55 protein-coding genes and 1 tRNA gene (2 of these 56 cut by a window edge) are annotated in these 55,731 nt (G+C 62.7%); 21 read left to right on the forward strand and 35 right to left on the reverse strand.

All coding sequences use genetic code 11. The features are described 5' to 3' along the window. The 5 genes from OO25_RS00550 to OO25_RS00570 all read left to right on the forward strand — a co-directional run. Positions 1–134 carry the final stretch of an SPOR domain-containing protein gene (locus OO25_RS00550; RefSeq protein ID WP_040177972.1) on the forward strand. The gene continues 1,249 nt to the left of window position 1, outside the view, so 134 of the gene's 1,383 nt are visible here — the last part of the coding sequence; its start codon lies beyond the left edge, outside the window; it ends in the stop codon at positions 132–134. A 163-nt stretch (positions 135–297) separates the two neighbouring features. Continuing rightward, positions 298–1,302 (forward strand): beta-N-acetylhexosaminidase, encoded by a 1,005-nt coding sequence (gene nagZ, locus OO25_RS00555; protein ID WP_040178027.1) that lies wholly within the window; start codon positions 298–300, stop codon positions 1,300–1,302. Then, on the forward strand, positions 1,295–2,086 hold the full coding sequence (locus tag OO25_RS00560) for a ScpA family protein (protein ID WP_040177974.1): 792 nt from the start codon (positions 1,295–1,297) through the stop codon (positions 2,084–2,086). The genes nagZ and OO25_RS00560 overlap by 8 nt, the downstream gene beginning before the upstream one ends. Further along, a complete protein-coding gene (gene scpB / locus OO25_RS00565; RefSeq protein ID WP_024097765.1) occupies positions 2,086–2,748 on the forward strand; it encodes an SMC-Scp complex subunit ScpB in 663 nt (220 codons plus the stop codon). The genes OO25_RS00560 and scpB overlap by 1 nt, the downstream gene beginning before the upstream one ends. A 105-nt stretch (positions 2,749–2,853) precedes the next feature. Then, positions 2,854–3,063 carry a hypothetical protein gene (locus OO25_RS00570; RefSeq protein WP_040177975.1) on the forward strand — a complete coding sequence of 70 codons (210 nt, stop codon included), beginning with the start codon at positions 2,854–2,856 and terminating at the stop codon, positions 3,061–3,063. A 7-nt stretch (positions 3,064–3,070) separates the two neighbouring features. Here OO25_RS00570 and OO25_RS00575 read toward each other — a convergent pair whose 3' ends face one another. The 8 genes from OO25_RS00575 to OO25_RS00610 form a co-directional block, all read right to left on the reverse strand. Continuing rightward, on the reverse strand, positions 3,071–4,189 hold the full coding sequence (locus tag OO25_RS00575; protein ID WP_040172971.1) for a 2'-deoxycytidine 5'-triphosphate deaminase: 1,119 nt from the start codon (positions 4,187–4,189) through the stop codon (positions 3,071–3,073). Between the two features lie 110 nt (positions 4,190–4,299). Beyond that, positions 4,300–4,376 (reverse strand) — tRNA-Pro (locus OO25_RS00580). Positions 4,377–4,451: 75 nt separating this feature from the next. Continuing rightward, positions 4,452–7,898, reverse strand: a complete 3,447-nt coding sequence (locus tag OO25_RS00585) for a MerR family transcriptional regulator (protein WP_040177977.1) — start codon at positions 7,896–7,898, stop codon at positions 4,452–4,454. Between the two features lie 29 nt (positions 7,899–7,927). Beyond that, the gene (gene ihfA / locus OO25_RS00590) at positions 7,928–8,230 is read right to left on the reverse strand and encodes an integration host factor subunit alpha (RefSeq protein ID WP_014874236.1); all 303 of its coding nucleotides are present in this window, start codon (positions 8,228–8,230) and stop codon (positions 7,928–7,930) included. 119 nt (positions 8,231–8,349) lie between these two features. Then, complete coding sequence (locus OO25_RS00595) at positions 8,350–9,321, reverse strand: beta-ketoacyl-ACP synthase III (RefSeq protein WP_040172974.1); 972 nt, start codon at positions 9,319–9,321, stop codon at positions 8,350–8,352. 15 nt (positions 9,322–9,336) lie between these two features. Beyond that, on the reverse strand, positions 9,337–10,461 hold the full coding sequence (gene plsX / locus OO25_RS00600; RefSeq protein WP_040177978.1) for a phosphate acyltransferase PlsX: 1,125 nt from the start codon (positions 10,459–10,461) through the stop codon (positions 9,337–9,339). 39 nt (positions 10,462–10,500) lie between these two features. Next, a complete protein-coding gene (rpmF, locus tag OO25_RS00605) occupies positions 10,501–10,707 on the reverse strand; it encodes a 50S ribosomal protein L32 (protein WP_014874239.1) in 207 nt (68 codons plus the stop codon). A gap of 219 nt (positions 10,708–10,926) precedes the next feature. Beyond that, positions 10,927–11,472, reverse strand: coding sequence for a DUF177 domain-containing protein (locus OO25_RS00610; protein ID WP_040177979.1), 546 nt, complete (start codon positions 11,470–11,472; stop codon positions 10,927–10,929). An 87-nt stretch (positions 11,473–11,559) separates the two neighbouring features. Here OO25_RS00610 and OO25_RS00615 point away from each other — a divergent pair, with 87 nt between their 5' ends. From OO25_RS00615 to OO25_RS00625, 3 genes are all read left to right on the forward strand, one after another. Next, on the forward strand, positions 11,560–12,027 hold the full coding sequence (locus tag OO25_RS00615) for an outer membrane protein assembly factor BamE (protein ID WP_014879657.1): 468 nt from the start codon (positions 11,560–11,562) through the stop codon (positions 12,025–12,027). A gap of 186 nt (positions 12,028–12,213) precedes the next feature. Continuing rightward, positions 12,214–13,002 carry a GNAT family N-acetyltransferase gene (locus OO25_RS00620; RefSeq protein WP_040178028.1) on the forward strand — a complete coding sequence of 263 codons (789 nt, stop codon included), beginning with the start codon at positions 12,214–12,216 and terminating at the stop codon, positions 13,000–13,002. 65 nt (positions 13,003–13,067) lie between these two features. After that, complete coding sequence (locus OO25_RS00625) at positions 13,068–14,855, forward strand: ABC-F family ATP-binding cassette domain-containing protein (RefSeq protein WP_040177980.1); 1,788 nt, start codon at positions 13,068–13,070, stop codon at positions 14,853–14,855. Between the two features lie 167 nt (positions 14,856–15,022). Here OO25_RS00625 and OO25_RS00630 read toward each other — a convergent pair whose 3' ends face one another. The 4 genes from OO25_RS00630 to OO25_RS00645 all read right to left on the reverse strand — a co-directional run bounded on the left by OO25_RS00630 (position 15,023) and on the right by OO25_RS00645 (position 18,011). Continuing rightward, positions 15,023–15,577 (reverse strand): sugar O-acetyltransferase, encoded by a 555-nt coding sequence (locus OO25_RS00630; RefSeq protein ID WP_040177981.1) that lies wholly within the window; start codon positions 15,575–15,577, stop codon positions 15,023–15,025. Beyond that, the gene (locus tag OO25_RS00635) at positions 15,574–16,068 is read right to left on the reverse strand and encodes a GFA family protein (RefSeq protein ID WP_040177982.1); all 495 of its coding nucleotides are present in this window, start codon (positions 16,066–16,068) and stop codon (positions 15,574–15,576) included. Before OO25_RS00635 ends, OO25_RS00630 begins: the two co-directional genes overlap by 4 nt. 170 nt (positions 16,069–16,238) lie before the next feature. Continuing rightward, complete coding sequence (locus tag OO25_RS00640; RefSeq protein ID WP_040177983.1) at positions 16,239–16,994, reverse strand: SDR family NAD(P)-dependent oxidoreductase; 756 nt, start codon at positions 16,992–16,994, stop codon at positions 16,239–16,241. Between the two features lie 72 nt (positions 16,995–17,066). Further along, positions 17,067–18,011 carry a GNAT family N-acetyltransferase gene (locus tag OO25_RS00645; RefSeq protein WP_040172996.1) on the reverse strand — a complete coding sequence of 315 codons (945 nt, stop codon included), beginning with the start codon at positions 18,009–18,011 and terminating at the stop codon, positions 17,067–17,069. Between the two features lie 45 nt (positions 18,012–18,056). Here OO25_RS00645 and OO25_RS22910 point away from each other — a divergent pair, with 45 nt between their 5' ends. Beyond that, on the forward strand, positions 18,057–18,194 hold the full coding sequence (locus OO25_RS22910) for a hypothetical protein (RefSeq protein WP_175304786.1): 138 nt from the start codon (positions 18,057–18,059) through the stop codon (positions 18,192–18,194). Between the two features lie 94 nt (positions 18,195–18,288). Here OO25_RS22910 and tyrS read toward each other — a convergent pair whose 3' ends face one another. After that, a complete protein-coding gene (gene tyrS, locus OO25_RS00650; protein ID WP_040177984.1) occupies positions 18,289–19,545 on the reverse strand; it encodes a tyrosine--tRNA ligase in 1,257 nt (418 codons plus the stop codon). Between the two features lie 153 nt (positions 19,546–19,698). Here tyrS and OO25_RS00655 point away from each other — a divergent pair, with 153 nt between their 5' ends. Further along, positions 19,699–20,865: an anhydro-N-acetylmuramic acid kinase gene (locus OO25_RS00655; protein ID WP_040177985.1), complete on the forward strand. Its 1,167-nt coding sequence runs from the start codon at positions 19,699–19,701 to the stop codon at positions 20,863–20,865. 59 nt (positions 20,866–20,924) lie between these two features. Here the strand turns inward: OO25_RS00655 and OO25_RS00660 are convergent, their stop codons facing one another. Beyond that, positions 20,925–21,356, reverse strand: coding sequence for a cupin domain-containing protein (locus OO25_RS00660; protein ID WP_040177986.1), 432 nt, complete (start codon positions 21,354–21,356; stop codon positions 20,925–20,927). Positions 21,357–21,434: 78 nt separating this feature from the next. Between OO25_RS00660 and OO25_RS00665 the strand changes: the two genes are divergently transcribed. Next, entirely contained in the window at positions 21,435–22,874 is a 1,440-nt protein-coding gene (locus tag OO25_RS00665; RefSeq protein ID WP_040177988.1) for a YdiU family protein, read from the forward strand. A gap of 24 nt (positions 22,875–22,898) precedes the next feature. On the opposite strand, the gene OO25_RS00670 is transcribed toward OO25_RS00665, so the two are convergent. Continuing rightward, a complete protein-coding gene (locus tag OO25_RS00670) occupies positions 22,899–23,810 on the reverse strand; it encodes a DMT family transporter (protein ID WP_040177990.1) in 912 nt (303 codons plus the stop codon). A 159-nt stretch (positions 23,811–23,969) separates the two neighbouring features. Here OO25_RS00670 and OO25_RS00675 point away from each other — a divergent pair, with 159 nt between their 5' ends. After that, positions 23,970–24,695 (forward strand): endonuclease/exonuclease/phosphatase family protein, encoded by a 726-nt coding sequence (locus OO25_RS00675; protein ID WP_040178029.1) that lies wholly within the window; start codon positions 23,970–23,972, stop codon positions 24,693–24,695. Between the two features lie 158 nt (positions 24,696–24,853). Here OO25_RS00675 and OO25_RS00680 read toward each other — a convergent pair whose 3' ends face one another. After that, positions 24,854–26,185: a DEAD/DEAH box helicase gene (locus OO25_RS00680; RefSeq protein WP_040173315.1), complete on the reverse strand. Its 1,332-nt coding sequence runs from the start codon at positions 26,183–26,185 to the stop codon at positions 24,854–24,856. Positions 26,186–26,563: 378 nt separating this feature from the next. Between OO25_RS00680 and OO25_RS00685 the strand changes: the two genes are divergently transcribed. From OO25_RS00685 to OO25_RS00705, 5 genes are all read left to right on the forward strand, one after another. After that, positions 26,564–26,977 carry a Fur family transcriptional regulator gene (locus tag OO25_RS00685; protein WP_014874254.1) on the forward strand — a complete coding sequence of 138 codons (414 nt, stop codon included), beginning with the start codon at positions 26,564–26,566 and terminating at the stop codon, positions 26,975–26,977. A gap of 259 nt (positions 26,978–27,236) precedes the next feature. Next, entirely contained in the window at positions 27,237–28,133 is an 897-nt protein-coding gene (locus tag OO25_RS00690) for a DMT family transporter (RefSeq protein WP_040173318.1), read from the forward strand. 174 nt (positions 28,134–28,307) lie between these two features. After that, positions 28,308–29,582 (forward strand): phosphopyruvate hydratase, encoded by a 1,275-nt coding sequence (eno, locus tag OO25_RS00695; RefSeq protein WP_040177991.1) that lies wholly within the window; start codon positions 28,308–28,310, stop codon positions 29,580–29,582. 64 nt (positions 29,583–29,646) lie between these two features. After that, a complete protein-coding gene (locus OO25_RS00700; protein ID WP_040178031.1) occupies positions 29,647–30,162 on the forward strand; it encodes a hypothetical protein in 516 nt (171 codons plus the stop codon). A 250-nt stretch (positions 30,163–30,412) separates the two neighbouring features. Further along, positions 30,413–30,670 (forward strand): hypothetical protein, encoded by a 258-nt coding sequence (locus OO25_RS00705; protein WP_040177992.1) that lies wholly within the window; start codon positions 30,413–30,415, stop codon positions 30,668–30,670. A 207-nt stretch (positions 30,671–30,877) separates the two neighbouring features. Here OO25_RS00705 and OO25_RS00710 read toward each other — a convergent pair whose 3' ends face one another. From OO25_RS00710 to OO25_RS00800, 19 genes are all read right to left on the reverse strand, one after another. After that, entirely contained in the window at positions 30,878–31,153 is a 276-nt protein-coding gene (locus OO25_RS00710) for a glycine zipper 2TM domain-containing protein (RefSeq protein ID WP_024097740.1), read from the reverse strand. Positions 31,154–31,854: 701 nt separating this feature from the next. After that, a complete protein-coding gene (locus OO25_RS00715) occupies positions 31,855–32,304 on the reverse strand; it encodes an N-acetyltransferase (protein WP_040177993.1) in 450 nt (149 codons plus the stop codon). Next, positions 32,301–32,828 (reverse strand): GrpB family protein, encoded by a 528-nt coding sequence (locus OO25_RS00720; protein ID WP_040177994.1) that lies wholly within the window; start codon positions 32,826–32,828, stop codon positions 32,301–32,303. Before OO25_RS00720 ends, OO25_RS00715 begins: the two co-directional genes overlap by 4 nt. Further along, positions 32,825–33,766, reverse strand: a complete 942-nt coding sequence (locus OO25_RS00725; RefSeq protein WP_040177996.1) for a nucleoside hydrolase — start codon at positions 33,764–33,766, stop codon at positions 32,825–32,827. The genes OO25_RS00720 and OO25_RS00725 overlap by 4 nt, the downstream gene beginning before the upstream one ends. Before the next feature lie 168 nt (positions 33,767–33,934). Next, positions 33,935–35,155 carry a DegT/DnrJ/EryC1/StrS aminotransferase family protein gene (locus tag OO25_RS00730; RefSeq protein WP_040177997.1) on the reverse strand — a complete coding sequence of 407 codons (1,221 nt, stop codon included), beginning with the start codon at positions 35,153–35,155 and terminating at the stop codon, positions 33,935–33,937. Between the two features lie 171 nt (positions 35,156–35,326). Then, on the reverse strand, positions 35,327–36,637 hold the full coding sequence (locus tag OO25_RS00735; protein ID WP_082035271.1) for an FAD-binding oxidoreductase: 1,311 nt from the start codon (positions 36,635–36,637) through the stop codon (positions 35,327–35,329). 114 nt (positions 36,638–36,751) lie between these two features. Then, entirely contained in the window at positions 36,752–38,110 is a 1,359-nt protein-coding gene (locus OO25_RS00740; RefSeq protein ID WP_040177998.1) for a glutamine synthetase family protein, read from the reverse strand. Further along, on the reverse strand, positions 38,110–38,790 hold the full coding sequence (locus OO25_RS00745) for a type 1 glutamine amidotransferase (RefSeq protein ID WP_040177999.1): 681 nt from the start codon (positions 38,788–38,790) through the stop codon (positions 38,110–38,112). Before OO25_RS00745 ends, OO25_RS00740 begins: the two co-directional genes overlap by 1 nt. Positions 38,791–38,883: 93 nt before the next feature. Further along, positions 38,884–40,203, reverse strand: coding sequence for a glutamine synthetase family protein (locus OO25_RS00750; protein ID WP_040178000.1), 1,320 nt, complete (start codon positions 40,201–40,203; stop codon positions 38,884–38,886). A gap of 160 nt (positions 40,204–40,363) precedes the next feature. Further along, complete coding sequence (locus tag OO25_RS00755; RefSeq protein WP_040178001.1) at positions 40,364–41,170, reverse strand: ABC transporter permease; 807 nt, start codon at positions 41,168–41,170, stop codon at positions 40,364–40,366. Continuing rightward, positions 41,167–42,048, reverse strand: a complete 882-nt coding sequence (locus OO25_RS00760; RefSeq protein WP_076619744.1) for an ABC transporter permease — start codon at positions 42,046–42,048, stop codon at positions 41,167–41,169. The genes OO25_RS00755 and OO25_RS00760 overlap by 4 nt, the downstream gene beginning before the upstream one ends. Positions 42,049–42,161: 113 nt before the next feature. Further along, positions 42,162–42,872 (reverse strand): transporter substrate-binding domain-containing protein, encoded by a 711-nt coding sequence (locus OO25_RS00765; protein WP_040178002.1) that lies wholly within the window; start codon positions 42,870–42,872, stop codon positions 42,162–42,164. 36 nt (positions 42,873–42,908) lie between these two features. Beyond that, positions 42,909–43,688 (reverse strand): ABC transporter ATP-binding protein, encoded by a 780-nt coding sequence (locus OO25_RS00770; RefSeq protein WP_040173026.1) that lies wholly within the window; start codon positions 43,686–43,688, stop codon positions 42,909–42,911. Positions 43,689–43,957: 269 nt separating this feature from the next. Beyond that, a complete protein-coding gene (locus OO25_RS00775) occupies positions 43,958–44,743 on the reverse strand; it encodes a phosphate/phosphite/phosphonate ABC transporter substrate-binding protein (protein WP_040178003.1) in 786 nt (261 codons plus the stop codon). Next, positions 44,740–45,180: a TerB family tellurite resistance protein gene (locus tag OO25_RS00780; RefSeq protein ID WP_014879681.1), complete on the reverse strand. Its 441-nt coding sequence runs from the start codon at positions 45,178–45,180 to the stop codon at positions 44,740–44,742. Before OO25_RS00780 ends, OO25_RS00775 begins: the two co-directional genes overlap by 4 nt. Continuing rightward, positions 45,177–45,728: a TerB family tellurite resistance protein gene (locus OO25_RS00785; RefSeq protein ID WP_040178004.1), complete on the reverse strand. Its 552-nt coding sequence runs from the start codon at positions 45,726–45,728 to the stop codon at positions 45,177–45,179. Before OO25_RS00785 ends, OO25_RS00780 begins: the two co-directional genes overlap by 4 nt. 42 nt (positions 45,729–45,770) lie before the next feature. Beyond that, positions 45,771–46,064, reverse strand: coding sequence for a DUF1330 domain-containing protein (locus tag OO25_RS00790; RefSeq protein ID WP_040173031.1), 294 nt, complete (start codon positions 46,062–46,064; stop codon positions 45,771–45,773). A 276-nt stretch (positions 46,065–46,340) separates the two neighbouring features. Then, on the reverse strand, positions 46,341–49,397 hold the full coding sequence (locus OO25_RS00795; RefSeq protein ID WP_040178005.1) for a valine--tRNA ligase: 3,057 nt from the start codon (positions 49,395–49,397) through the stop codon (positions 46,341–46,343). Between the two features lie 432 nt (positions 49,398–49,829). Next, positions 49,830–50,267: an Lrp/AsnC family transcriptional regulator gene (locus tag OO25_RS00800; protein ID WP_014874276.1), complete on the reverse strand. Its 438-nt coding sequence runs from the start codon at positions 50,265–50,267 to the stop codon at positions 49,830–49,832. 110 nt (positions 50,268–50,377) lie between these two features. On the opposite strand from OO25_RS00800, the gene OO25_RS00805 reads away from it, so the two are divergent. From OO25_RS00805 to OO25_RS22435, 4 genes are all read left to right on the forward strand, one after another. Continuing rightward, positions 50,378–51,529: a type III PLP-dependent enzyme gene (locus OO25_RS00805; protein WP_040178006.1), complete on the forward strand. Its 1,152-nt coding sequence runs from the start codon at positions 50,378–50,380 to the stop codon at positions 51,527–51,529. A gap of 123 nt (positions 51,530–51,652) precedes the next feature. Beyond that, positions 51,653–53,950, forward strand: coding sequence for a xanthine dehydrogenase family protein molybdopterin-binding subunit (locus tag OO25_RS00810; protein WP_040178007.1), 2,298 nt, complete (start codon positions 51,653–51,655; stop codon positions 53,948–53,950). Next, positions 53,928–55,115 (forward strand): DUF2235 domain-containing protein, encoded by a 1,188-nt coding sequence (locus OO25_RS00815; RefSeq protein ID WP_040178009.1) that lies wholly within the window; start codon positions 53,928–53,930, stop codon positions 55,113–55,115. The genes OO25_RS00810 and OO25_RS00815 overlap by 23 nt, the downstream gene beginning before the upstream one ends. A gap of 608 nt (positions 55,116–55,723) precedes the next feature. Beyond that, positions 55,724–55,731, forward strand: partial view of a GNAT family N-acetyltransferase gene (locus OO25_RS22435; RefSeq protein ID WP_082035272.1) — the 5' portion only. Its footprint extends 532 nt past the window's final position; 8 of the gene's 540 nt are visible here — the first part of the coding sequence; it begins with the start codon at positions 55,724–55,726; the stop codon falls past the right edge of the window.

Genomic DNA, 55,731 nt, shown 5'->3' on the forward strand with positions numbered 1-55,731 from the left:
AGAAGGCTGAAAGCGGCGGTCGCACCTTCTATCGCCTGCGGGCGATGGGTTTTGCCGATCTGTCGGATGCGCGTCGGTTCTGCTCTGCTCTGGTGGCGGGCAACGCCGACTGTATTCCCGTGACCACCCGCTAGGGTATCCCCGCCAGGACTTGGGGCCACCCCCGACACCTCAGCGCCCGGCCCAGCCGGGCGTTTGTCGTTTACCATCCGGCAAACTGCTGCCAGTTTGCCCCATCCGACCATGGCGCCGCCCGCGACACTGGTGTATCAGCGCCCCAGCACAAAGAGGATCGCAATGCGTTACGGAGCCACCATATTAGATGCCGAAGGCCTGCGTCTCAGCGCGGCGGAAAAGGCGCTGTTTCAGCGGGTCAATCCGTTTGGCTTCATCCTGTTTGCCCGCAATATCGACACTGCCGAACAGACCCGCGCGCTTTGTAATGACCTGCGCGAGGCGGTGGGCCGTGATTGCCTGATCACCATCGACCAAGAGGGTGGCCGGGTGCAGCGTTTGCGCCCGCCACTGGCGCGGCAATGGCAGCCCGCATTGGATCACGTGCTGGCGGCAGGCGAGGGCGCGAACCGAGCCATGTATCTGCGCGCGCGGCTGATCGCAGAGGAATTGCGCGATCTTGGCATCGACAGCAACTGCGCGCCGCTGGCGGATGTGGCGGGTGAGGGGACGCATCCGTTCCTCAAAAACCGCTGCTATGGCAGCGACCTCGCCACCGTGGTTAACCGCGCTCGCGCGACCGCTGACGGCCTGCTGGACGGCGGTGTGGTTCCGGTGGTGAAACACATCCCCGGCCATGGCCGCGCCAGCATGGACAGCCACCATGATCTGCCCCGGATCACCGCCTCTCTCACCGATCTGGCGCGGGAGGATTTCGCCGCATTTGCCGCGCTGAACGATCTGCCGATGGGGATGACGGCGCATCTGGTCTATGAGGCCCTCGACAGCCAACCCGCCACTTTGTCCCCCCGCGTGATGCAGATGATCCGTTCGGACATTGGCTTTGACGGGTTGATCATGAGCGACGATATCTCGATGAAGGCGCTGAACGGCACCGCCGCAGATATCGCCCGCGACACCATCGCAGCCGGCTGCGATGTGGTCCTGTTCTGCAACGCCCCGCTGGATGAGCGCGCCGCTGTGGCCGAGGCCGCAGGCGAGATGACCGACGCCGCACAGGCGCGTGCCGCGCGCGCCGAAGCCGCCCGCCGCGCGCCCACCGCGCTTGACATACCCACGGCCGAGGCCGAACTATCAGCCCTTATGGGCGGACAGGTATATGGCTGACACTCTGTTTGACGACGACGCGCTCAGCGTTGAGGACCGGCTTGCGGCCGAAGCATTGATCGTGGACGTTGACGGCTACGAGGGGCCGCTTGACGTGCTCCTGTCGCTTTCGCGCACGCAAAAGGTCGATCTGCGCCGCATTTCGGTGCTGGAACTGGCCCGCCAGTATCTTAGCTTTGTGGAAAAGGCGCATGAGCTGCGCATCGAACTGGCTGCGGATTATCTGGTGATGGCGGCCTGGCTCGCCTATCTGAAATCCCGCCTGCTGCTGCCCCCTGATCCAACCGAGGAAGGCCCCTCCGGTGAGGAACTGGCCGCGCATCTGGCGTTTCAGCTCGAGCGTTTGCAGGCGATGCGCGACAGCGCCGCGCGGTTGATGGCGCGCGACCAGCTGGGGCGCAACTTCTTTGCCCGTGGTCAGAGCGAGGATGTCACCCGCATCCGCACCGTCAGCTACTCGGCGAACCTCCTGGATCTGATGCAGGCCTACGCCCGCATCCGTACGCGGGATGATTTCCGCCCCTTCGTGCTGGACCGCGAGGCGATCTTTACCATGGAGGCGGCGCTGGAACGGATGCGCCACCTGATTGGCTACACCGGCAGCTGGACCGATATGATCACCTATCTGCCCGAAGGCTGGCACGCCGACCCGATGAAACGCCGCTCCGCCACCGCCTCCACCTTTGCCGCTTCGCTGCAACTGGTGAAAGAAGGCCATCTGGAGCTGCGCCAGAGCGAGACCTATGCGCCCATTCAGCTGCGCATTCGTGACAAGGATACCTGATGGACGACCACAGCCAGAACACCGTTGCGGAGGAAACCCAAACCCTGTTTGAGGCGCCGCCGATGGCCGAACAGGAACGCATGGTGGAGGCGGTGCTGTTTGCCAGCGCCGAACCGGTGACCGTGCGCGATCTTGAGGCGCGGATGCCGCACGGCTGCGAACCGGGCACCGCGATGGAGCACCTGCGCAAACGCTACGAGGGGCGCGGCGTTAATATCGTGCGCGTTGGCGATGCCTGGGCGCTGCGCACCGCCTCCGATCTCGGCTTTCTGATGCAGAAGGAAACGGTGGAAACCCGCAAACTCTCGCGTGCCGCCATCGAAACCCTTGCCATCATTGCCTATCACCAGCCGGTCACCCGCGCCGAAATCGAGGAGGTGCGCGGCGTCTCTGTGTCGCGCGGCACCATTGATCAGCTGTTGGAAATGGATTGGATCCGCCTTGGTCGCCGCAAGATGACGCCGGGCCGTCCGGTGACCTTTGTGGTGACGCCGGTGTTCCTTGATCACTTCGGGCTCGAAAGCGCGCGCGATCTGCCCGGCCTCAAGGAGCTGCGCGCCGCAGGCCTGTTGGAAAACCGCCCGCCACCGGGCAGCCTGCCCCTGGGCGGACGCGGCGACAGCGACGAGGTGGAGGAACAGCCGGAACTCTTTGGCGATTGAGTGCCACTGGGAACAGACGCCCTAAATCCGCCGCATAGATGGGCCACACTAACACGGTCGGGCCGGTGGCCCGGCGATCCCGATTGGTGCGAAGGAGACAAGCAAATGAACATTGAACGCGTGATCAATGTGATCCTGCGCCGCCTTGTGGGCCGCGCGGTCAATGCAGGCGTTAATGCCGGGATCAAGGCTGTCTCAAAACGTGGCAAAGGGCAGGGCGTGGACAATAAGGACACCCGCCCGCTTCCTCAGGATAAGGCCACAGCCCAGAAGGCGCGTCTGATGCGTCGCAATACCCGACCGCCCCGGTTCTAGGGGGAAATCAGACGTTCTCTGGTGAACTGAAATGCTTTGACAGCTTCAGCCCCTGACCCTGATAGTTCGACGCAATATCAACACCGTAGAGCTGCTCGGGCACTTCGGACATCCGCTCATAGACCAGCCGCCCGACAACCTGCCCATGCTCCAGCACAAACGGCGCATCATGGCAGCGCACCTCCAGAACACCGCGCGACCCAGCACCTCCAGCAGCGGCATAGCCAAATCCGGGGTCGAAGAACCCGGCGTAATGCACCCGGAATTCGCCCACCATCGCCAGATAGGGCGCCATCTCGGCAGCATACTCCGGCGGAATGGCGATCGCCTCGCGGCTCACCAGAATGTAAAACGCACCGGGATCCAGAATGATCTGTCCCTTGGTGGTGCGCACCTCCTCCCAATACTCCGCCGGATCGTAGTGACCCAGTTTCGACAGATCGACCACGCCTGTGTGATGTTTGGCACGGTAGCCCACCAGATCACCGCTTTCGGGGCGAAGATCGACGGAGAAGCCGAGACCGTCTGAGATCACCGGATCACCAGACACAATCGGCGTCTCCTCATGAACCGCGCGCAGGTCTGCATCACTGAGGAATGTGCGCCCCTGACGAAAGATGATCTGCGTCAGCAATTGCCCCGGCTGCACCACAACAGAAAAGCTCTGCGGGCAGATTTCCGCATAAAGCGGCCCGTCATAGCCATCGGGCACCCGGTCGAACTCCACGCCCTGATCGGTGATCACCCGCGTCATCACATCCAGCCGCCCGATGGAAGACTTGGCACTGGCCGCCGCCGTCATCCCCTCGGGCAGGCGAATGCGCTCCATCAGAGGCACCACATAGACGCAGCCTTTTTCCAGTACCGCACCGCCGGTCAGCGCCACCCGGTGCATGGTCAGATCTTCCAGCCGCTCCGCAACCGTGCGCCCCAGACCGGGCAGGAACGAGGCGCGAACGCGGTAGGCGCAGTCGCTCAGCCGCAGATCAAGGCTCGCAGGCTGGATCTGATCGTTGAGGATCGGAGAGGAGGCGGCAATCGCGCCCTCGGTGATCATCTGCCGGATTTGCCGGTCCGACAGCACACCCTGTGTCAGGCTGCTGCGCGTCTGTCCCTCAGATGTCATCCCATTCTCCCAACGCTTTATTATCAACACCTTGCACGAAAGGCAGATACAAAAACACCCACCCCAGAAAGGGGCGGGCGTTTTTTAGCCCCTTGCGAGGCGGGGTATTTTGGTCGGGCTAGCAGGACTCGAACCTGCGACCTTCCGTCCCCCAGACGGACGCGCTACCAGGCTGCGCTATAGCCCGTTGCGCTGGTTTCTACCCGTTTTTCCGGCAGGGGCAAGCGAAAAGATCAGTTTCTTTCGCCCCGTTGGCAAGTTTCTAGGCCGCCCCCTGATGCGCGCGCAATCTCTCGGCGCAGGCCCGCACCTCCGCGATGTGATCGGCAGGCAGATGGTCCACCCCGGCCAGTCGCGCCAGCACGCCCGACGCCGGCGGCGCATGCGGCTCCGCCTCATCTGGAATGTCAATCACCAGCGGTTTTGGCTCTGCTGCGACGTCCTCACCGACCGGGGCCTCAGCCTCCGCCGGATCCGCCGCCACCAGTTCCGGATTGATGAGGTCCGAGGCGCCCAGATCTGGGTCGTCCTCGCCCTCGTCCGCGTCAACGCTCTCCTGATCAAGGGGATCGGCCACGACCGGGGCAGGCTCTGTCAGGTCCTCTTCGGCCACATCCGTGTCACCCAGGTCGGCCTCCGCCAATGCGGGACCATCCGGTTCAGAAACATCCTGTTCTGGTTCGGGCATGTCAGCTGCCGCTACCGGTGCGACCTCAGGGGGTTCCGCATCCTGTACGCCAAGCGTGGAAAGCTCTGGATCCGGCGCCGCATCCTCAGGCAGATCGCTCTGCTGCGCGGCTGTCGTCTCCTCGGCAGTGATCTCCGCCGCGAGCTCCGGAATGTCCGCCTGTGGCGCGAGGTCCGGGGCCGTCTCGGTCAGTTCCGCAGGCGCTTCAATCTCCGCAGGCGCCGTCAGTTCCACCGGGTCTCCCAGCTCCGCCGGAGCGGCCAGTTCCAGCGTTTCAGCCATGACATCCGGCGTCTCTTCCGCGGATGGTGCGGCAGTATGCTCCGGCTGGGGCGCAGCTTCTGCATCTGCAAGATCTGCCACCACCTGCTCCGGCTCCTGCAGCGCGGCGTCCTCCGCCAGTGGCGCCTCCAAGAGATCATCGGAGACCGCAGGCGCGCTCAGGACCGGGTCGCTGACCACGCTGTCGTCCAGCGTCGGCGCATCCAGGTCAAGGGTGTCCAGATCCACCGCGTCGGCTGTCACTGCGCTGTCGTCAGCCATCTCCGGCAGCTCTGCCGGTTCAGCGAGATCCGGCGCATCGGCAAGTGGCTCCGGCGTCTCCGCCTCATCGGCAAAGGCCAAGGGATTGTCTTCGGGGGAGGGGGCTTCGTCGTCATCCGCCTGATGGTCGGCATGTGTTTCCGTGGCAGCGGCCAACTGTTCTTCTGCGGGTGGCCCCTCCATGTCTGAGACCAGCGGTTCGGCCTCCGCAAGGGTATCTCCGAGATCTAAGGGCGGTTCAGCAAGGGGCTCGGCCTCAACCGCCTCGACCTGTTCCGGCGCCACCACATCGGCAAGGGCAGGGTCACTGTCCAGCGCCTCGACCACCGGGGCTGGGCTGTCGCCCTGATCAAAAACCACCGGGTCCGGCACGTCACCTTCAGCCACGGCATCAGGAGTCGGCGTCTCCGGGTTGGCAGTTTCAAGATCGGTAATTTCCGGTTCCGCAGTCTCCGGTGCTGTCGCCTCGACCGTCTCTGTCGCATCATGCAGAGGCGCATCATGCAGAGGCGCATCCTGCAAGGGCGCAGCAGGTGCGGAAGCTGTTTCAGGGTCTGCGATCCGATCCGGCGCTTGCGGTGCAACAGCCTCCGCAGCACGCACCGGCTCATCCACAACAGGCCCGTCCTGGCCATCTTCATCGCTCCAGGGAGAGGCGCTCTCGGCGTCGGTTTCATCGACGGCGGCCACAGTCTCCACGTCTGTTCCCGCGGCCACCGGACCAAGGCTCGGCTCATCGGTGGGCGCCGGATCAGCTTCAACCTCCACGGCGCCACCTTCGACAGCGTCACCTTCCAAGGAAGCGACCGAGGCGACGGTCTCGGCAGCCGGGGCCATCAGCTCCGCCGGGGCGAGGGGAACATCAACGTCCTCCGCTGCCATCTCTGTCTCAGTCGGCAGGGGCGCAACTGGGTCCGCACCTCCGACCTCCGATACCTCAGGTGTTGCACCCCACAACTGGCCCTGTTCCGGCGTGGGCGCATCAACATCTGTTGTTATATCAACGTCTTGATCGATTTCAGCCGGGGCGGTGGCATCACCCTCGCCAGCGATGATCGCAGCATCACGCGTCTGATCCGCGACATCCAGCGGCAGACCCGGCTGGGCTGCCATTGCGGGGCTTTCCGACGGGGCCTCTGGCGCGGGCGCAGCCGTATCGGCCATCGCCGCACCCATCGCAGCGGAAGGCGGGGGCGATGGGTCCGGTGGGGAGGCGGCAGGTGTTGCTATTGGTGCCGCTGGTGGCGCGGCAGGCGCGCTCGCCGCATCGCCGGGTGTGCCACCTGTCATCCCAACCGGTGTTTCCCCGACCATCTCGCCTGCCACCTCGCCCGCAGGCGCTGGCACGGCAGGGATCGCCGTTTCGCTGGTGGGCGCGGCTGGCGGGTGGAGCGACCCGGTCTGAGCCACCGCAGTGTCAATCGGATCGGCAGCGGGAGCCAGTCCATCAGCGGGAAGCGCAGCGGTGGGCATAGAGGGAGCGGGCATGGAGGGAGACCCCGGCGCGGCGCTGAACGCGGGTTCCACGGCGGCAGAGGTCCCGTCCTCAGCGGCAGGCGTTGCCGGGGCTACGGGCGCGGTTTCTGTCTGCGCTGCAACAGGCGTCTCACCCTGCGGCGGCGCCACAGGTGTCGGGTCCGCCGGGGCCAGCGGTGCAGACGCAGCTGGGGCAGATGTGGGGGCAGCGGCCGCGGGGCCCGAGGTGCTGGGGGCATCTGCGTCGGCAGCAGGGACAGCCGCACTCGGGGCCGCAGGAGCCGCAGTAATCGGGGCGCCCGTCGCGGGAGAGGCCGCAGCGGGGTCGGCGCTGACAGATGGTGCGGCGGGGGGCGGATCCGCCAGTCCCGGTTGAGCCAGTCCCGGTTGCGCCTGCGCCGGTTGGACTTGCGTCGGTTGAGCCTGTCCGGGTTGGACCTGTCCCGGTTGGGTCTGTATCGGCTGAGCCTGCGCGGGTTGCACGGATTGTGCTGGCGTCTCTGCCACCTGCGCCGCCTCTGCCGGTGCGGCCAGCGGCGGTTCGGTGGCGGTGGGGGCCTCTTGCGGGGCTGCATCTGCTGGACCATCCGCCTCGACAGAGACCTCAGCCTGAACCTCAGCCTGAACCTCGGCGGTGTCGATCACCTCGGGCGGGCTTACCTCTCCCTCAATCACCACCTCACTCGTTGAGGGGGCGGGATCAGTTGCCTCGGCCTCAGCGGTGGGGATATCTCCGGCACCCATGGCGGCCACATGGGCGGGACCATGTTCGCGCAACAGCGCCTGCACATCCTTGATGGACAGCCCCTTGTCGTGCAGCAAAATCTTGATGCTGCCCAGCAATTCAACATCGGCAGGCCGATAGTACCGACGCCCGCCTGCGCGTTTGACCGGTTTGATCTGGGTGAATTTGCTTTCCCAGAAACGCAAGACATGCGCCTGGATCCCCAGCCACTCCGCAACTTCGCTGATGGTGCGGAAGGCGTCTGGTGATTTTGACATCGCGTGGTGTGTCCCGTGGTTACTGACCGTTATTTACGGTTCCCGTCTGCCACCCGGTCCTTCATCAAATGCGATGGTCGAAAGGTCAAAACCCGGCGAGGCTGAATGGGCACCTCTTCGCCAGTCTTCGGGTTGCGCCCCACGCGGGCGGATTTATCGCGCACGCTGAAGGTCCCGAAGGAAGAAATTTTGACCTGTTCCCCACGGACCAGGGCGTCAGACATATGCTGAAGCAGGCTTTCCACCAGCTGCGCGCTTTCGTTGCGCGACAGGCCGACTTCGCGGAAGACCGCTTCACTCAAATCCATTCGTGTTAGTGTTTTTTCGCCCATGACTATCCCCGCTGTTTGTCGAAGCATAGGGCGGGGGGAATTTCCCTGTCAATATCAATGAATTGCATCGGGGAGTTGGACTGGTAAAATCGCACGCCTTCTGAGCGTTGCCTTGCCGCTTACCAGCGCAGCACCACCGATCCCCAGGCCAAACCGCCGCCAATCGCCTCGGTGACCACCAGATCGCCCTGTTTGATCTGACCCCGTGCCTTGCCCACGGAAAGCGCCAGCGGGATCGACGCGGCGGAGGTATTGCCGTGGTCCTGCACGGTCACGACAACCTTCTCCATCGGCAGGCCCATCTTCTTGGCGGTGCCCTGAATAATGCGGATATTGGCCTGATGCGGCACGATCCAATCCACGTCATCCGCGCCAAGGCCGGCACGCTCCAGCGCGGTATGGGCGGTGGAGGCCAGTTTCTCAACTGCGTGGCGGAACACCTGATTGCCCTGCATGCGCAGATGACCGGTGTTCTGGGTCGATACACCGCCATCCACATAAAGCAGATCTTTGTAGCGCCCGTCGGAATTGAGATCGGTTGCCAGAATGCCGCGATCATCGCTGCTGCCGGCGCCGTCCTGCGCCTCCAGCACCAGCGCGCCCGCGCCATCACCAAACAGAACGCAGGTGGAGCGGTCGGTCCAGTCCATGATCCTGCTAAAGGTCTCAGCCCCGATCACCAGCACCTTTTCGGCCTGACCGGAGGCAACCAGCGCATTGGCGTTGCTCAGCGCGTAAACGAAACCGGCACAGACCGCCTGCACGTCAAAGGCAAAGCCGCGCGTCATACCCAGCTGCGCCTGCACCATGGTGGCAGCAGAGGGGAAGGTCAGATCGGCGGTGGAGGTGGCCACGACGATGGCGTCGATATCTTCGGCCGTCAGCCCCGCATCAGTGAGCGCATTTTGCGCGGCCTTGGTGGCCATCATCGAGGTGGTTTCCCCCTCGGCAGCGAAATGGCGGCGCTCAATCCCGGAGCGGCTGCGAATCCATTCGTCGGTGGTGTCTAGCGTGGCTTCGAATTCCGCGTTTTCGACCACGCGTTCAGGGAGATAATGCCCGGTCCCGACAATTACTGCGCGTCGCGTCATTCTATGGCCTGCCTTTTAGTCTTTTTTGGTGGGCGCCTGGTCGGTTGGGGGCTCGTCCATTTGCGCTGGTTTATCTTGGGTAAGCGCCACAGAGGATGCAACCCGTGCCGCCAGTTTTTCTGCAAACCCCTGCTGGGCGAGACGGAACGCCAGCTTGACCGCCGCCGAGACACCGGTGGCATCGGCGCCGCCGTGGGATTTCACCACGGTGCCATTGAGGCCAAGGAACACGCCGCCATTGACCCGACGCGGATCCAGCCGTTTGGAGAGCCGCTTCAGCGAGGTCATCGCCAGCAGCGCGGCAATCTTCGACAGGAAGGAGTATTCAAATGCCTCGCGCAGGGCGACACGCATCAGGCTGGCGGTGCCTTCGCCGGTCTTGATCGCCACATTGCCGGTAAACCCGTCGGTGACAATCACATCGGCCACATCACCAGGGATATCGCTGCCCTCGACGAAGCCAACGAAATCAAAACTGCCGTTGTCCGAATGATCGGAGATCAGCCCGTAGGCCTCTTTCAGATCGGCGTGGCCTTTGTGTTCTTCGGTGCCGACATTCAACAGACCCACGCGGGGGCGGGGAATATCCATCGAATTGCGCACATAAGAGGTGCCCATCAGGGCGTATTGCAGCAGATCCTGCGCATCAGCACGCACATCGGCGCCGACATCCAGCATCACGTTGAAGCCCTGCGGATTGCGTGACGGCCAGAGAATCGCAATCGCCGGACGGTTCACGCCGGGCAGTTTGCGCAGGCGCAGCATCGACAGCGCCATCAGCGCGCCGGTGTTGCCGCAGGAAACTGCACCGGCGGCTTCGCCCTGTTTGACTGAGTCGAGCGCCGACCACATCGACGTGCCCTTGCCGTTGCGCATCACCTGAGAGGGTTTGTCCTCCATGGTGACCACATCGCGGGCATCGCGGAATTCCACGCGTCCATTGAGGATGCGTTTCTTGGCGACGAGTGGTTTCAGCTGATCTTCGGGACCATGCAGGATGAACCCCAGATCGGGGTTCTTGTCGGCGGACATAGCAATGCCGGCCACCACAACTGCGGGGCCGGCATCTCCGCCCATGGCGTCAACCGAAATGACTATGCGGCCGGCATTCTTCTGCATCTGATCGGGTTTACCCGCCATGAAAAGGCCTGCCTGACATAAGTCTGGGTCAGACGCGGCTTAGGCCGCGTCTTCGTCCATGTCGATCTCGTCAGCGGCTGCGACGATTTCTTTCTCGTCGTAGTGGCCGCAGGAGGGGCAAACGTGGTGCGGGCGCTTCAGCTCGCCGCAGTTGCCGCATTCGTTCGGGTTTGCAGCAACCAGTGCATCGTGCGCGCGGCGGTTGTTGCGACGCGACTTGGATACTTTGTTCTGTTGGACAGCCATGTCTCAACCTTTGTCACTTGGGGCCTTGGGGCTGTCCCCGCGGCGCGTTTCACATTCAATGTTTCGATCGGTCTGCCGTGCGTTTAGGCCGCAGCCTTGCCGATGTCCAACCAAAATTCCGATGAGCGCGCGAAAATACTGCGAATTGACGCTGGCGCAAGTGGTTTTTTGGCCGGTCAGCGCAGGAACACCAATCGGAATCGTCTGGCTGCTCTCTTTTCAGTCTTCGCCGCCGCCGTCAAGCTGATCGCGCAGAGCCGCCAGCCCGGCAAAGGGCTTGGTGTCCTCATCGCGCATCGGGGCCACACCGGGTTCGGCATGCACCGATTCTCCCAGTTCGGCGCCGTCTTTGCGGGGGTATTGCGGCAGTGCCAGCGCCAGCGCCTCCGCCATCACCTCCTGCGGGGAGATATGGCTGCCAAGCGGTTCGCTGGTGTCATCTTCCGGCATCTCCACTTCTTCCTCGCTGTCGGGGTGCACCATCCCGGCGATGAAGCTGCGGCGCACCTTCTGGTCGATGCGGCTGGTCACCGGATCCAGCGTCACCACGCAGGGCTGCACCACGGTCGCCCCCAGATCCGCCACCAGTTCCCAGTCGCGTTTGCCCAGGGCGCGGATCTCTCCGGCAAAGCGCAGCTTGCGCAGATCATCAACGCCAAGCTCCTGGGCGAGCGCCTTCATCGTGGCGGTGTCAGGGCGCAGTTCAAAGGTGGTTGCGCGGTTTTGCGGGAGGTCAGCGACCCGAAAAGCGGTGCTCTCAGACATTTGGGGGACTTTCGTTTCTTGAACCGGAGGCTCGGTTTAGGTAATCCGGTTCAAAGGCGTATTCAAGCCGGGGGGCAAGAGAGTAGCATGACATCCAAACGCATGAGGTCGCTGAAAGCGGCGACAAGGGTCACGGTTCTCTTGGTTGCGGGGCTCGCGGTCAGTGGCTGCGCGATGTATCGCAAACATGGATATGTCCCCAGCGAAGAGCTGCTCTCGGAGGTGGTTGTGGGCGTTGATACCAAGGACAGCGTGGCCGAAACCGTCGGTGTGCCGGCAGCAGAGGGCGTGCTGACCGATGGCGGATATTACTACGTGTCCACCCTGATGCGCCGCCGCGGCCCGTCAGCGACAAAGCCGGTCTCGCGCGAATTGGTGGCGATCAACTTCAACGATCAGGGCGTGGTCACCGGGATCGAACGCTACGGTCTGGAACAGGGCCGGGTGATTCCCCTGCAACGCCGCGTGACCAGCTCCAACGTGCAGGACAAGACATTCCTGCGCCAGCTTCTGGGCAGCCTCGGCAACTTTGGCCCCGGTGGTCTGATCGAATGATAGGGCGGGTCTGATCGGCCTGCATATCGAGATCTTTGAAAAGCCATCCCGATCCGGGGTGGCTTTCGTCATTTGGCTGAGATGTGATCCATGTTAGGCAGGCTTGAATTGATTGCTGTGCGAGAGCCTGCGGTGTCTGTGGTTGGTGGAAGGTCTGTGTTGCGTGATGTGATCAATCCGGTCGGGATGACAGGTGATGCAGAGCCTGAGGCTGTTTTGCATGGCGGCCGCTACCGTGTCCGCGTCATTGATGGGGCGGAGGGCGCGTTGGTCCATGCCGATCTGCAACAGGCACAGCGCCTGCGTGGTCTGTGTTTTGGACGACCCGGACTGGATGCCGAGGCACTGGATGCGCGCTGTCGGCATCTGTTGGTGGAGGATCAGGCCAGTGGCCGCTTGGTCTGTTGCTGCCGGTTGCTCCTCTTGCCGGATGGCGCGCATCTTGGGGTCAGCTACTCAGCACAGCGCTATGATCTGACGCAGTTGCAGTCTCGTACTGGCCCGCTGCTGGAGCTGGGCCGGTTCTGCATCCATCCTGATTGGCAGGACGCGGATATTCTGCGGCTGGCCTGGGGCGCGCTGACGGCGTTTGTGGATCAGCATGGCGTGGAGCTGCTGTTTGGCTGTTCGTCGTTCCGGGGCACGGATCCGGCGGCTTACTCTCAGGCACTGGCCCTGCTGCGGCTGCGCCATCAGGCCCCGCCGGGGCAGGGCGTCGGGGTGCGTGCGGCGGAGGTGCTGGAGCTGGCCGCGCTGGATCTGCCCCGCGTGGACGGCAAGCAGGCCTTGCAGCAGATGCCACCCCTGCTGCGCAGCTATCTGATGATGGGCGGCTGGGTCAGCGACCATGTGGTGATTGACCGTGATCTCAACACGTTGCATCTGTTTACGGGTGTCGAAATCGCCGCCATTCCCGCCGCGCGCAAACGTCTGCTGCGCGCTGTTGCCGGGGGCTTCGCCAGTCATGGGGCCTGACAGCCGTTGACCTGCCCCGCGCCCCGGTTTAGCTGGCTCCTATGGCACGTATTCCTCTCTTACAGATGTCCGGTATCTCCCTCACCTTTGGGGGCGATCCGGTGTTCGCGGATCTTGATCTGGTGGTGCAACCCGGTGACCGGGTGGCGCTGGTTGGGCGCAATGGCTCCGGCAAATCCACCCTGATGAAGGTGATGGCCGGTCTGGTCGAAGCCGACACAGGCTCGTTGGTGGTGCCGCCCGGAAAATCCGTGGGTTATATGGAGCAGGACCCGCAGATGACCGGCTTTGCCACGCTGGGCGATTTCGCGGCCTCCGAGCTGGACCCCGGTGAGATGTACAAGGTGGAGCGCGCAGGCGAGGGGCTGAAGTTTGATCCCGCACGTCCGGTGGCGACGGCCTCTGGCGGTGAAAAGCGGCGCGCGGCGCTGGCCAAGCTGATGGCCGAGGCGCCGGATCTGATGTTGCTGGATGAGCCGACCAACCATCTGGATATTGAGGCAATCACCTGGCTTGAGAATGAGCTGAAGGCGACCCGCGCGGGGTTTGTGTTGATCTCGCACGACCGGGCGTTCCTGCGGGCGCTGACCCGCGCGACGCTATGGGTGGACCGGGGGCAGGTGCGCCGTCAGGAAAAGGGGTTTGAGGCCTTTGAGGCCTGGCGCGACAAGATCTGGGAAGAAGAAGACCAGCAGCGCCATAAGCTGAACCGGCTGATCAAATCCGAAAGCCGCTGGGCGGTGGAGGGCATCTCGGCCCGGCGCAAGCGCAATATGGGCCGGGTGCGCGCGCTTCAGGATCTGAAGGCGGAGCGGTCGAGCCAGATCAAACGACAGGGCGCTGCGGAGCTGGCGCTGGACGCAGGCCCGAAATCGGGCCGCAAGGTGATTGAGGCCGCAGGGCTGACGAAATCCTATGGCGACAAGGCGATTGTGCGGGACTTCTCCCTAAAGGTGCAGCGCGGGGATCGGGTGGCCTTTGTCGGGCCGAACGGTGCGGGCAAGACGACCCTGTTGAAGATGCTGCTGGGGCTGGAACAGCCTGACGCGGGGACGGTGCAGCTGGGCACCAATCTGGAGCTGGCGCTGTTTGATCAGACCCGTGATCAGCTGGACGGCGATGCCAGCCTTTGGGAAAACCTGACCTCTGACCCTCTGCTCGGGATTTCCGGCAAGGCGGATCAGGTGATGGTGCGGGGGCAGCCCAAACATGTGGTGGGCTATCTGAAGGAATTCCTGTTCGATGAGGCGCAGGCCCGCGCGCCGGTGCGGTCCCTGTCCGGGGGCGAAAAGGCGCGGCTGTTGCTGGCCCGGCTGATGGCCCGGCAGAGCAACCTGCTGGTCTTGGATGAACCGACCAACGATCTGGATGTCGAAACACTGGATCTGTTGCAGGAGCTGCTGGACAGCTACGACGGCACGGTTTTGCTGGTCAGCCACGACCGGGATTTTCTGGACCGTGTGGCCACCACCACCATCGCCATGGAAGGCGGCGGCGGGGCCACGGCCTATGCCGGCGGGTGGAGCGATTATCTGGCCCAGCGTGGCCCGGTGGCCGGGGCGGCGGAGAAATCCGAAAAACCCAAAGCGGCGAAATCAAAACCCAAGCAGGAGGCGCAGCCGAAGGACGGTCTGAGCTTCAAGGAAAAACACCGGCTGGAGGCCTTGCCCGGAGAGATCGAGCGGCTGGAGGCGGAGATTGCTAAATTGCAACAGCTGATGGCCGATCCTGAGCTGTTCACCCGCGAGCCGGTGAAGTTTCAGAAAGCCACCGATGCGTTGGTGGAGCGGCAGGAAAAGCTCTCCGCCGCTGAGGAAGAATGGCTGGAGCTGGAAGAGAAATCTGCGGGCTGAGGCCCGTCTGGTTTTTTGGTAAGTCATATTGACCCAATGTTTCGCGTGCGAAACATTGGGTCAGAGACGCTGTCGTAGTCGTTTGTAAAATATAAATTTTTCCTGATTGAAGTCTAAGGCGGCGCGCGCCTGCTGCGCAACAGCTCCGCGTTTTGACCGTGCGGATGTCAGCCGGGCAGCGCCCGCGCCGGATTGCCGACAACCCTCACCCCGGCTTCCACATCCCGTGTCACCACGGCACCGGCGCCGACGATGGCGCCATCGTTTACAGTGACGCCGGGCAGGACGATCGCACCGCCGCCGATCCAGACATCGGACCCCAGCGTGACCGGGCGCGCGACCTCTAACCCCTTGGCGCGCAACGCAGGATCGCGGTGATGATCGGCGCAGTAGATCTGCACATTTGGCCCCAGCATGCTGCGATCCCCGATGCGCACAGGGGCGCTATCCAGAATGGTGCAGCCCGCATTCATATAGACCTGATCGCCAAGCGTAATATTGATCCCATAGGCGCAGTGAAACGGGGTCTCGATCAGGCAGTTTTGTCCATGTTCAGCGAAGAGCGCAGCCAGCGATGGGCTGAGGGGTTCGCCGGGGTCCGGGGCGCGGTGATTGTGCTGGTGCACCGCCAGACGGGCCTGATGACGCAACACCGAGAGTTCGCTGTCTATGCAACAATACCAGTCGCCCGCCTGCATCTTTTGCCGCTCAGATCGGCTCATGCCGGGCCTGTTTCGGGTGAGGGCGGCGGGGCTGGCGCGATGGTATTGGCATAATCGGCCATCAGATCCGCCAGCGCCTCCGCCGTGGTGGGGAAGCGGGCATAGCTGTGGGGGGCCGGGACATTTGCCCAGGGCTGTTTCTCCTCGGTCATGATCTCGACGAAGGGGGTGAACCACGTCAGATCATCCAGCAGGGAGGCACGCAGATTCACCCGCTCCGGCGCCGCCTTCAGGCGTGAGAGGACGAAGCTGAGGCAGCTCGGGCAGTAATAATGCTTGCGTTCTGCGCTGTGGAGGCCGCCCAGCACCAGCTCTCCCGTGGTGGTGACGGCCGCTGCCGGGAACATGACGGTCAGGGAATAGGCGCTGGCGGCAAGTTTCTGACAATCGCGGCAATGGCAGGCCAGCGTCAGAAGGGGCGCGGCAGTGACATGCAGCTGCACAGCGCCGCAGAGACAGGCGCCGGTCAGTGGCAGGTTGGGCTGGGTCATGGGTCGGCTCCCCCTTGGTCAGGCTCCGCGACAGGCTAGCGGAGTTTCTGGGGGCTGTCGCTGCTCATTTCCCTGCCGCGCCAATCAGGGGGAGGGGGGCCTCAAGAGGGGGATCCCCCTCTTGAGGTATCAGCGTGGTATCCGTTGCACTACGTGCACCTGTGGGTGCGTCAGCGCATCCGCAGCGCGCCGTCGAGGCGGATCACCTCGCCGTTGAGATAGCCCATCTCGACGATAAACCCGGCCAGACGGCCATATTCGGCAGGATCGCCCAGGCGGGCGGGGTTGGGCACATCGGCGGCGAGCTGCTGCTGCACCTCTTCTGGCAGGCCTGCGAGCATTGGGGTCATGAAGATGCCCGGAGCGATTGTCATCACCCGCACGCCCGAAGAGGCCAGATCGCGGGCCATCGGCAGGCACATGCCCACAACACCCCCTTTGGAGGCGGCATAGGCGGCCTGGCCCTTTTGACCGTCAAAGGCCGCGATGGAGGCGGTGTTGATGATCACGCCGCGGCCACCATCCTCGGCCGCGTCACATTTGGCGATTTCCACAGCGGCCAGCCGGGCCACGTTGAAGGTGCCGACGAGGTTGATGTCGATGGTGCGCTGATAGGCATCAAGGGGATGTGCGCCATCGCGGCCCACGGTTTTGATGCCAAGGGCGATGCCGGCGCAGTTCACGCAGGCGTTGATCTTGCCCATCTTCTCGCTGGCGAGCGCCATGGCAGCAGCAACTGAGGCTTCGCTGGTGACATCGGTTTCGGCAAAATGCCCCCCGATTTCGGCGGCCACGGCGGCGCCGCGTTCGGCGTCCCGGTCCAACAGGGTGACCTGGGCGCCATTGGCGGCGAAATGACGGGCGGTGGCCTCACCAAGGCCAGAGGCGCCGCCGGTGACGACGGCGGCGGTTTGCGACAGTTTCATGAGCAGGGCTCCTCCCGGGGGTCTGTGCTATCGGGTTCATATCTGAACATATGTTCAGATAATCACGTCCCCCTAGCAGTGTCCAGAGAGCCCGGGATTCATCAGCCGTTTGTCGAGCGCGGCCAAGGGGCGTAGCAAGCGACCCAGCGGCGGCCAATAGGCCCAGGTGCCGCCCAGTTGGTGCAACCGCGCGCCGGTGCCCAGTTTGAACCGGGCCAGACCTGCGGCGTCTTCGGTGTTGATCACGCCCAGATCCAGCTGTTCGCAGCCCTGTTTGGCCAGCCAGGACATCGCCTCCCACATCAGGAGGTTATGGGCGGAGAGCGCCTTGCCCCGGTCGGTGGTGTGGGCGATGTGGTAGGTCGCGCCGCGCCCATGGCGCAGAACAAGAATGCCCGCGACGATGTCCTTGCCGTCATGGGCCTCGAAAATCTTGGCCATGCCTTTGTTCTCGCGGGCGTAGGCCAGCGTCAGATCCACGGGCCAGCTGCGATACCCGCGGCTGGATTGCTGCGCGGCATCGGCGGCAAAGATCCAATGCGCCGGTGTCTGCGGCAGCGATTGGCGGGTGATGCGCAGCCCCTGTTGTTCGCCGTGGACCAGCCGGTTGCGCCATTTCTGGTGCAGATTGGCGCGCCGCTGATCGGGGTCGGTCGTCAGGTCGACCAGCCCGACATGGGCCGGGCTGACCAGCGCCACGGCACCGTGGCGGGCCAGGGCAGGGGTGGGCGTTTCGGGGGATAGGATCACCGGCGTGCGGCGCAGGCCGTTCTCCTGCAGGTGTTCCAGCAGACGCAGCGGTTTGTCGATGCGGGCACGGTTCACCATGGCAACATCGATGCGGCCCCAGATTTTGCGGCGCATCACGACAGTGTCCTTCATCTGGCCAAGCACCAGAGGATCCTTGCCGGTGGCCTGAAGTGCGCGGGCAAATTCTGCCGATTGCGGCAGGGCAGAGATGGTTTCGTCGCGAAGAATGGGTCGGGGCATGACATCTGCTGGTGTGAAATCGAACATGGCGCCATTAACCGCAGCGAAACCTAAATGATGGTTAATGGGGATATGAAAAATACGAATAAAATTCGAAATCATCATGCGCCGGGGGCGAGGGTCACCAAAGCCGCCGCTTTGCTGGCGGCGCTGGCGTTCTCTGTGCCGGTTGGGCTGGGGCTTCTTCTGGTGGATCTGCTGCTGTTGTGAGGGCGCGGATTGGCTGCGGTGGGACCCGTGGCTGAGACGAAAAAGGGGGCCGATTGGCCCCCTTGGATCATCGTTTTGATCTATGCGCGCGGGGTCAGCCGTCCAGCTGCACCAGCGCATGGCGTTTTTTGCCGGCCGAGAGTTTGATCGGCGAGGCGAGCGCGGCGGCGTCGATCATCAGCCCTGCATCGGTCAGCGGCTTATCGTCGATCTTGGCGCCGTTTTCCGAGATCAGGCGCTTGGCGTCCTTGCCGGATTTGGCCAGCCCGGATTTCACGATCAGCTGCACGATGGAGATGCCATCGCCCAGATCTGCGGCAGACAGCGAGAGCGTGGGCAGATCGTCGCCAATGCCGCCTTTCTCAAACACTTCGCGGGCGGTGGCTTCGGCGGCGGCGGCGGCCTCGGCGCCATGCAGCAGGGTGGTCACCTCATTGGCGAGGATCACCTTGGCAGCATTCACCTCGGAGCCTTCGAGCGCGCTGAGGCGGTCACATTCGTCCACCGGCAGCTCGGTGTAGAGCTTGAGGAAGCGGCCCACATCGGCGTCGGTGGTGTTGCGCCAGAACTGCCAGAACTCATACGGCGAGAGCAGATCGCCATTGAGCCAGATGGCACCGTTCTGGGACTTGCCCATCTTCTTGCCATCCGAGGTGGTCAGCAGCGGCGAGGTGAGGCCATAGATCTCATGATCCAGCACCCGGCGCGTCAGGTCGATGCCGTTGACGATATTGCCCCATTGGTCCGACCCGCCCATCTGCAACACGCAGCCATAGCGGCGGTTCAGCTCAAGGAAGTCATAGGCCTGTAGAATCATGTAGTTGAATTCGAGGAAGGACAGCGACTGTTCGCGGTCGAGACGCGATTTCACGCTCTCAAACGACAGCATCCGGTTCACCGAAAAATGGCGCCCGATGTCGCGCAGGAACGCGAGATAGTTCAGATCGTCCAGCCATTCGGCATTGTTGAGCATCATCGCCGCGTTACCCGCGCCGCTGTCATAGTCGATATAGGCGTCGAACACCTTTTTGATGCCGGCGATATTGTCGTCGATCTGGGCGTCGGTCAGCAGGGGGCGTTCATCAGCGCGGAAGGAGGGATCGCCCACCTTGGTGGTGCCGCCGCCCATCAGGGTGATCGGTTTGTGGCCGGTTTTCTGGAACCAGCGCAGCATCATGATCTGGATCAGCGAGCCGACATGCAGCGAGGTCGCGGTGGCGTCGAAACCGATGTAGGCGGATTGACCGGGAGTCATCAGCGCCTCGTCCAGGCCCTGATAATCGGTACAGTCGGACAGATAGCCGCGTTCCATCATAACTGCGATGAAATCCGATTTTGGGTGGTAGGTCATGATGTGCCTCGGCTTTTGAATTGCGCGCTGCTGTATAAAACGCAATTTGCACGGGGGAAAGCAGTGTGAACGGCTTTGCGGAAGAAATTCGCTGCTGTATCCTTACGGTCAAATCGGCGCGATGCGCCCAATATCTCAGCAGGCCTTATCAGCATGACCAGATCCCATCCTCCGGCGCGTTTGTCCGCGATCCCCAAAACCGGCGTGTTGCGCGCCCTTGGCACCATGAGCGGCACCTCGCTGGACGGGGTGGATGCGGCCATCGTCGAGACAGACGGGGTGGCGATCCACGGCTTTGGGGCCAGCGCCTACCGCACCTATGAACCGGTGGAGCGCGCACAGCTGGCTGCCGCGCTGGGGCACTGGCAGGGGCCGCAGGTGGAGGCGGCAGGAGAGATCGTCACCCGCGCCCATGCGGATCTGCTGGCGCAGGTTTTATCTGATCAGGCGGGTACGGATCAGCGGGCGGTGGATGTCATCGGTTTTCACGGTCAGACGCTGGCCCATGCGCCGCGGACACAGGGCACCCTGCAGGTCGGCGATGGGGCGGCACTGGCGGCTGAGCTGGCAACGCCGGTGGTCTGGGATTTCCGCAGCGATGATGTGCGGTTGGGCGGTGAAGGCGCGCCGCTGGCGCCGTTCTTTCACTTCGCCTGCGCGAAATATCTGAAACGAGACAAGCCCCTGTGTTTTCTGAACCTCGGCGGGGTGGGCAATCTGACCTATGTCGATCCACGGTTTGACACGGCGGAGGATCCCGGGGCGCTGCTGGCGTTTGATACCGGGCCGGCCAATGCGCCGATCAATGATCTGGTGCAGGCGCGCTGCGGTCAGATGATGGACGAAGGCGGCGCGATTGCCCGGGGCGGTGTGGTTGAAACCGGCGCGCTGGAGTTGTTTCTGGCGGAGCCGTATTTTGCCCGGATGCCACCGAAGTCTCTGGACCGGAATGATTTTGCCGAGATGATTGATCTGGTCAGTGAGTTGACCGATCGCGATGCGACGGCCACGCTGACGGGCATGTGTGCGGCGGCGGTGGCGCAAGGAATGGAGCATTGCCCGGAGCCGCCGGAGGTGGTGCTGATCACCGGTGGCGGGCGGCATAATCCGGTGCTGATGGAGATGCTGCGGGTGTCGCTGGATTGCCCGGTCGCCCCGATTGAGAGCGTCGGGCTGGATGGCGACATGCTGGAGGCGCTGGCCTTTGCCCATCTGGCGGTGCGGGTGGCGCGGGGGCTGCCGACGTCCTGTCCGGGCACCACAGGGGTTCGCGCCTGCGTGGGCGGCGGTGTGGTGAGCGTGCCAGGCGGCGCGGGCTGAGGTCTGGCAGCCAAGAAACTATGAAATTTCTTGGCAAATTTTTGTTTAGAAATGCGAGGTTAGCCGCGGGGGATGTCGAAGCCCGGTGCGGCGAGTTCAAAGCCTTCGAACTGGAACCCCGGCGAGACGGTGCAGCTGACCAGCGTATAATCTCCGGTGGTGTGGGCCGCCTGCCAGTGGCCTTCGGGGACGATCAACTGAGGTTCGCCCGCTGTCAGATCAGGGGTCAGCAGGTGGTCCTGTGCCGGGCCATCGTCGCTGGCCGAGAGTGACAGCACCAATGGCGCGCCCGCATGGTAGAGCCAGATTTCGGTGGCATCAACCCTGTGCCAATGGCTGCTTTCGCCCGCCTTCAGCAGGAAATAAATGCAGGTGCCAGTGGCGCGGCCGTTGTGGCTGTCGGCGTTACTAGCAATCCATGTCTGGCGATAGTAACCGCCTTCGGGATGGGGCTGGAGGTCCAGCTTGGCGATGATCTCATCGGCGGTCATGTCTCGGCTCCGTTTGGTCTGTTGGCACAGGGTAGGTTTGGCTCTGGCAATTTGACATTTGCCGCATATGTTTGGGCCATGACATTGCACATTCCCTTTGACAATACATATGCCGCGCTGCCGCCGGTGTTCTACACGAAACAGGCCCCTGTGCCGGTGAAGGCGCCAGAGCTGCTGGCCTATAACGCCGCGCTTGGGGCAGAGCTGGGCATCACCGCAGGCGGGACGGCTGAGCTGGCGGAGGTCTTTGCCGGCAATCGTGTTCCCGATGGGGCCGAGCCGCTGGCGCAGCTTTATGCGGGGCATCAGTTTGGCAATTACAATCCGCAGCTGGGGGATGGGCGCGCGATCCTTCTGGGGGAGGTCGTTGGTCCGGATGGTGAGCGGCGCGATATCCAGCTGAAGGGATCGGGCCGCACCCCGTATTCGCGGGGCGGTGACGGGCGGGCCTGGCTGGGGCCGGTCCTGCGGGAATATGTTGTGAGCGAGGCGATGCACAGCTTGGGCATTCCCACGACGCGGGCGCTGGCGGCGGTGGCATCGGGCGAGACGGTCTGGCGCGAAGAGGGCGGCCTGCCGGGCGCGGTGCTGACACGGGTGGCCTCCAGCCATTTGCGGGTTGGGACGTTCCAGATCTTTGCCGCCCGTGGCGAGCAGACGGCGCTGTGTCAACTCACGCAGTATGCGATCCAGCGCCACTATCCTGACGCGGACGGTCCGATGGGGCTGCTGCGGGCGGTGCGGGATCGTCAGGCGGAGCTGATCGCGGCTTGGATGTCGGTGGGGTTCATCCATGGGGTGATGAATACCGATAACTCGTCGATATCCGGTGAGACGATCGACTACGGTCCCTGCGCCTTTATGGATGTGTATCACCCCAGCACAGTGTTCAGTTCGATCGACCGGATGGGGCGTTATGCCTATTCCAACCAGCCCGATATTGCGGTGTGGAACCTGGCGCAGCTGGCGACCGCGCTGATCCAGCAGGCGGAGGATCCGCAGGCGATGGTGGAAGAGGCGACGGAGATTGTGCATGCGATTCCCGCTCTGACGGAGGCTGCCTGGCTGCGGCGGTTCGGGGCCAAGATTGGTATTGCGGATGCAACATCTGAGGATATGGCGCTGATCACCTGCCTGTTGACGCGCATGGCAGAAGGTCAGGCGGATTTCACCAATACATTCCGGGCTTTGCTGGAAGAGGTTGAGCCAGACACAGGCGCGGCGCGAGATCAGTTTCTGGCGCCTGAGGCCTTTGACAGCTGGGCGGAAGACTGGCGCGCGCGACTGGCGCAGGAGGCAGACCCGGTGGCGGTGATGGCGGCGGCAAACCCGGTCTATATCCCGCGCAATCACCGGATTGAGGCGATGATCGCCTCTGCCGTGGCGGGGGATCTCGCCCCGTTTGAGCGGCTGAATACCGTGCTGTCGGATCCATATACCGTGCAGGACGGGGCCGATGATCTGCGCCGCCCTCCCGCGGAAAGTGAGGTCGTCAAGGCGACCTTCTGCGGCACCTGATTGGCGGCATCACTGCGCGCGGGGTTACTTGCGGTTGATCAGCACGATGCCGACGGCGACCAGTGCCAGCGCGGCCCAGACCTGCGGGTAGATCACCTCATCCAGCAGGAGCCAGCCGAGAATGGCGGCGATCACCGGTGACAGAAAGCTGAAGGAGGCGACCGCATTGGCGCGGTAAATGCTGATCAGCCAGAGCCACAGGAGATAGCCGAGGCTGGCAATGGCCACGGCCTGAAACACCACGCCGGAGATATGCAGCGCGGTGGGGTTGCGCAGGAGCGGACCGAACAGCGGCGAGATCGCCAGCAGCACCAGGGCCGAGGTGGCCAGCTGATAGGTCAGCTGGCGGATGGGCGGCACTGCGGACAGGGGCGAGAGGCGCGCGCACAGGGCGATCCCGGCCCAGGCCAGCGTGGCCGCAAGCGCCAGAACATCACCGAGCAGTGAGGCATCATCGCTGCCCCGGTGCAGGACCGCCAGCACAACGCCCCCCATGGCCAGCACAAGACCGAGCATGCGCAGCGTATTGAGCCGCTCTCCGGGCAGGAGCAGATGGCCCGCCAGTGCCAGCCAGACCGGCATGGAGTTGAAGATAATGGTGACGCGCGAGACGGAGGAGAGGTCCAGCGCGATATAGAGACAGACAAATTCAGCTGTGAACAACAGGCCGGATACCAGCCCCCAGAGATGGACAGAGCGCGTCCAATGTGTTGGCGTCTGGGCAGGCGCTGGCGGGTTTGCGCGTTTCAACTGGCCGCGAAAGGCGAGCCATGCAAGCAGTACCGCCAGCCCGATCAGAGAGCGCAGGCCTGCCTGAAACACCGGGCCAAACCCGCCGTTGGAGACCTTGATCACCACCTGATTGAAGCCCATCAACCCACTGAAGCCGATCAGCATTGCGGCCCCGAGACCGTCCATTGCGCATTTTTCACTCATGGCGCCAGAGGAGGGGTGGAAGATCCCAGAGTCAAGGTGGCAAAACAGATGTTTAGGTTACTGCGGATCGGCCTCGCCCGGCTCTGGCCTGTGCGCTGGTTTTGGGTCATGCTGTGGTGCGTATCGCGCATCAGATTGGCAGCAGACAAGGCAGGCGGAATGACGCAGGAACAGAGCAGGCGGCCCGGTCGGCTGCGCTTGGCGAGTTACAATATCCAGAAATCTGTCGGGCTTGATCTGCGCCGCCGCCCGCGTCGGACCTTGCAGGTGATCGAGGGGACGGGCGCCGATCTGGTGCTGTTGCAGGAGGCGGACAAGCGGTTGCCGCCGCGCCCGGCAGCCTTGCCGCATTTCATTCTGGATGAGGCAGGGTGGCAGGTCGTGGATCTGGGCGGAGCCGGGTCCTTGGGCTGGCATGGCAATGCGGTCATTTGGCGGGGCGCGGCGCTGACCTTGCAGGATCATGGCCATATCCCGTTGCCGGGGTTGGAGCCGCGCGGCGCGGTCTGGGCGCTGTTTCAGACCGGGCTTGGGCCACTTAGGGTGGTGGGGGCGCATCTGGGGCTGACCACCAAGGCGCGCCATGAGCAGGTGCATCATCTGGCCGAGGTGATCGCAAAAGAGCCTGAGTTGCCGACCGTCTGGGCGGGTGATTTCAATGAGTGGTCACGCCAGCCGGTGCTGGATCATCTGGCGCCGCAGCTGCGGTTTGTACCGCCGCGCGCGAGTTTTCCGGCGTTGCGGCCCATGGGTGCGCTGGACCGGATTGCGGTGAGCGCGGGGCTTGAGGTGGTGGACAGCGGCGTTTACCGGACGCGGCCGGCGCATATTGCCTCCGACCATCTGCCGGTCTGGGCCGATCTGGTGGCGGTTGACCAACCCTAGGGCGTGCCGACAGGCCAACGCGCTGCCGTGGCCAGATGGCGGGCACAGGGCAAAAGCCGAAAAAAATATAAAGCCGGAGACGCGGACTGCGACCCCGGCTTTAGATCTGGTTTCAAACGCGGCCCTGAAGAGGGTCCGCTGAGGTCACCCGGTTGGGCTTACTGGGCGCGGCGGCGCTGACCGCCGGATTTGCCCTGTCCGCCACCTTGGCCTGCACCCTGACCACCGCTGCGCGCGCCGCCCTGGCCGCCGCCACCGCCGCCACTGCGCCGCCGACGATGACCGCCGGGTTTGCCGCCGCCACCGGGTTTGCCACCACCGCCACGACGTCCGGCCGGAGCCTTGGCATCGGGCAGCACCTCCCACGGACGGCCGGAGGCCACCGGGATATTGAGGTTCATGGTCTTCTGAATGGCCTTCAGTTCGCCCATCTCATCGGGCGCACAGAAGGCCACGGCCTGACCGTCCTTGCCCGCACGTGCGGTCCGGCCAATGCGGTGCACATAGGCGTCGGGGACGTTGGGCAGCTCGTAGTTGTAGACGTATTTCACGTCGGGAATGTCCAGACCGCGGGCGGCCACATCGGTGGCCACGAGGATCTTCACCTCGCCGGATTTGAATGAGGCAAGCGCGCGTTCGCGCTGACCCTGGGATTTGTTGCCGTGGATTGCCGCCGCTGAGAAGCCTGCTGCGGACAGCGTCTTCATCAGCTTTTCCATACCGTGTTTGGTGCGGCCAAAGACCAGTGTACGCTCATCCTTATGGGCGCCCAGCAGCTCCTTCAGGAGCGACAGCTTTTCAGCCTTGGCGATGAAGTGCACCGACTGGGTGATCTTGTCTGCGGCCTTGCCGGGAGGGTTCACCTCGATCCGGACCGGGCTTTGCAGGTAGGAGTTGGCGATCTCGTTCATCTGCTTGGGCATGGTGGCCGAGAACAGCATGGTCTGGCGCTGTTCGGGCAGCAGCGCCGCGATTTTGCGCAGCGCGTGGATGAAGCCGAGGTCCAGCATCTGATCCGCCTCGTCCAGCACGAGGAAGTCGCAGGAGCCAAGGTCCAGTGCGCCACGATCAAGGATGTCCAGAAGACGGCCCGGCGTGGCAATCAGGATGTCGGTGCCGCGCGACAGGCGGCTGATCTGCGGGTTGATCGACACACCACCGACAACCAGCCCGGTTTTGATCGGGGTGCCTTCGGTCAGGCCCTTGAGGTTGGCGGCGATCTGGTTGGCCAGCTCGCGGGTCGGCGCCAGCACCAGACCGCGCACGGTCTTGGCGGCAGGCTTGCGGCCGTATTGCATCATCTGAGCGATCAGGGGCACGCCGAAAGCGGCGGTTTTGCCGGTGCCGGTCTGCGCCAGACCCAGCACATCCTTGCCGTTCAGCGCATGCGGGATGGCGCGCGCCTGAATCGGGGTCGGATCGGTATAGCCCAGCTCAGCAATGCGGGTCAGGAGCTTTTCGGGCAGCCCCATGGTTGAAAATTCTGTCACGTCTCGTCCTTTCACAGCCGGGCGGATGCCACGGCCGGTGCCGCCCATGCGCATGCCGGGCGGACTGTCGTTGGGGCAGGGACCTCGGGCGGACGGGCATCATGCCAGACCGCTGGTCGCTGCGAGTGCCCCACGCGTGATATTGGGAACGGTGGCATATCCTTAGGGTCGGTTCAGTGGCCTGCGCACGCTTGTGGCGCGGCCCGACGTCCTCTGCTCACGCGGCAGGGAGGGATGCCTGCAGCGGGAGATGGGCCTGTCGGCGATGAAAGTCAATGGTGAATTGCCGCTTATTCTGCGCCAAAGAGTGTAAAAACCCGGTTTGCGTGGCCTGCGTCTTTGTATAAACAGGGACGCCACGCTGCATAGAGGACGGTCATGAGCGAGACGATTATCGCACGCTGCGAAGCTATAGGTCTGCGGATGACAGGCCAGCGACGGGTGATTGCCCGCGTGCTGCAAGAGAGCGCCGATCACCCGGATGTTGAGGAACTCTATGCCCGTGCCAGTGCCCTGGATGGGGCGATTTCGCTGGCGACGGTCTATCGCACGGTGAAGCTGTTTGATGAGGCGGGCATTCTGGAGCGGCTGGAGTTTGGCGACGGGCGCGCGCGCTATGAAGATGCCGACCGGGAGCATCATGACCACCTGATCGATATGACCACCGGGGCGGTGATTGAGTTCTGCGACCCCGAGATCGAAGCCTTGCAGGAAAAGATCGCTGAGAAACTGGGCTATGAGCTGCGAGGCCATAAGCTGGAACTCTATGGCGTGCCGCGTAAGCGGGACTGAACGGCGCAGGTCGTTTTCTTGTCAAAAGAGAGCGGGACGGAATTTTGCGGAAAATTCCGCTGCGCGACCGGGGCTGCTGCGGGTTGCCCATCACCGCGTGTGATGGCAGAGGTCACATGAAGTCATGGGGCGACGTCGCAAACGGAGTAGTCCGGTGTCGCTGGCTGATGTTTGTTGGCCGGATTGATCGGCGCCGATGCCCTGCCGACTTTCGCAAACCACCATCATGGGCACAAACCACCATCACGGGACGATCACGATGAACAATGTCACAGGAATTTTGCTGGTGATCCTCGCCATGGCGGGGTTCTCGCTGGAGGATATGTTCATCAAGCAGCTCGCCAAATCGGTGCCTGTGGGTCAGATCCTGATGATGCTGGGTCTCGGCAGCGGCACGGTGTTTGTGATCTGGGCCAAGCTGCAGGGACACCGGGTCCTGGCGCCGCGCAACTGGCGCTGGCAGCCGGTATTGCGCGCCTCACTGGAGGCCCTGGCGGCGGTCAGCTTTGCCTCGGCCCTGGCGGTGGTGGATATCTCTACCGTGGCGGCCGTGTTTCAGGCGATGCCACTGGCGGTCACCGTGGGGGCGGCGCTGTTTCTGGGCGAGGACGTCGGATGGCGGCGCTGGAGCGCGATCCTTGTCGGCTTTGCGGGTGTGTTGATGATCGTGCGGCCCGGTCTGGCGGGATTTGAGCCCGGTGTGCTGTTGGTGCTGATCTCGGTTGTGGCGGTTGCGGCGCGCGACCTGATGACGCGGGTCATGGACAGCGCTGTGCCCTCTGCCGTGGTCAGCTCGCAGGCCTTTGGGTCGGTGATCCCGGCGGGGCTGGTGATGCTGCTGATCTTGCCCGGAGAGCCTGTCGCCCTGCAGGGGGGGCAGTGGGGCATGCTGCTGGGCGGCGTGATCTTTGGCGTGTTGGGCTACTATGGCATCGTTACAGCAACCCGGATTGGCAACGCCGCTGTGATCACGCCGTTTCGCTACTCGCGGTTAGTGTTTTCCACCCTTATCGGCGTGGTGGTCTTTGCCGAGGCGCCGGATGGTATGACGCTGATTGGGTCCGCGCTGATCATTGGCTCGGGGCTCTATACCTTCCTGCGGGAGCGGCGTCTGGCACGGCATGCAGCGCGTGCGGCAGCGGTGGCTGCAGCCTGAGGAACAGGCGGCGAAAACCGGCGGCAATTGGTTGCGCAAACAGGCGCCTGTTAGCCCTAACCCCGTAAAATAAGTCACGTTAGCGATAACGCCCGTGGTTTACTTTTGCCCTGTGGATGCTATGACGCTGGCAAGAATTGCCGCAACCATTTGCCAAGATCAGGGACCCGAGTGATGAGCACTATTATCGATATCCACGCCCGTGAAATTCTGGACAGCCGGGGCAACCCGACTGTCGAGGTTGATGTCATGCTGGAAGACGGCACCATGGGCCGTGCCGCGGTGCCTTCCGGCGCCTCGACCGGGGCCTATGAGGCGGTGGAAAAGCGCGACGGCGACAAATCCCGCTACATGGGCAAAGGCGTGCTGGAAGCGGTTGCAGCGGTGAATGGCGAGATCGCGGAAGAGCTGGTGGGCTTTGACGCGACTGAGCAGGTTTCTGTGGACATGGCGATGATTGAGCTGGACGGCACCGAAAACAAGGGCCGTCTGGGCGCGAATGCCATTCTGGGCGTGTCGATGGCCGTGGCCAAGGCCGCCGCTGATTTCACCACCCAGCCGCTCTATCGTTATATCGGCGGCACCTCGGCGCGGATGCTGCCAGTGCCGATGATGAACATCATCAACGGCGGCGAACACGCCGACAACCCGATCGACATTCAGGAATTCATGATCATGCCAGTGGCCGCGGAGAACATCCGTGACGCGGTGCGCATGGGCTCCGAGGTGTTCCATACCCTGAAGAAAGAGCTGTCGGCGGCGGGTCTTTCGACCGGGATCGGTGACGAGGGCGGCTTTGCCCCCAACATCGCGTCAACCCGCGAAGCGCTGGATTTCGTGCTGAAATCCATCGAGAAGGCGGGCTACAAACCCGGTGAGGAAATCTATCTGGCGCTCGATTGCGCCGCGACGGAATATTACAAGGACGGCAAATATGTCCTGTCGGGCGAGGGCAAAACCCTGTCCTCCGACGAAAACGTGGCCTATCTGGCGGCGCTGGTGAAGGACTACCCGATTATCTCCATCGAAGATGGCATGGGCGAAGATGACTGGGACGGCTGGAAGGCGCTGACCGATGAGCTGGGCGACAAGGTGCAGCTGGTGGGCGACGATCTGTTTGTGACCAACCCCGCACGTCTGGCAGATGGCATCGCGCGCGGCTGCGCAAACTCCATGCTGGTGAAGGTGAACCAGATCGGCACCCTGACCGAGACTCTGCAGGCGGTCGATATGGCGCATCGCGCGCGCTACACCAATGTGATGTCGCACCGCTCGGGTGAGACTGAGGATGCCACCATTGCCGACCTCGCCGTGGCCACCAACTGCGGTCAGATCAAGACCGGGTCGCTGGCGCGGTCGGACCGGCTCGCCAAATACAACCAGCTGATCCGGATTGAGGAGCTGCTGGGGGAAGTGGCCGAATATGCAGGCCGCTCCATTCTGAAATAAGATCTGAGGCCGGGGCGTTTGCTCCGGCCTTTTTACTTGGTGTTTGTATTTGTGGTGTTTGACCATGCTTAAAAAGATTGCGCATTTTTTCATTCGTCGCGCGGAGCGCCGGGTGGGTGTTTCTCTGGAGTATTCCCATGCGATTGCGGAGGCTGATTTTGGCCTGCTGACGCGTTACAATCGGGTCTTCGGATTTCTGGACCCCAACCGTCATGTGCCGGCGGCGGCCTATCATGCGGCGCGGCTGACCGGCGCGTTGAGTGCGGATTGCGGCACCTGCGTTGAGGCTGAGATCAACCTGGCGAAAGCCGCAGGGCTGGCGCCGGAGCTGATCCAGTCGATCCTGACAGGTGGCACGCTTGAGCCGGAGTTGGAGGCGGTTGTGCGGCTTTCCGGGGCTGTGGCTGGTGCGCGGACGGATGATCCGGAGGCACGGGAGATTGTGCGCGCGGTCTATGGCGAGGCGGGGCTGATTGAGCTGAGTTTCGCCATGAATGGTGCAGCCATGCTGCCGGGGATCAAGCGCGCGATGGGCTATGCCACGGCCTGTGATCTGCAATTGATGCGCCGCTTGGCCTGAGGCGCGGCCGCCCCTCGTGTGGGGCGGCGATTTCAGCCTGCGCCTTCTCGACGTCCTGTCCTAGGTAGGTCCCAACCGGGCAGCTGCTGGCGATGGGCCTGTCGTCCGGCCAGTGTCAATCAAGGCTCATTCTTCAAATATGTGCGAATAGCGCGCGTCTGTGGCCTTGTTCACAGACGCGTGAGGACGGCTGTGGCAGTCTCTGAATCAGGCGCTACGGGGGTGGCGCTGGCTGAGGAGGGGGAAGACCATGCGTGTAAGACCACATCCGAAAGCCCGGCCAACCGTTTCGGTGACCAAGGCTGACGCAACAGTGCCGGTTGGCGCTGCTCTTGCGACGGCCGGTGCAGGAAGCTGGCTGCCCATCGGGATTGTTGTTGCGGTGGCGCTGCTGGCGGGATGCGCGGGGCCTGGGCGCTATCCGCTGAGCGGGCAGACTGTTGGGATGAGCGATCCGGTTCTTAGCCTGTCGATGACACAGGGCGCGACTGTTGCCGGGGGGCTTTGACGCGCGCTGCCAAGGGGGATCGACAGCATTTGGGCCCTCTCTCTGTTCCGGGGGGCCTGCGCCGACGGGGGGCGCGGCTTTTTCAGCCGTTGGCGAATGGGGAAGACCCTGAGGGCGGTTGGCTCTCAGGGTCTTTTTCGTCTGTATAATTCCATGTCGGGCCGTTTGGATCGCGGTCAGACGTGGGGTGGCTGGTCGACTTGGGCCTTAGGGGCAGGCCGCTGTGTAATAGGTGCCGTCGCCGCGCGAATAGGCGCATTGGCGGGACTGGTTGTTCTGGGCCACCACGGTGCCCGCAGCCGCGCCACCAAGGGCGGCAATCAGACGCCAGTCATCATCCGCCTTGAGCGCATCGGCGGCGATCAGACCGGCGGCGGCACCACCAGCGACCCCGGCGACGGTGCGTTGTTCCGGTGTGAGGTCAGAGCAGGCGGAGAGGGCCAGAGTGGCTGCACTGAGCCCGGCGAGAATATGCGTTTTCATAAGGGTTCCTTTCCTGTCTTATATGCGGTCCTGTTGATCCGGCCGCACTTGGGTCGTTGCGGGCGCGACGATCTTGCGATGTGGAGCGACCGGATTGGAGTGGTCGCTGTGTGATCTGGGGGTGGCCCCCGTCCGAGCAGAGACAGGGGGCCACGCCGCGCGGGGGGCGCGGTAGATCCGGTTGTATTCGGTGGCAGACCAGAGCCGCCTCACCGTTGGGATGGCTCTGATTTGCTGGCCGGGTCTCACCCCTGATCCCCAGCCGGTTTGGCCATTGATGTGGCCGCAGCAGTCTGGATCTGGTCCCTCTCGGCTCCCCTAAGCCGGTGTTGAGGGGGCATATCCTATCGGAATGCGCCGGACCCATGCTGGTGTTTGTGCCGTCAGCTTTGCCTTGGCGACCACCCCGGTGGGTGGCCATATGTTGCGGCTTCTGCCGCTGTCTCAGTTGCGCTGCCAAAGCTCTCTCTGGCGGCGCGCTCCCACACGTCCCACGGTGTGTTCAATATCGGTCAGCGGTGCGGAAGACTGTCAGGTTCTGCCGTGCGCTGTCTGAGAAGGAACGCGCAACCTGTGCATGGGTTCCCTCCGCGCGGGAAAAAACATGTGGAAAGACTGCTGCGGGCGCAGAGCGGGGTGATTTTGCCAGTTGGTTTGGCCGCCCTGTCGTAGCCGTTAGGACCGCTTGCCCTGCGGCAGGATCAGAGCTTGCGGCTCATCAGCATGTAGGTGTCGCGCGGTTCAAACCGGGCGCGGGCATAGAGGTTGCGGGCGGTCTCATCGGTTTTGTCAACTTCGAGATGCAGCGCCTTGATGCCAGCCTCTGCGAGGGTGCGGGGCAGGGCAAAGAGCACTTCGGTGGCAATGCCGCGCCCGCGCACCGGGGGGCGAATGAACAGCTCATCCACAAAGCCGTCCATGCCGCCAAACTCCACCGACCAGCTGAAGGTGACCACGATATAGCCCACTGGGGCGCGGGCGGGGCCGATCAGATAGACCGCGCCATAAGGCAAGCCCTCAAGCAGCGGTTCAATCGCGGCCCGCCGCAGCGTGTCATCGGAGGGGATTCCCATCTCGGCGTGGAAGGCGGCGACCAGATCCAGAACACGGTCCAGATCCTCGGGGCGGGCCAGATGCAATGCGGCACTCATGAGGTTTCCTTTGTTGCCAGCGCGTTGATCGCGCGCGCTTCTGCCTTTTGCACCCAATCTGATTTGCAGTCACCGTATCCGTGCATGTCGCCGGGGTGCAGCGCGGCACATTTGCCCTTGATCGCCGCATAGCCCGCCCGCAGTGCCGCGTTGGCCCGAAGCGCATCGCGAAAGGCGAGATGGCGGGTGATCTCGTCAGAGCCTGCGACATAACAATGGGCCTGCACCCGGCGTTTTCCGGTTTCTGGATCATCAGCACGGCAGTAGCGCTGTCCGGGCAGGCCGAATTCACCCAGCCATTCGAAACCAAGCGCCTCAATTTGCGGACGGGCGGCATCCATGGCCGTCTCGCTTTCAAAGACGGGTATCAGGTCAATGATGGGTTTGGCGGGCAGGCCGGGCACAGCGGTTGATCCGATATGATGCACCGTCACCAAGCTGTCTATCCTGCTGTCTGACCAGCGGTCTGCTTCGGCCTTGGCTTGTGTCGGCCAGCTGGGATCTGGGGCAACGATCAGGCTCATAGCAGGGCCAATCGGCTGGTGATCAGATCGAAGAAGCCATCGGCCTCCAGATCGCCGATGAACAGCGCATTGGCCGGGCGGTCGGTGACCCCCCACCAATCTGCCACGGTCATGCCCAGCGTCAGCTCGGACGTGGTTTCCACCACAACATTGACATGGCGGCCCGAGAACAGCTCTGGCCGGATCAGATAGGCAATGACGCAAGGGTCATGCAGCGGGCCACCTTCGGAGCCGTATTTCTCCACGTCAAAGCGTTCAAAGAAATCAAGCATCTCGGCGGTGAAACGCGCCACTTTGGTATCGAGGGCACGGATCTTTTCGACGCGTGCGCGGGTGGCGAGCGCCTTATGGGTGACATCCAGCGGCATCATGGTGACCGGCACGCCTGATGTGAGCACTGCGGCGGCAGCCTCCGGGTCGACATAGATGTTGAATTCTGCTGCCGGGGTGATGTTGCCGACCTCGAAATAGGCACCACCCATCAACACGATCTCCTGCACGCGGTCCACGATATCGGGGGCCTTTTGAAAGGCGGCGGCGATATTGGTGAGCGGCCCCAGCGGGCAGAGCGTGACGGTACCGGGCGCTTCGCGGCGCAGGGTGTCGATGATGAAATCAACGCCATGCGCCTCCGCCAGCGGCATGGTGGGATCCCACAGTTCGGGTCCGTCCAGACCGGTTTTGCCATGCACATGTTCGGCGGTGATCAGGGGCCGTTGCAAAGGGGCGTCACAGCCGGCGTAAACGGCGACATCCGGGCGGCCTGCCACCTCGCAGACGCGGCGCGCGTTGGTTTGGGTCAGGGCCAGAGGCACATTGCCAGCAACACAGGTTATGCCAAGCAGATCAATCTCTTGCGGGCTGGCCAGTGCCAGAAGAATGGCGACGGCGTCGTCCTGTCCGGGGTCGGTGTCGATGATGATTTTGCGCGCGCTCATGGGGCTGTCCTTCTGGTCGTCGCGCCGACCCTCGCAAGGGTGGCGGGCAATGTCCAGCGGTGGCGCGGGCTGCGGTCGGGAATTCGCCGGTTTCCTCCCACCCTCACACTGAAAAAGGCGCGCCGGATATAGCGCGCCTTAGCGGTGGGTCTGGCCTGTGCAGCAGGATCAGGCGGCGGCTGCGCCCATGGTGTCGTCCATCGCAGAGAGCAGAATGCCTGCAATCACATCGAGCTCGTCGCGGCTGAGGCGCACAGGCAGGCGGACATCGCAGGCCTGCATCAGCATGGCGCGGGTTTGCGGCAGCTCCGGGATATCGCGCAGGAACTGCCAGTTCCAGAAGGCACGGGCATTGTCTGCTGAACGGCCGAAGATCTGCACCTTGACGCCCCGTGCCTCGGTTGCGGCGGCAAAGCGGGTGATCTCATCATGGCTCATATCAACAAGATTGAACTGGATCGAATCCGGGGCGCGCTGCTCTGGTGCCAGCGGTGCGGGCACGTCGATATGCGGCGAGCGGTTCAGCTGATCGGCCACGTAATCGTGGTTCTTCAGCCCGTCGCGAACCCGGCGGGCCAGTTCCGGCAATTGCGGACGGATCACCACAGCGGAAAGGTTGCTCATCCGCAGATTATAGAGCGGGAGCTGGTTCTGCCACTTGGCAAAGGCCTGTTCCAGAGCACCAGTGTTGTCACCCGGCGCGGCTTTGTGTTTCTTCCAATTGTGCTCATAGGCGCCGGACATGATCACCGCGCGTGCCACCAAATCAGCGTCATCGGTGACCAGAATGCCGCCTTCGCCAGCGTTGATCATCTTGTAGGATTGGAAGGAGAAACAGCCGATGGCGCCGAGCGTGCCGATATTGCGGCCATGCCAGGTGGTGCCCAGTGAATGGGCGGCGTCTTCGACCACCGGAATGTCGCGCGCCTGACAAAGCGCCATGATCGCATCCATATCGGAGGTATGGCCGCGCATATGGCTGATGATCACGGCTTGCACATCGTCCAGCTTGGCCTCGAAGTCAGCCATGTCGATGCGGTAGTTCGCGCCCACCTCGCAGAGCACCGGCACACAATCGGCATGCACAATGGAGGAGGGGACCGCCGCGAAGGTAAAGCCGGGGATCAGCACGCGCGCATCACGGGGCAGGTCCAGCGCCTTCAGCGACAGGAACAAAGCCGCCGAGCAAGACGACACCGCCAGCGCGTATTTGCTGCCAAGGAGCTGGGCGAATTCCTCTTCGAGCAGGGCGACGGGCGCATCCTGCGGGGCGGTATAGCGGAACAGATCGCCAGAGTGCATCAGTGCCTCAAGCGCGGCGCGCGCGGCCTCCGGGATGGGTTCTGCCTGATGGACATTCGGGACCTGCGACGGGGATGCCTGGCTCATATTTCAAAATCCTGAAGTTACCTTTTCAAAAATATAAAAGGTCTATGGGCAAATGCCAAGCACCCCCGGACGGACTGGCGGGATTTGGCGACGAATTTCAAGAAACTGTTGCTTTGGGTCTGTCCGGGGGTAGGGGGGGCGCACCGCATTGGCGGGCGCTTTGCAGGATCTTTAGATACCCAGCCTGTCGCGCAGCGAATACCAGGTCATGGCCAAGGCCAGCAGCGGGCTGCGCATGGCCGCGCCGCCGGGGAAGGCGGGGGCAGGCACGCGGGACATTGTCTCGAACCCGTCGCTGTCACCGGCGATGGCGCGCGCCATCAGCTGACCGGCGTGAGTGGCGGTGCCGACGCCATGGCCGGAATAGCCAGACGCGCTGAGGATTTTCGGGGCAAGCCGGGCCAGATAGGGCATCCGTTTCAGGGTGATGGCCAAGGTACCGCCCCAGGCGTAGTCGATTTTTACATCACGCAGATGCGGGAAAATCTCCGTCATTGGCTTGCGCACGGTGGCGGCGATATCGCTGGGGAAGCGGTAGCCATAGCTCTCACCGCCGCCGAACAATAGCCGCCCGTCATGGCTGAGTCGGAAGTAGTTCACCACAAATTTGCTGTCAGCCACGGCCACATCCCGGGCCAAGACACGTGCGGCGTCGGCGCCTAAGGGTTCTGTCGCGGCGATGAAATTGTTGATTGGCATCACCCGCGCGGCCACCTGCCGGTTGAGGCCGCCGAGATAACCGTTGCAGGCCAGGATCAGATGATCGGCGGTGACCTGCCCTTCGGCGGTGCGCAGGCGGATCTGCGCGCCGTCTTCGATGTCCAGAACTTCGCTGCCCTCACATATCCGAACCCCGGCTGCAGCGGCGGCACGGGCGAGGCCGAGCGCATAGGCCAGCGGGTGCAGATGGGCCGCGCCGGTGTCGAGCGAGCCGCCAACATAGGCAGGCGAGGGGCAGATCGCCTCCAGCCCGGCCTTGTCCAGCGCAGAAATCTCACCGTAGCCATAGCGGTTTTGCAGATGCTCGACATAGCGATGTTCGTCGTCGACTTCCGCTTTGGAGAAACAGGCATGGGCGATGCCGGGTTTCAGGTGGCAGTTGATGTCGTGGCGGGTGATCAGGGATTTCACCAGATCCTTGGCCTCCTCAGCCAGGGTCCAGAGCTTGGCGGCGTCGGCATCGCCCATGAGCTTTTCCAGCCCATCCTGCTCCATGCGCTGGCCGCTGCCCAGCTGACCACCGTTGCGGCCCGAGGCGCCAAAGCCGACACGGTTGGCCTCCAGCAGGATGACTGAGCGCCCGGCCTCCGCCAGATGCAATGCGGCAGAGAGGCCGGTGTAGCCGCCGCCAACAACGCAGACATCAGCGCGGGCCTCACCTTGCAAGGGGGCAAAGGGCGCGAGCGGGGTGGCGGTGGCGGCGTACCAGCTGTTGGGATAGGTCCCCTTGCGGTCATTGGAGTAAAGCAGGTTCAACGCCATGGCACACCTCAATCCCCGGCAGGCATCGCCTATGCGGCGAAGCGCAACTGCCTGTCATCTTTCCATAAATACTCACCAGCGCTGACATCTCCCAGGACGCCAGCGCTGAGAATGTTAGACGTTCAGCAGCAGATGCTCCCGCTCCCAGGGGGAGATAACCTGCAGGAACTCGTCATATTCGGCGCGTTTCACGATGGAATAGACGCGGGCAAACTCCGGCCCCAGCACCTCATGCAGGTCTGTGGCTTCCTCAAAGAGATCGAGCGCCTGCCCCATCACCTGGGGGATATCGCCGTCACCGGCGTAGGCATCTCCCTTGAACTGCTTGCGGGGGCGTTCCTCGCGGGTGAGGCCGAGATAACCACAGGCCAGGGACAATGCGATCCCAAGGTAGGGGTTGCAGTCCATGCCGGCGATGCGGTTTTCCACGCGCCGCGCTTCGGGGCCGGAGAGGGGGACCCGGATGCCGGTGGTGCGATTGTCGCGGGCCCATTCCAGATTGATCGGGGCGGCCTGTTCCTTCACGTAGCGGCGATAGGAATTCACATAAGGCGCCATCACCGCCAGACCGGCGGGCAGGTGGTTCTGCAATCCGCCGATGAAGTGGTAAAACGCATCCGTCTCGCCGCCTTGTGGACCGGAGAAGATATTGTCGCCGCTCTCCATGTCGATGATCGAGTGATGGATATGCATGGCAGAGCCGGGTTCATCGGCAATGGGCTTGGCCATGAAAGTGGCAAAACAGTCGTGGCGCAGCGCGGCCTCGCGGATCAGCCGTTTGAAATAGAACACCTCATCCGCCAGCTTCACCGGATCGCCATGGCGCAGGTTGATTTCCAGCTGCCCGGCACCGCCTTCCTGGGTGATGCCGTCGATTTCAAAGCCCTGATGTTCGGCGAAATCATAGATATCGTCGATCACCGGCCCGAATTCGTCCACGGCGGTCATGGAATAGGCCTGGCGGGCGGCGGCCGGACGGCCAGAGCGGCCCATCATCGGTTCGATCCCGCGCGCAGGATCGGTGTTGCGGGCGACCAGAAAGAACTCCATTTCCGGTGCCACAACCGGATCCCAGCCGCGATCATGATAGAGTTGCACCACCCGTTTCAGCACATTGCGCGGGCTGAAGGGGATTGGTTTGTGATCGCGGTCATAGGCGTCGTGAATGACTTGCAGCGTCCAGTCACCGGTCCATGGGGCGGCGGTGGCGGTGGACATGTCCGGTTTCAGGATCATGTCCTTTTCGATCCAGCCATCGTCATCCGCTGCCTCGGCCCAGTCGCCGGTGATGGTTTGATAGAAGATGCTGTCGGGCAGGTGGAAATAATCCTGCTTGGCAAATTTGGACGCTGGCACCGCCTTGCCCCGGGCGATGCCCGGCAGATCCGAGATGATGCATTCAACCTCGTCGAGACGACGGCCCTCCAGATAGGTTTTTGCAGCTTCGGGAAGGGTGTCGAGCCAGGCTGACATCAGGTCCTCTCTTTCTTGAAGAAGGCATTGAGGAAGGTTGCGATTTCACCCGATTGGACCGGGTGGTGTAATTCTGTGCTGGCGGCATCCAGGATCGCATCCGGCACCACGCCGCGTCCGCGGCTGTCGATCAGGCCGCCAACAAAGCTGCTGGCGAATTCGGGATGCGGTTGCAGGGTCCAGATGTGATCGCCATAGGCGAGGATACCGTTCTTGCAGTGGTCGTTTCCGGCCAGCACCCGCGCGCCCTCGGGCAGGGCGGTGACCTGATCCTGATGCCACGCGTTGAGCCGCAGCGGCTTGCCATCCATCTGATAGGTGACCGGGCCGACGGCCCAGCCGCCGGCAAATTTCTCAACCTTGCCGCCAAGTGCCTGCGCAATGATCTGGTGGCCAAAGCAGATGCCGACCAGTGGCTGTTTGCGGGCGTGGATCTCGCGGATCAGCTCTTCCAGCGGGGGGATCCAGTCGTGATCTTCATAGGCGCCATGTTTGGAGCCGGTGATCAGCCAGCCGTCTGCTGCGTCGGCGCCGCTTGGAAAGACGTTGTCGACCACCGCGTAGGTGTCAAAGTCAAAATCGCCGTCGGCCAGCAGGTTGCGGAACATCTGGTCATAGTTGCCCGAGTTGCCGATCAGGTTTTCGGGCGCGTGGCCGGTTTGCAGAATGCCGATTTTCATGGGTCACCAAATTTGATCAAATTAAGCCTAGCCGAGGTCCGCAACTCAGGCAAGCGCTTGATGCAGAGCGTTGTGGGCTTTGACAGGCTGATGTCATACCGCCTCAAGCCAGGACAGCCAATGGCTCTCCGCCGGGCGCTCGGCAAAGCCTGCCAGCTCCTGACGTTTCATCATCACCAGATTGCGGATCACCCGGTCGGGCAGGATCCGCGCGATCAGCGGGTCACTGTCGAAGAGGTCGATCGCGGCGTTCCAGTCGGGGGCCAGCTGCGGCAACCCGTCAATCTCATAGATGTTGCCCTCGGACGGGGCCGGGGGCGTGGCGCCATCCTCGATCCCGGCGAGCGCCGCGCCGAGCACCACGGAAAGCATCAGATAGGGGTTGATATCGCCGCCTGCGACCCGGTGTTCGATGCGGCGCGCCTTGGGGCTGCCGCCGGGGATACGGATTGCGGCGGTGCGGTTTTCATAGGCCCAGGCGGCGCTGACCGGGGCATGGGCGCCGGGCACCAGCCGGTCGTAGGAATTGCCGTGTGGGGCCAGGATCAGCGTGCTGGCGGGCATCGCGGTGAGGCAGCCGGCCACTGCGTTCATCAGCAGATCCGAGCCGCGTTCGGTGCCATCGTTGAAGATATTGTTGCCGTCCTCATCCTCGACCGAGAAATGCACATGCATGCCGTTTCCAGCCTCTTCGGCATAGGGCTTGGCCATGAATGTGGCGGCAAAACCGTGCTTGCGGGCCAGACCTTTGACCAAGGCCTTGAACAGCCAGGCATCATCGGCGGCGCGCATGGCATCCTGATGGTTGAGGTTAATTTCAAACTGGCCCAGCCCCGCCTCCGAAATGGCGGATTGGGCGGGAATGCCCATCGCCTCCGACCCTTCATAGAGATCAGTGAAAAACGCATCAAAGGCATCAAGTTCCGCGACCGACAGGACCGACTGCTGATCCAGCTCCCGGCCTGTGAACGGGTCGATGGGCGGGGCGGGCTGTGCGCCGCTGTCATCCAGCAGGCTGAACTCCATCTCGGTGGCGGCGACAACGCGCCAGCCGCGCTGCTGGTAGCGGGTCAGCACATCGGCCAGCACATGACGCGGGTCGCCCATGAAGGGGCGGCCGTCTTCCCAGTACATCGCCATCGGGACCAGCGCGGATGGGTTGGCCAGCCAGGGCATCGGGACGGCGCCACGTTCGGTTGGCAGCATCACGCCATCGGCGTCGCCGGTCTCAAACACCAGCGGGTTGTCTTCGACATCGCGGCCCCAAAGATCGACGTTGAGGGTAGAGATCGGCATCCGTGCGGCGCCATCTGCCAGCTTGTCTGCCAGCCCCACGGGCATACGCTTGCCGCGCATCTGCCCGTTCAGGTCACAGGCGGCAATGCGGATAGTGCGCAGATGAGACAGATCCATCGGAGGCTCCCTAGTTGATTGCCCCATTACTAAAGCAGGATCCGCAAGACGCAAAGAAAATTTGATCAAAAGTTTTGTTGGCCCGATCACAGGCACCAGCAGGGCAAAGAAAAAGGCGCCGCAGTGGGCGCCTTTGGGTTGCTGGGTTCCAGCAAGTTGATCAGCGGATCAGGTTGGGCCTGTAGCGGATCTTGCGGCGTTTTTCCTGCGGCAGATGGGCGTTCAGCCGGGTGTTGATCACGCCGAAGATGCCAATCACCACCAGCGTCAGCAGGATGAAATAGAAGGCCAGGATCGGATAGGGCACGAAGGGGTTGAACGTCTTATCCGCGAAATAGCTGGCGTAATAGAGCGCATCGCCGCGCTGTTGCCAGGCCGGGAACCCAGAGAAGAACACCAGGGTGGTGGCATGGAACAGGAAGATCGCCTCGTTCGTGTAGGACGGCCAGGCCAGACGCATCATTGTTGGCCACATGATTCGGCGAAAGCGGGTCCAGCCGGACAGCCCATAGGCATCTGCCGCCTCGATATCGCCCTTGGGGATCGAGCGCAGCGCGCCGTAGAAGATCTCGGCGGAATAGGCGGCGGTGTTGAGGATCAGCACGATCAGCGCGCCAAGCCAGGCCGCCGACAGCAGATTGAAGATTGGCGAGACCGACTTCAGCTGCAGGAACAGGAAGTAGGCAAAGAAGAACTGAATGAACAGCGGCGAGCCACGGAAGATGAAGATGAACCATTCAGCGGTTTTGCGCAGCGGCGTTGAGGTAGAATTCTTGGCCAGTGCCACACCATTGGCGATGACAAAGCCGATGACGACGGCGATGGCGCCGAAGTAGATGTTCCACAGCATGCCCGAGCCGATGAGGACAAACTGATCGCAGAGGGTGAAATCGCTGCGGGGCAACATGCGTTCGCCGATGCCAAGTGCGCGCAGGCCGTACTCCTGAAGGGTCTGGAAACAGCTCATGACGCTTTCCTTTGGGCTTCGCCTGCCAATGTGGCCTGCCCATGGGACAGACGGGTGCGGATGCGCTCCAGCACCACTTCGGAGAGTTTGGTAAAGGCGAGGTAGAACACCAGCAGGCCGAGGAAGTACCACATCCGCCAGTCACCATGGGGGTAATCGGTGAAGCGGGCAGTTTTGGAGCCACCAAGCTCACGCGCCCAGTAGACGATATCCTCAACCCCGAGCAGGAACAGCAGTGGCGTGGCCTTGATCAGCACCATCCACAGGTTCGACAGGCCGGGCAGCGCATAAGTCCACATCTGCGGCACCAGAATGCGCCAGAAGGCCTGGCGATGGGTCATGCCATAGGCTTCGGCGGTTTCAATCTGGGCGCGGGGCACGGCCCGCATCGCGCCAAACAGCACATTGGCCGCAAAGGCGCCGAACACGATGGCAAAGGTCACCACCGCAAGCGAGAAGCCGTAGACCTCGTGGATCCACTGATCGGAGGAGCTGAGCGGCATCTTGGCAATGTCACAGACAACAAAGTCATTGCCTTGCCGTACCGGCGCGTCCCAGTCGGGGCATTTCACCTGATGGCGCAGATATTCAATGCCCTGATCCAATGCGATCACGAAGAACAGGAAGAATGCGATGTCCGGCACGCCACGCACCACTGCGATATAGGCCTTGCCCAGCCAGGAGAGCGGCGCGAATTGCGCGCGTGCAGCCATGGCGCCGCCAAAGCCAAACGCCAGCGCCGCCGGGGCGGTGACGGCCAGAAGCAGCAGCACCGTCCCGAAGGAGGCGTAGAAAGCAAAATGCTTGCCGGTGGTCAGGTAACAGCTCAGCCACTGGAAACCCTCCAGGCTGGCCGGATCAGAGCAAAAGGAGAAAATGGCGGGCCTCGTTCGGACAGGGACGGGTCAGGGGCACCGATGGGGCCGGGACCGGTCAAGGGTGAAGGGGGGCATGGTGCCCCCCTTCTTTGATATCAGGATGCTGCGAGGGCTCAGAACTGGCCTTCGATTTCCCATTTTTTCAGCAGAGCGTTCAGGGAGCCGTCTGCCTTCATCGATTCGATGGCCACGTCGAACTTGCCGCGCAGCTCGTCATCGGACTTGCGGAACGCCATGCCGATGCCGTCGCCCAAGAGGACGTCATCTGCGACAAATTCCATCTCGGTTTCGCCCACGATCGGGATCAGGAAGTCCTTGTCGGCCATGACCGCGTCCACTTCGCCAGCTTTCACAGCGGCAACCGTTTCATCCGGAGTAGGGAATTCAACCAGGGTGGCACCGGTGGAGGCGACATGGGCGGCCTGAATGGTGGAGGCCTGAGCTGCCACCACGGCGCTGTTCACATCGACATCAGCCGACATCGCCGCATAGGCGGAGGGCGATGGGCGGGTGTAGCCGGTGGTGAAGTTCACAACTTCCTTACGCTCGGCTGTGATCGACATGCCGGCGATGATGGTGTCGTAGTTGCCGGACAGCAGGTTGGGGATGATCGAATCCCAGTCGTTGGTGACCCATTCGCAGTCCAGCTCAGCGCGCTTGCACAGCTCGTCGCCCAGCTCACGTTCAAAACCGTCAACCTGACCGTCATCGTTCAGGAAGTTATACGGAGGGTAGGCGCCTTCGGTGCCCAGACGCACAGTGTCCGCCATTGCGATGCCCGCAGTGAGGGCCAGGGCTGCGGTGCCGAGGATAAGAGATTTCATGAGGTTACTCCCGTTTGGTTTGGTTTTTGTTGGTGGTTATTTGCCGTGACGCGTGGAGGCAAGGAAGCCTTGCAGACGTTCCGATCGGGTGCTGCCGAAGACTTCGTCCGGGCTGCCTTCTTCTTCGATCAGGCCTTTGTGCAGAAACACGATGTGGCTGGAGACATCTGCGGCCATGTTCATGTCATGGGTCACGATGATCATGGTGCGGCCTTCAGCGGCGAGATCCTTGATCACCTTGACCACCTCCTGCTCCAGCTCGGGGTCGAGGGCGGAGGTGGGTTCGTCAAACAGCAGCGCCTCAGGTTCCATGCAAAGCGCGCGTGCGATGGCTGCACGCTGCTGCTGGCCGCCGGAGAGCTGCGCCGGAAAGGCATCACATTTGTCGCCGATCCCCACCTTGGTGAGGTATTTGCGGGCGGCCTCTTCCACCTCGGCGCGGTCACGACCGAGGACGGTCAGCGGGGCCTCCATCACGTTTTGCAGAATGGTCATATGCGCCCAGAGATTGAACTGCTGGAACACCATGGACAGGTTGGTGCGGATGCGCAGCACCTGTTTCGCATTAGAAGGACGCCGGGCAAGGCCGGTTCCGGACCAGTTGATCGGCTCACCCTTGAAGAGGATATCACCCTCCTGGCTGTCTTCCAGCAGGTTGCAGCAGCGCAGCAGAGTGGACTTGCCCGACCCGGAGGATCCGATGAGGGAAACCACATCGCCGCGGTGGGCGGTGATATCGACACCTTTGATCACTTCCAGCTCGCCATATGACTTGTGCAGGCCGCGGATTTCCAGAACTGGCGTTGTGTCGGTCAAGGTGTCTCTCGTCCAATTGTCGTTGAATTCGTCCTTATTGGACCGAAAAAAAGAGCGGATGCAACGTGCAAACCGAGAAGGCACGCGAGGAAATTGGCATTTTGGCGGGTAATCTGATCAAATTGTCCTTGGACTGTTCACCAGTGGGCCTTCTGCCGACCTCTGCGTCAGCCCTGTCGTGTGGGTATCCGCACCGGGCAGGTCGCGGCGCGGTTGTAGGGGATGTGGTTCCCGCTCCGGCACAGGCCCGAGCGGAGGGGTCGGGTGGGTCAGCCTGCCGCCTGCTGGCGGATGGATTGCTCGGTCAGCACCGGGCCGAGTGGTGTCGGTACTGCCAGATAGGCGCCCGGTGGGATCTCGCTCACACCCTTCAGATGCAGGGTTCTGCGGTGGTCATCATCCAGATTGGCGACAGCCTGCGCAACAGCGGTACGAAGGGGGGCCGGATCACGGCTGCTGGCGGTGATCAGCGGCAGGCCCGGCGTTGGCGGTGTCCGCGCCACTTCGACCAGATCTTTGACCCAATCGTCATGCGCCTGCATCAAGGCCCAACTGACCGCATCAAGGGCGGCGAAATCGGCGGTGCCTTCGGCCACCGCACGGGCGGAGGCGCTGTGGCTACCGGATTGAAACAGGCTGCCGGGGAGGAGGGAGAGGTCGCGCAGATGCAGCATCGGCGCGGCCCAGCCGGATTGCGACAGCGCCTCATTATAGGCAAAGCTGCCGCCAGCGATCTCTCGAAGGCTATGGCCTGCGCGGTTGCGATGGGCGATGAAGACGCTGTTGTAGTGCCCCGGCGGGCAATCCGCGACGCCGTGATCCAGCGTTGTAACCAGAGTGACCTGCTCATAGAGACGGGTGCGGTAGGGCAGGCCGCAGGTCTGCGCCAGCAGCAGCTTCGAATCGGACCAGATCGACCAGAGATCGCCGCCACGGGTGAGGGTTTCCGGCGCGTCGATGGAGGCCGCGGCCAGTTCGGTGCGGATCGCCTGCCACAGGGCATCCAGGGCAGGGGCGGTTTCGGGGCGGTCATACATCGCCAGACTGGCGATCATGAGCTGGCCTCCGCGCGTTGACGGGCACGGGCGCTGTCAACATCGCTTACCCCCAGGAGGCTGGCAGACAGGCGCAGAAGCGCGTCCTCGGCCGCGTCACGCTTGCCATCGGCCAGCACCACCTGCCACAGGGCTTCGACCACGGCCATGCGGTTTTCATACGCAACGGCGTCCTTGATCGCGCGGGTAAAGCGGACGGTGTCGGGGGCCTCGGCCTCCAGCGCCTCGGCCTGTTCGCGCAACAGGATGGCGCCGCCCAGGTCGAGATCGTAGCGCGCCCGCAGGATCCGGTCGATCCGGTCCCGCTCATCGTCGGAGTAATTGTGATCAGACCGCGCAATCCGCACCAGAAGGGCGCAAAGGGCGAGGCGCGCATCGCCATCGTCCAACGGCTCCGGCGCGGGGGCCAGCAGTCGTCCAAGCAGTTCCTTGATCATGGCTGCGGCTCCTTATCTGACGGGTCGGGGGTGGGCGATACCGTGGTGGCGCCTGCAAGCGTGCTTTCTGTGGCTGGCTGGCCTGCGGCCACGCCCTGCTCCGGGCCAAGGAGTTTGCCCTGCGCGCGGGCACGGGCGGTGTCGCTGTCGGCCTTGGAGAGGCCCATCGCCTTGCGTGCGTCCTCGACGATCTTCATCTCGCCGGGGTGTTCATGGCCATCCGCCAACACCACCTCCCAAAGCGCATCCAGCGCCGCGAGCCGTTCCTCAAGCCCGGTGGTTTCGCGGATCAGGCGACCGAACGTGTCGGTTTCCGGCGCGGCGGCGTGCAGTTTTTCGCAGGCGGCGCGGACCTTTGCCGCCTCAATCGCGTCGTGTTGATAGAGACGGGCCAGAATGCGGTCGATCAGGCTGATCTCTTCCAGCTGGTAGTCCCGGTCTGATTGCGCCACCCGCACCAGCAGCGCGCCAAGCGCCAGCTCGGCATCGGGGTCCGGCTGGGCGGGGGTCTTTTGCGGTCGAAAGACCTGAAACAGTTTTTTCAGCATGGCACTATTCTACCCTTGAGCGCGTCCAGAACCAAGCGGGCCCTAGTCGCCGTAGCCTTCGATGATTTCCATATCGCCGGTGGAGACCGGATCGCGCAGCGCCTTGGCCTGCTGATAGGCGACGGAGTCGTAACAGGCTTTGGCGGTGGCAAAATCCTTGAATTCGATCACCACGGTGCGGGCGCGGGTCTGGCCCTCGCGGACCTCTTTGGGGCCGCCACGGATCAGGAATTTGGCACCGTATTCGGCAAAGGGGGCCGCATTGGCCGCAACATAGTTCTTGTAGCGGTCCATATCATCAACGTCGACATGGGCGACCCAGTATCCTTTGGGCATGGGGGGGTCCTTTCTGGCGCGGATATCAAGCTGTTGTCACAGGCTGATACAGAACCGGGCCAAAGGCAATGACCGCATTGCGCGGTTTTTCCCCTTATGCGGAAGATTTGACGGGACCGTTCAGCCAATGGGCCGATTTGCGCAGATTTAGCGCAGATGTGACGGCACCCTTGGGGCGCTGCGCAGAAGCACCAGCGGTCTGCGGCACTGTCCAATGCGCGGTTTTTGGGGCAAGCCGGTAATGATACCAGTGGCTTGCCCCGTTATTATAGGCGATCAGCCGATTTCAGCCAGACGCGCCAGCGCCTCTTTGATCTTGGCCTCTTCTTCCTCGCGCAGGGCAAGGTTTTCACGGGCTTCGGCGACGACCTCCTCCGGCGCGGAGGCGGCAAATTTGGGGTTGTTCAGACGTCCGCGTAGGCCACCCAGCTCCTTGGCGAGTTTGCCGAGGGTTTTCTCCAGACGGGCCTTTTCAGCATCCACGTCGATCACATCCGCCAGCGGCAGGCCAAAGGACGCACCGGGGGCCGCCACGGAGGCGCAGCCTTTGGGGAAGGTCTCAACCTGCTCCAGCGTGGTGATCCGCGCAAGTTTCTGGATCATCGCCTCATTCTTCTCCCAGGCGGCGCGCGCCTGATCGGAGAATTCTGTCACCACCATCGGGATTTTGGCACCGGCGGGCACATGCATCTGCGCGCGGGTGGAGCGGATATTCTCAATCGCGGTGATCACCCAGTTCATTTCGGCGTCCGCATCGGCGTTGACCAACTCGGCGCCATAGGTCGGCCAATCTTCATGCACCAGCATGGTGTCGCGCTTGGCGGTGTTGCCCCAGAGCTCTTCGGTGATGAAGGGCATGATCGGATGCAGAAGGATCATGCACTGGTCCAGCACCCAGCCAAGCGTCTGGCGGGTCTCGGCGATCACCGCCTCATCCTCGGAGTTGAACAGCGGTTTGCTGAGTTCGATGTACCAGTCGCAGACCTTGCCCCAGACAAAGGCATAAAGACCGAGGGCCGCGTCGTTGAAGCGGTAGGCCTCAAGAGCGGCGTCCACTTCCACGCGGACCTTGGCGGTCTCACCGATGATCCATTGGTTCACCGCGGCCTTGGCGTCGTGGCAGGCATAGGCCGGGGTTTCGGCGTCATAGACGTTGTTGAAATGGGCGAAGTTCACCGCATTCCACAGTTTGGTGCCAAAGTTGCGGTAGCCCGCGATGCGCTGCATATCGAGCTTCAGCACGCCACCAAGGCTGGCCATCGCCGCATTGGTGAAGCGCAGCGCGTCGGCGCCGTATTCGTCGATGATCTCCAGCGGATCGACCACGTTGCCGGTGGATTTCGACATCTTCTTGCCCTTGGCATCGCGGACGAGGCCATGGAGGTAGACGGTGTCGAAGGGGATGCGTTTTTCAACCGGCAGATCCTGATCCAGAACCGCCAGCTGCATCATCATCATCCGCGCAACCCAGAAGAACAGAATGTCCTGACCGGTGACGAGGGTCGAAGTCGGGAAGTATTTTGCCAGTTCTTCGGTCTGCTCAGGCCAGCCGAGGGTGCCGATCGGCCAGAGACCGGAGGAGAACCAGGTGTCCAGCACGTCGGGGTCGCGGGTAAGAGGCACAATTTTCCAGAGACCAGAGGCGAATTGCTCGATCTCCGCCGGATCCTGTTCGGGAAGTCCGTTTTCGGTGAAGAAGTCAAACAGCGTGTTTTTTCCGCCAGCAAAGTATTTGCCAAAGAGCGAAATCTGAGCGGCTTTTTGGGCTTCTTCCTCTGAGTTGGCACAGTATTGATTTCCGTCAGCATCAAACCAAACCGGGATCTGATGACCCCACCACAGCTGGCGCGAGATGCACCAGGGCTCGATGTTTTCCAGCCAGTGGTAATAGGTCTTCTCGCCGCTTTCCGGCAGGATCTTGACGGTGCCGTCTTTCACCGCGTCCAGCGCCGGGGCGACGATCTTCGCCGCGTCCACGAACCACTGGTCGGTCAGCATCGGCTCAATCACCACTTTGGAGCGGTCGCCAAAGGGCTGCATGATCGGCTTGTTTTCAACGTAGGCCACAGTTTCGGAGACTTCGCTCTCGTTGCCGTCCTCATCCTTCACCGTTTTGGTCACGGTCTGCATCACGGCGAGACCTTCGGCGGTGATATCGGCGACCACGCGTTTGCGCGCCTCGAAACGGTCCAGGCCACGGTATTCTTCCGGCACCAGGTTCATCGCGGCGATGCTGGCTTCGGTGAATTCTGCCTCACCATTGGCGATGGCTTGTGCTTTGGCGGCCTCTTCTACATAGGGCGCGCCGTCGCTGCGCATATGCGCCTTGGTGTCCATCAGGTTATACATCGGAATGCCGCCACGCTTGGCGACCTGATAGTCGTTGAAATCATGGGCGCCGGTGATTTTCACCGCGCCAGAGCCGAAATCCTTGTCCGGGTATTCATCCGTGATGATCGGGATCAGGCGGCGCTGCGCCTTGGGGCCGACGGGGATTTCGCAGAGCATGCCCACGATGGGGGCGTAGCGCTCATCCGAAGGATGCACCGCCACCGCGCCGTCGCCCAGCATGGTTTCCGGGCGGGTGGTGGCGATGGAGATATAATCGCGCTCTTCCTCCAGCGTGACGTTGCCGTCTTCGTCTTTCTCCACATAGGTGTAGGTGGCACCACCGGCGAGCGGGTATTTGAAGTGCCACATATGGCCCGCAACCTCGATATTCTCCACCTCAAGGTCGGAGATCGCGGTTTCAAAATGCGGATCCCAGTTCACCAGCCGCTTGCCACGGTAGATCAGACCCTTGTTGTACATCTCAACAAAGACCTTGATGACGGCGTCGTGGAAATTCGGGGAATTCTCGTGTCCGGTGCGGGTGTCGCCCTGCGCGCCTGCCATGGTGAAGGCGGTGCGGTCATAGTCACAGGAGGCACCGAGACGCTTCAGCTGGTTGATGATGGTGCCGCCGGATTGCTCTTTCCATTCCCAGATTTTTTGAAGGAACTCGGGGCGGGAGAAGTCGGTGCGTTTCTTGCCGTCCTTGGCCAGCTCACGCTCCACCACCATCTGGGTGGCGATGCCGGCATGGTCGGTGCCGGGCTGCCAGAGCGTGTCATAGCCCTGCATGCGCTTCCAGCGGATCAGGATGTCCTGGAGTGTGTTGTTGAAGGCATGGCCCATGTGCAGGACGCCGGTGACGTTTGGGGGCGGGATCATAACGCTGTAGGTTTCGCTGCGCTTGGCATTTGCGCCTGCGCGGAAACAGCCTGCCTTCTCCCAGGCCTCGGAAAGCCGGGCTTCGGCTTCGGCTGCGTTAAATGTCTTGTCCATCGCCATCGGAATGTCCTGCCTGCGTATCTGTCTGATCGGGTCATCCCATACCGAATGGTGTGGGAAAGGGGAAGTCTCGATAGAGAAACCGGCGCGGCGGACCGGTGCGCGATTTAGGCGAATTGAAAAAAGATTGGAACGATCTTCGTGATAACGACGTTTTAAGCTTAGTCCGGCACGGTGGATGACGGGGAAACTGGGTTGCTGATGACAGTGAGTGATGTCGCATCCGGTTGACCAGGGTGGGTTCCAAGCTGCCCTTTCATCAGCAGGCCTCCCTCGGGCCTTGCCTACCGATCGCCATGGTTTCAAGTCGCCCGGGCACCCTTGATGCGAATACCGCAGGGGTGGCCGGGCGCACGAATTTTTAGGGAAGATTTTTGCAGCCGCCGCATCAGCTGATCAGCCCTTCGTGAGTAATTTACTGGCGCGGGCAATCTACTGGCCGGTGCGATCCAGCTTTGTGGCCAAATGGATCAGGCTCTCGGAGGAACGCACGCCGCGTGCTTCGCCGATGCGATCAATCGTCTCGTCCAGCTCAGTGGTGGTTTGCGCCACCACCTGCGCCAAGAGGTCAAACCGGCCTGAGGTGGTATGCACGACTTCGACGCCCGGCAGTCCGCGCAATCGGGCCAGAACCTCAGGGCCGGAGCGTGGTTCAATCGAGATCAGCACCGTCGCCTGCAATGGCGGGCGCGCCTGTGCCGAGGTGCGCAGCGTGTAACCGCTGATCACGCCGGAGCTTTCCAATCGTTCAATCCGCGCCTGTACAGTGGTGCGTGCAAGGCCCAGACGGCGTGCCAGATCGGCCACCGGGCGGCGGGCGTTTTCCCGCAGGAGCGTCAGGAGGTTCTGGTCGGTTTCGTCGGTTTGCATATGTGGCCTGCGATGTGACGTTATCTTTCGTCATTATAGGCAATGTGACGAGCGAAATCGACGGCGTAGTGGCGGAAAATGGAAAAAACATCCAATTAAGGCCGATATCCATGCAGCAGATCCCACCTCTCTGGCTTTCCCCTGAAACCCATTTGGCGCGCAGTACACCGGATCATCCGATCCTGTATTTTTCGCCGCGCGTGCTGCATGAGGTGGCCAACCGGTTTCAGCGCGGTTTTCCGGGGCTGGTGACCTACGCGGTGAAGGCGAACCCGCATCCGGCGGTGCTGTCCAATCTGGTGGCGGCAGGCATTACCGGATTTGACGTGGCCTCGCCTGCGGAGATGGACGCGGTGCGTGCCGCCAGCCCGGACGCGGTGATGCATTACAACAACCCGGTACGCTCGGACGTTGAGATCGCCGCCGGCATCGCCCATGGGGTGGCGAGCTGGTCGGTGGATGAGCCGAGCGAGCTGGACAAGCTGGCCGATGTGCCCAAGAGCTGTGAAATCGCTGTGCGCTTTGCCCTGCCGGTGGCGGGTGCGGCCTATGATTTTGGCAGCAAGTTCGGGGCAGAGCCGGATATGGCGGTCGAATTGCTGAAGCGGGTGGCGGCGGAAGGCTGGACGCCTGCGCTGTGTTTCCACCCCGGAACGCAGTGCGAGGATGAAAGCGCCTGGGTCGAATATGTCCATGCGGCCAAGCGCATCATCGACGCCGCAGGGGTAAAGATTGCGCGGTTGAACGTCGGTGGTGGCTTTGCGGCGAACCGTGATGGGGTGGCACCGGATCTGGAGAAGGTTTTTGCCGCGATCTCCGTGGCGGCAGAGGCGGCCTTTGGTGCGGAGCAACCGGTGCTGATCTGCGAGCCAGGGCGTGCGATGGTGTCGGAGAGCTTTACGCTGGCGGCGCGGATCAAGGGGATGCGCAAGGCCGGTGAGGTGGTGTTCCTCAACGACGGGATCTATGGCGGCCTGGTGGATATCCGCGACATGGGTCTGCCGGGACGGGTCGAAGTGGTTGCCGCTGATGGCACCCGTCGGGGGGCAGACGCCCAGCCGCGCGTGGTCTTTGGCCCCACTTGTGACAGTCTGGACCGGCTGCCGGATGGTCTGCCGCTGCCACGCGATACGCAGATTGGTGACTATGTGCTGTTCCCCGGTCTTGGCGCCTATTCCTCGGCCATGAGCACGCAGTTCAACGGCTATGGTCTGTCTGACGTGGCGACGGTGATCGAGCTGTCTGGACAAGCGCGCCCTTAAGGCTACTGTCGCATCTGACGGGATCAATTGGCGCGGCGCGCAGGGCATATCACCTGCGCGCCGCGTTTGTGTGTTTGCCATCGGCAAACCGGGTCCAGCATATCAGTGAGGGCAGGGGCAGAGATGGATAAATTCGGCAAAAGCCAACCGGTGCGGCGGGTTGAGGATATACGGTTCCTGACCGGGCAGGGGCGCTATCTGGAAGATGCCGCACCGGTTGGCGCACTGCGGGCCTGGGTGCTGCGCAGCCCGGTGGCCCATGGCACCATCACCAATCTGGATCTTGAGATGGCTCGTGAGGCTGAGGGCGTGCAAGCCATCCTGACACTGGCTGATCTGGAGGCCGCTGGCATCTGCGTGGGCATGGATGGCGCGGTGGTGGACAACCGCGATGGCAGCAAGGGTGCCGCGCCGGAACGCCCGATGCTGGCCCGCGGTCGCGTCCGGTTCGTGGGCGAGCCGATCGCCGTGGTGATCGCGCAGACGCTGGAGCAGGCCCGTGATGCGGGGGAGCTGATCGAATTGGATATCGACGATCTGCCGGCCAAGGTGGATCTGGCAGTGGGCGGCGAACAGCTGCACGCAGAGGCGCCGGACAACCGGGCCTTTGACTGGGGCATGGGGGATGAGGCGGCAACCGAGGCGGCCTTCGCGTCGGCCGCGCATCGCGTGGCGCTGCAGGTTGAGGACAACCGGATCATCGTCAACACGATGGAGCCGCGCGGCTGTTTTGCCAATTGGGCCGAGGGGCGTTTGCAGTTCACCTACGGTGGGCAAGGCGTCTGGGCGATGAAAAAGCAGCTCAGCGACAAGCTGGGATTGGCGGCGGAGGATGTGCATGTCACCACGCCCGACGTTGGCGGTGGCTTTGGCATGAAGGCGATGCCGTACCCTGAGTATTTTGTGGTGGCCCAGGCCGCGCGCCTGCTGGGACGGCCCGTGCTGTGGATGTCGGACCGCAGCGAGGCGATGCTGAGCGACAATGCCGGGCGGGATCTGACCTCACTCGCGGAACTGGCCTTTGACGCGGATCTGCGCATCACCGGTTACCGGGTTCATTCACAGTGTAATCTGGGGGCGTATAATTCCCATTTCGGCCAGCCGGTGCAGACACAGCTGTTCAGCCGGGTGTTGGCGGGGGTCTATGACATTCGCACCACCTGGCTGCGGGTGGAGGGGATTTATACCAACACCGCACAGGTGGATGCCTATCGCGGGGCAGGACGTCCTGAGGCGATCTATGTGCTGGAGCGGGCGATGGATCATGCCGCGCGCGAGCTGGGGGTTGACCCATGGGAGCTTAGGCGGCGCAATTTCATCCGTGCGGATCAGTTCCCGTACAAGACCGCAACGGATGAGACATATGATGTGGGCGATTTCCATCAGCTTCTGGCCCGCACCGAAGCGGCGGCGGATCTGGCCGGATTCGCACAGCGCAGGGCCGCCGATGCGTTGCAGGGAAATTTACGGGGCGTTGGCCTGTGTTACTATATCGAAAGTATTTTGGGGGATCCTTCAGAAAGCGCGGAAGTTGCCTTTGAAGAGGAGGGGCGGGTGAGCATCTATGTCGGTACGCAGAGCAACGGGCAGGGCCACGAGACGGTCTATGCGCAGTTTTTGGCGGACCAGACAGGTATTCCTGCAGCAGATATTACCGTGGTGCAGGGCGACAGCGACCGCATCGCGCAGGGTGGCGGCACTGGTGGATCGCGGTCAGTGACCACTCAGGCCAATGCCACATTGGCGGCAGTTGATGTGATGATCGACGCTTTCATTCCCTTTTTGGCAGAGCAACTGGGCGTGGAGCCTCAGTCTGTCACCTTTGATGGCGAGCAGTTCAGCGCACCGGGCAGCAACCAGCGGCCAACCCTGGTGGAGGCCGCTGAGATGGCCCGTGCGCAGGGGCATCACGCGTTGCTGCGTCACACGGCACGGGCCAAGTTGCCGGGGCGGTCGTTTCCAAACGGTGCCCATGTTGCCGAGATCGTGATCGACCCGGAAACCGGCGTCAGCCATGTGGACCGCTATACCGTGGTCGATGATTTCGGCAATCTGATCAACCCGCTACTGGCCGAAGGTCAGGTGCATGGCGGGGTGGTGCAGGGGCTGGGGCAGGCGCTGCTGGAGCGGGTGGTCTATGATGCCGATGGGCAACTGCTCACAGCATCGTTTATGGACTACGCCTTGCCGCGTGCGGCGGATGTGCCGATGATTGATGTAGGTTTTGCGCCGGTGCCATCGACCCAGAACCCGATGGGCATGAAGGGCTGCGGCGAGGCCGGGACCGTGGGCGCGTTGGCAGCGGTGGCAAATGCCGTGCAGGACGCGGTCTGGGATCGTGGCGTGCGGCAGGTTGAGATGCCTTACACACCACTTAGACTATGGGAAGCATTGAGGAATGTCGCTGACGCAGCTGAGTAAGAGGATCCTGGGATGGCTTGGGCGCCCGCTGCGCTCCGAGCATTCTGCCGAGACCAAGCTGCGCGGGCCGCAGGCCCATCTGATCATCCTTGATGGCACCATGTCGACATTGGAACCGGGGCATGAAACCCACGCTGGCATGGTCTACCGGCTGTGCCAGGAGGTCGGCCCGCAGGTCTCTGTCTTTTATGAGGCGGGGGTGCAATGGCAGAGCTGGCGCAAAACTGCGGATGTGATGATCGGGCGCGGTATCAACCGTCAGATCCGGCGTGCCTATGGCTATCTCGCCTCGCGCTACCGTCCGGGGGACCGGATTTATCTCATGGGCTATTCGCGGGGCGCCTATGCGGTGCGCTCGCTCGCTGGGGTTATAGATGAGGTCGGGCTTCTGAAGGCTGAACATGCCACCGTGCGCAACATCCGCACTGCGTATCGGCATTACCAATGTGGTGGTGCGTCGGCCAGCGGACCGGGCAAGACGCAAGGATCGCTGACGACGGCTAAACCCGACACCGCTGAGACGGAAGACGCAGGCGCCACCGCGCAGGCGGCGGCGCAAACCGGGGGCTGTGTCGCCTCCACTTTTACGGAGCGTTATTGCCACCGGGATGTAGAGATCGAGATGGTTGGCGTCTGGGACACGGTGAAGGCGCTGGGCCTGCGGTTGCCGCTGTTGTGGCGCTGGGCGGAGCGGCGGCATGGGTTTCACAACCATCAGCTCGGCAAACATGTAAAAAACGGTTTTCACGCGCTGGCGCTGGATGAGACCCGGCAGGTCTTTGCGCCGGTCCTCTGGGAATGCCCCGACGGGCATGATGGCAAGGTGGAGCAGGTCTGGTTCCGGGGCAGCCATGGCGATGTGGGCGGGCAGCTGGGCGGATTTGAAGAGGCGCGGCCGTTGTCCAATGTCTCTCTGGTCTGGATGCTGGAGCGGGCCGAAAACTGCGGGCTGCCGCTGCCGCGTGACTGGCGCATGCGGTTTTCAGTTGATCCGACCGCGCCCTCGGTCGGGACCTGGCGCGGCTGGGGCAAGATTTTCCTGCTGCGCGGCAACCGTCGCGTCGGGTTGGACAGCAGCGAGCGATTGCACAGCAGCGTGGGCGCCAATATCACCGACAAACGCGTGGCGCAGTGGCAGTCGGAGCTGTCCAAAGTGGCGCGTTAGGCAGCTTGGTCTGAGCCTTGGTGGTAGTGTGCTGTGGGGCCGGTTCTCCGGCTCACGCGCAAGATGTGGATGTTGTATAGCGGCGGAATACCCAGCCCTCTACTCGCTGTCCTTTCTCAATGAATCTCACTTTGAGCCAGCCAAAGGTTTTCCCATGGGCCCATAGTTTTTGGTGCGTGTATCTCTGTGTGATTTTTGTGAAGTCAGTGCCGGGGCCATCGCGGACTGCCAAGAAATCGTCCCTTTGAGGGTTGAGGCCGGATAGTAAAACGCATCCCAAGTTTGCATCGTCCAGCCATGCGCTGTCTTCGATGCTTGACGATATGAGTATGGGGAGCAGAAATGCCACGAATAGTTGGACGCTAACCAATCCAGCGAGGATGTACCCAGGATGGGCGGATTTCAAAAGTGGCAGGGTGGCTATGAGGGTTACGGCAACGATGCCCAGAATACGAAAGAGAGCAGGAACATTTCTTATTAATTCTAATGCGATATTCACATGTTCCACGATGAGTGACCGCATTGAAGGCTACGGGTTAAAGATTTACTTTAGCATAAATAGCAGTTTTTCTCTACATCTACTGATTGATTGAGCGTGGAGGTTAGGCATGAGAAG

The organism is Phaeobacter sp. S60, from assembly GCF_000826845.1.
Classification (GTDB): domain Bacteria; phylum Pseudomonadota; class Alphaproteobacteria; order Rhodobacterales; family Rhodobacteraceae; genus Phaeobacter; species Phaeobacter piscinae.

What these genes read in the sequence shown, in the direction of transcription:
- nagZ (WP_040178027.1), top strand. Translation starts at nt 298, where the DNA reads ATGCGTTACGGAGCCACCATATTAGATGCCGAAGGCCTGCGTCTCAGC.
- OO25_RS00560 (WP_040177974.1), top strand. Translation starts at nt 1,295, where the DNA reads ATGGCTGACACTCTGTTTGACGACGACGCGCTCAGCGTTGAGGACCGG.
- scpB (WP_024097765.1), top strand. Translation starts at nt 2,086, where the DNA reads ATGGACGACCACAGCCAGAACACCGTTGCGGAGGAAACCCAAACCCTG.
- OO25_RS00570 (WP_040177975.1), top strand. Translation starts at nt 2,854, where the DNA reads ATGAACATTGAACGCGTGATCAATGTGATCCTGCGCCGCCTTGTGGGC.
- OO25_RS00575 (WP_040172971.1), bottom strand. Translation starts at nt 4,189, where the DNA reads ATGACATCTGAGGGACAGACGCGCAGCAGCCTGACACAGGGTGTGCTG.
- OO25_RS00585 (WP_040177977.1), bottom strand. Translation starts at nt 7,898, where the DNA reads ATGTCAAAATCACCAGACGCCTTCCGCACCATCAGCGAAGTTGCGGAG.
- ihfA (WP_014874236.1), bottom strand. Translation starts at nt 8,230, where the DNA reads ATGGGCGAAAAAACACTAACACGAATGGATTTGAGTGAAGCGGTCTTC.
- OO25_RS00595 (WP_040172974.1), bottom strand. Translation starts at nt 9,321, where the DNA reads ATGACGCGACGCGCAGTAATTGTCGGGACCGGGCATTATCTCCCTGAA.
- plsX (WP_040177978.1), bottom strand. Translation starts at nt 10,461, where the DNA reads ATGGCGGGTAAACCCGATCAGATGCAGAAGAATGCCGGCCGCATAGTC.
- rpmF (WP_014874239.1), bottom strand. Translation starts at nt 10,707, where the DNA reads ATGGCTGTCCAACAGAACAAAGTATCCAAGTCGCGTCGCAACAACCGC.
- OO25_RS00610 (WP_040177979.1), bottom strand. Translation starts at nt 11,472, where the DNA reads ATGTCTGAGAGCACCGCTTTTCGGGTCGCTGACCTCCCGCAAAACCGC.
- OO25_RS00615 (WP_014879657.1), top strand. Translation starts at nt 11,560, where the DNA reads ATGACATCCAAACGCATGAGGTCGCTGAAAGCGGCGACAAGGGTCACG.
- OO25_RS00620 (WP_040178028.1), top strand. Translation starts at nt 12,214, where the DNA reads ATGACAGGTGATGCAGAGCCTGAGGCTGTTTTGCATGGCGGCCGCTAC.
- OO25_RS00625 (WP_040177980.1), top strand. Translation starts at nt 13,068, where the DNA reads ATGTCCGGTATCTCCCTCACCTTTGGGGGCGATCCGGTGTTCGCGGAT.
- OO25_RS00630 (WP_040177981.1), bottom strand. Translation starts at nt 15,577, where the DNA reads ATGAGCCGATCTGAGCGGCAAAAGATGCAGGCGGGCGACTGGTATTGT.
- OO25_RS00635 (WP_040177982.1), bottom strand. Translation starts at nt 16,068, where the DNA reads ATGACCCAGCCCAACCTGCCACTGACCGGCGCCTGTCTCTGCGGCGCT.
- OO25_RS00640 (WP_040177983.1), bottom strand. Translation starts at nt 16,994, where the DNA reads ATGAAACTGTCGCAAACCGCCGCCGTCGTCACCGGCGGCGCCTCTGGC.
- OO25_RS00645 (WP_040172996.1), bottom strand. Translation starts at nt 18,011, where the DNA reads ATGTTCGATTTCACACCAGCAGATGTCATGCCCCGACCCATTCTTCGC.
- OO25_RS22910 (WP_175304786.1), top strand. Translation starts at nt 18,057, where the DNA reads ATGAAAAATACGAATAAAATTCGAAATCATCATGCGCCGGGGGCGAGG.
- tyrS (WP_040177984.1), bottom strand. Translation starts at nt 19,545, where the DNA reads ATGACCTACCACCCAAAATCGGATTTCATCGCAGTTATGATGGAACGC.
- OO25_RS00655 (WP_040177985.1), top strand. Translation starts at nt 19,699, where the DNA reads ATGACCAGATCCCATCCTCCGGCGCGTTTGTCCGCGATCCCCAAAACC.
- OO25_RS00660 (WP_040177986.1), bottom strand. Translation starts at nt 21,356, where the DNA reads ATGACCGCCGATGAGATCATCGCCAAGCTGGACCTCCAGCCCCATCCC.
- OO25_RS00665 (WP_040177988.1), top strand. Translation starts at nt 21,435, where the DNA reads ATGACATTGCACATTCCCTTTGACAATACATATGCCGCGCTGCCGCCG.
- OO25_RS00670 (WP_040177990.1), bottom strand. Translation starts at nt 23,810, where the DNA reads ATGAGTGAAAAATGCGCAATGGACGGTCTCGGGGCCGCAATGCTGATC.
- OO25_RS00675 (WP_040178029.1), top strand. Translation starts at nt 23,970, where the DNA reads ATGACGCAGGAACAGAGCAGGCGGCCCGGTCGGCTGCGCTTGGCGAGT.
- OO25_RS00685 (WP_014874254.1), top strand. Translation starts at nt 26,564, where the DNA reads ATGAGCGAGACGATTATCGCACGCTGCGAAGCTATAGGTCTGCGGATG.
- OO25_RS00690 (WP_040173318.1), top strand. Translation starts at nt 27,237, where the DNA reads ATGAACAATGTCACAGGAATTTTGCTGGTGATCCTCGCCATGGCGGGG.
- eno (WP_040177991.1), top strand. Translation starts at nt 28,308, where the DNA reads ATGAGCACTATTATCGATATCCACGCCCGTGAAATTCTGGACAGCCGG.
- OO25_RS00700 (WP_040178031.1), top strand. Translation starts at nt 29,647, where the DNA reads ATGCTTAAAAAGATTGCGCATTTTTTCATTCGTCGCGCGGAGCGCCGG.
- OO25_RS00705 (WP_040177992.1), top strand. Translation starts at nt 30,413, where the DNA reads ATGCGTGTAAGACCACATCCGAAAGCCCGGCCAACCGTTTCGGTGACC.
- OO25_RS00710 (WP_024097740.1), bottom strand. Translation starts at nt 31,153, where the DNA reads ATGAAAACGCATATTCTCGCCGGGCTCAGTGCAGCCACTCTGGCCCTC.
- OO25_RS00715 (WP_040177993.1), bottom strand. Translation starts at nt 32,304, where the DNA reads ATGAGTGCCGCATTGCATCTGGCCCGCCCCGAGGATCTGGACCGTGTT.
- OO25_RS00720 (WP_040177994.1), bottom strand. Translation starts at nt 32,828, where the DNA reads ATGAGCCTGATCGTTGCCCCAGATCCCAGCTGGCCGACACAAGCCAAG.
- OO25_RS00725 (WP_040177996.1), bottom strand. Translation starts at nt 33,766, where the DNA reads ATGAGCGCGCGCAAAATCATCATCGACACCGACCCCGGACAGGACGAC.
- OO25_RS00730 (WP_040177997.1), bottom strand. Translation starts at nt 35,155, where the DNA reads ATGAGCCAGGCATCCCCGTCGCAGGTCCCGAATGTCCATCAGGCAGAA.
- OO25_RS00735 (WP_082035271.1), bottom strand. Translation starts at nt 36,637, where the DNA reads ATGGCGTTGAACCTGCTTTACTCCAATGACCGCAAGGGGACCTATCCC.
- OO25_RS00740 (WP_040177998.1), bottom strand. Translation starts at nt 38,110, where the DNA reads ATGTCAGCCTGGCTCGACACCCTTCCCGAAGCTGCAAAAACCTATCTG.
- OO25_RS00745 (WP_040177999.1), bottom strand. Translation starts at nt 38,790, where the DNA reads ATGAAAATCGGCATTCTGCAAACCGGCCACGCGCCCGAAAACCTGATC.
- OO25_RS00750 (WP_040178000.1), bottom strand. Translation starts at nt 40,203, where the DNA reads ATGGATCTGTCTCATCTGCGCACTATCCGCATTGCCGCCTGTGACCTG.
- OO25_RS00755 (WP_040178001.1), bottom strand. Translation starts at nt 41,170, where the DNA reads ATGAGCTGTTTCCAGACCCTTCAGGAGTACGGCCTGCGCGCACTTGGC.
- OO25_RS00765 (WP_040178002.1), bottom strand. Translation starts at nt 42,872, where the DNA reads ATGAAATCTCTTATCCTCGGCACCGCAGCCCTGGCCCTCACTGCGGGC.
- OO25_RS00775 (WP_040178003.1), bottom strand. Translation starts at nt 44,743, where the DNA reads ATGATCGCCAGTCTGGCGATGTATGACCGCCCCGAAACCGCCCCTGCC.
- OO25_RS00780 (WP_014879681.1), bottom strand. Translation starts at nt 45,180, where the DNA reads ATGATCAAGGAACTGCTTGGACGACTGCTGGCCCCCGCGCCGGAGCCG.
- OO25_RS00785 (WP_040178004.1), bottom strand. Translation starts at nt 45,728, where the DNA reads ATGCTGAAAAAACTGTTTCAGGTCTTTCGACCGCAAAAGACCCCCGCC.
- OO25_RS00790 (WP_040173031.1), bottom strand. Translation starts at nt 46,064, where the DNA reads ATGCCCAAAGGATACTGGGTCGCCCATGTCGACGTTGATGATATGGAC.
- OO25_RS00795 (WP_040178005.1), bottom strand. Translation starts at nt 49,397, where the DNA reads ATGGCGATGGACAAGACATTTAACGCAGCCGAAGCCGAAGCCCGGCTT.
- OO25_RS00800 (WP_014874276.1), bottom strand. Translation starts at nt 50,267, where the DNA reads ATGCAAACCGACGAAACCGACCAGAACCTCCTGACGCTCCTGCGGGAA.
- OO25_RS00805 (WP_040178006.1), top strand. Translation starts at nt 50,378, where the DNA reads ATGCAGCAGATCCCACCTCTCTGGCTTTCCCCTGAAACCCATTTGGCG.
- OO25_RS00810 (WP_040178007.1), top strand. Translation starts at nt 51,653, where the DNA reads ATGGATAAATTCGGCAAAAGCCAACCGGTGCGGCGGGTTGAGGATATA.
- OO25_RS00815 (WP_040178009.1), top strand. Translation starts at nt 53,928, where the DNA reads ATGTCGCTGACGCAGCTGAGTAAGAGGATCCTGGGATGGCTTGGGCGC.